This window comes from Streptomyces caniscabiei, from assembly GCF_014930365.1.
Taxonomy (GTDB): domain Bacteria; phylum Actinomycetota; class Actinomycetes; order Streptomycetales; family Streptomycetaceae; genus Streptomyces; species Streptomyces caniscabiei.
The window spans coordinates 57,323-101,408 of sequence record NZ_JABXWI010000028.1 but is presented as its reverse complement, the minus strand read 5'-3'; the positions used below and the strand labels follow the sequence as shown (position 1 = coordinate 101,408).

Here is a 44,086-nt window from a genome sequence, read left to right as displayed (position 1 = left end):
AGCATCCTGCAAGGCATCGCGACGGGCGCCTACCTCCTCAACCCGAGCGTCAGCACCACCTACGCGAACGACTCGATCCACAACTCTTGACAATTACTCGTACATGCACTGGCGATTGGCGCCGGTTCCGTTCCGGCGGAGTGGGTGTCTACCGCGCGGTTGAAGACCGCGTGGTCAGCAGGTGCTTCGGCGTGTGAGGGCATCCCGGTTTTGGTGTCCCCCACGGACGTGGGAACCGTTAGCTCGAACCAGGTCTTCTTCCCCGCCGCACAGGGGTGTGATCCCCACTCCGTTGCCAACGCTGCGACGAGGAAGAGACCGCGCCCATTCTCGTCCGCGGACCGAGCTTGAGACGGACGCACCGTAGTGGGGTCGACATCGGTGACTTCCACACGGAGCCGCTGTCCGGTCCACCGTACGGACACAACGCACGCGGCCCGCGTGTGCATGACCGAGTTCGCGACCAGTTCCCCGGTGAGCAACTTCAAGTCCTGGGCCAGCTCCTCGTTCAGGGCTAGCCCGAGCCCCCTTGCACGGCTCACAATTCTGTCTCGTGCAGCCGGCACCGCCTCGACCAGGGGCGGGACGGTAAACGCGTAGGGCGATTCTTCGAACGGGCGCGACATAGCTGGGACCTCTCGGTGGGCAGGAGCTAGTGTGTCAACGCGATCTCCCAAGTGAATGGATCGCTCGCCGACTTCACCAAGCAGCCCGGCAGAGCAACCGGGAAATCCAGTAAGAGCCCGGCAGGCGGCGGACGTCCACCATGGACCACAGGCTGCCTGGCTCCCTATCCCTGAAGTGATATCACCTCAGTAATGCCGCTGTGGCTGTGCCAGCCACTCGCCCAGGGCTGCGACGACCGAGCGCTTTCCCCACTCCGCGAACACACGGTTCTGCTCATCCTCCGGCAAAGCGGCCAGTGTCGCGGTGGCTCCTTTCGGCACGAAGATTGACCACAGATCGGACCAGGATCGTGAACCGTGCCCACGATCGGGCGCCATCGCGATCGTTCCCGGCTCGCGGGTGTCGTCCGCAAAGGTATGCAACTCGCCGTCGGCGTCCGCGTAGACCGCGGCACTCGCGAAACGGCAGGTCCGCTTCTCGGTGAGGTCCGCGAGATGGGTGAATCCGGCGGGGCCGAAAGCCTCCAGAGCCTGTTTCACCATCGGTCCCGGCCAACCAGCGAACTCCTCAATGTAGAAGCCTGAATCCTCGACGAACAACGGCTGTCCGAGAATCGCGTAAGCCTGCCGAGCCTTGTGCTCCGCGATTTTCGCAACTGACGTGGTCTGGATCTCATTCAGCTCCAAAGCCACCTGTTCCACTTCAACACCCCAAGGCGCAAGATGCTCTTGGGCTGTACGATACTTCCCACCATTCCCTGTGCACATCGCAACCGTGATACCCGGCATGAATCGAAGAACCCCTCTTCGGGAACAAAACTCGCGGAACCACGTGGCCGCAGGTCCCATATTCGGTTGTCGCGTGAGGCCATTTCAACAAGATCGGGCACCATCTGCTGCCGTCGATCGTCCTCCGGGAGCACGTCGTCGGCCGTGTTCGGCATGGGCGGCAGTGGGATGGGCTCTGGTGCTGACTCGACCCCCGCTTTCGTCAGACGATTGGTGTGCCAGGTTGATCAGTTGGTTGTGTCATAGCAGCCACTTGCGCCGGGCCGCCAGCCATCGCAGCGTGACCTCTCCGCACCACGTCTGGTGCTGACGCAGGTACGGCGACCAATCGGCTGGGGGCTGTGAACCGGAGACCAGGAAGAAGCCCGAGAGCGCGGCCAGAGCGGCATCGAGTTGACCGTTGTCGACTCCGCGAGCTGTGGGGTGATTCCTGAACACAGTGGTGGCGTCGTGGCCATCAGCGTGTGCTGTGGCCAGGAGGAGTACGAGGTCGAACCAACTAGCGCCAAGGCAAGGCCAGTTCCAGTCGCAGATCCACGCACTGCCATTGGCGTCGACGAGGATGTTGTCCTGGCGGAGGTCGTGGTGGAGGACTGCGTCGCCAGCGACGGCTTGCCGCCACTGGGATTCCAGCTCGGCCAGGGGGGCCAGTCGGCCTGTCGGGACCCATGTGGGGAGGACCGTGGCGCTTGTGGCGCCGGCGGCGAGTAGCCGCCAGTCGTCGAAGTCACCATCTTCGCCGACTGGTTGCAGGCCGACCTGCTGGAATGCAGCGGGTGGTGTGGACAGCGCCTCGGCTGCGGTCGCGTACGCGTCGAGGCTGGCTGCGAGCTCTTCGGTCCTCCACGGCGAGCTGGGCATACGGCCGCTGTCGACGGCGTCGAACCCGAGGATCACCCATCCATCCAGTTTCTCACTCCACCGGTGTCGAGGCGCTGGTACCGCCTGGGGCAGGGCCTGGTTGACCTCGGCTTCTCGCCGGTAGCAGTCGGCGATGTAGGCAAAGTCTGCGCTGTTGACGGCTTTGACGAACTGGGTGCCGCCCGTTCCGGTGATCACGCTGGCAAACCCTTGGGTGAAGCCGCTTCCGGCACTCGGTCGGGCGGCCACGCTGCCCCCGAGTCGTCGGGCGATGAGTTCGCGGACACGCTGGGGCAGGTCGTTCCACTGGGGGCGTACGGCAGTGGAGTGGTACGGCGGCCTCGGGGTGATGACGATCGGCATTCCGCAAGCGTGAGGCCAACGGCCACGTGGCCGCCAGCGAGATTCACCATGCCGTCTCTGCCTCACAAGGCGACGGCGAAGCGTGTGGAGGGTCGGCGGCCGGTCTTCCACGTGTCGAACGCCGGCGACAGCTGCTACCGCCCCCGGCAGGGTCGGATGGCGTTCGTTCACACGCTGAACGCCTACGGCCTGGCCACGAACCGTCTCGTGCCTGGGCTCCTCTAGCAACGTCAGCAGGCCGACGGCACCGTGGCGGTACCCGAGGTTCTGCGGGAGTGGATCCCGGGCGGTTCCTGGCAGCGCCGTCCCGCATCGTTGAGCCAGAAGCATCCTGACGCAGGTCGTGGTGAAGCCCTGCCCTCCGGCTACGGGGAGGCCGGAGGGCAGGGCAGCTCTTCACCAGGGCCGGCTACGGCAGGCCTGGGTGTGGCTACTGGGGGAGTTCGCCCAGGTGCTCGTGCGTCGTCGTCAGAGCCCTGGGCGTTTGGTCGGCGGAGCGAGATCCAGGATCTCTGCCCGAAGCTGCCCGCAGGCAGCGGCCGTCTCCCTGCCGGCAGACAAGTGGTGGGACACCGTCCAACCGGTCAAATCTCTGGAGAGTGCGGCGATGAATTCCTCTTCCCTCGAGCTTGGGAGCAGCGGGCTGCCGTGCACGGGATTGAAGCTGGAGAGCCTCAGTATGAGAAAGCCTCCGGCGTAGGGAGCGAGCAGCTCGGTCAGCGCCGCTTCGTCATCGGGCCGCGTGTTGTGCTCGCAGAGAACGTAGTTCAGCACCACCGGGCGCAGTTCAGCAACAGCTGCCCACAGCGGCAAGACGGTTGAAGGATCGTCCGCGCGGGGGATGACCACCCTGCGCTGAGCGGCGTTGGCGCCGTGCAGCGAGAACATGAGGCGATCCGGGAGCCAGGCCTTGGGCTTCAGGAGATTTCGCACCCAAGCCTGCGGGGCGATGCTGGTTACCTTCACCTGCCGAGCCATTTCCTGGTCGACGATCGTTTTCGCGGCGGTGGTGACGTGGTTCCAGTTGGCGGCAGCGTCACCGACTCCGGCGAAGTCGACCCAGATGAGGGGGCCTTGCTGAGTGCCTACCTGTTGCTCCAGCTGTCCTACTGCAGAGGTAATCTCTTCCGCGTGCAGATTTCGAACAAAAGGAGTCCGCGCGAAGGTGGTGGCGCAATGCGCGCAGCCGTACCTGCAACCCGCCTGGGCCGACATGCACACCGAATAGGCTTGGTGCTCTCCCTCCCAGAGTTGCACGGCTTCGAAGGTAGCCATGTCTGACGTTTTGAAGACGTGCTTGATGCTGCGGTCGGGTGCTTTCGATGGCAGAGTTGAGACGACCTCGACCGAAATTCCGGGCGTGGATATTCCTTCCATCGAAGGAGTTCCTTTCCAGGAGTTACTCGTGCAGGGTCGGTGGGAAACGGGACGATAGCTCGTGACTGGTGTTCACATGCGTCTATTGCTCGTGAATGCATGGACTCTCTGTTGCGAAAGCAGGCGACGAAAATTCTTCTATTCTTTGGGTGGGTCAAATCGATGCGAGGACCTGGCCAAAGCAGCGTAAAACACGATCGCGTCGACCAAAAATCACCGCCGTGATATCACCCAAGAAATACGGTGGTGAAAGGGAGGTGAATCCTCTCGCGCAGTCGGGCTCTGCGGAGAGAGAGCGTGGCCTGCCGGGTATCTCGTTGAGGGCGTCCGGATCTGATACGTGACGAGGGCTTGGGGCAGGGGACTCTGAAGATCTGGATGGCGGTTGACCGTCATTACGGCCGCACGCTGCTCCGACAGGCCGCTCGTTGACGCGATCTTGCTGTCGCATCCCTGCCCGCCCCGCTATGCTCAACAGCAACGCGTTGAAGGAGACGAGTAGCCGCGGGATCACGCGAGCAGAGAGAGCCGCCGGTAGCTGGGAAGGCGGTCTTGCGTCCCAAGGTGAAGACCCTCCTGAGCGCGGGGAGGAACGGCCTCGTTGAAGGCCCAATGCCCCGCCGGCCGGCCCCCGTCATCGGGCATGAATGAGGCCGTGGCTCTCTGAGCTGCGGTAAAGGCGCGGTGGCACCGCGAGTACCCTTCTCGTCCGCGCCCCCAAGGGATCATGACGACGCCCTTTGGAGGGCTGCGATGATCCACATGACTAGCCGTGTACTGGTGTCTGGCCTGCGAGAACATGTCGGGCAGACCGTTTCTGTGTCGGGCTGGGTGAACACGCTCCGCCTGCAGCGCAAGATGCAGTTCGTCGTCGTACGCGACCACACCGGCATGGTGCAGGTCACTCACAAACGCGGCGGCGAAGGCGACGAGGTTGAGACCGCGCTGGAGGGGCTGACGCCGGAGTCCGCAGTCCGGATCACCGGTCGCGTGGTCGACAATCCGATCGTGAAGCTCGGTGGCCTGGAGATCATCCCGGAATCGGTCGAGGTACTGAACCGGGCAGAGACTCCGCTACCCATCGACGAGCAGACCGGACTCGAACACCGCCTGGACTGGCGGTTCCTCGACGTGCGGCGCCGGCCCCAGGCGCAGCTGCTGTTCGCTGTGCAGACCACACTCGAGCAAGGGATGCGGGAGTACGCGTACGGGCAGGGGTGCACGGAGATGCACACCCCGAAGCTGATGGGCACCGCCTCGGAGTCAGGCGCTGAGGTGTTCAAGCTCGGCTACTTCGACCGCTCCGCCTACCTGGCTCAGTCGCCGCAGTTCTTCAAGCAGATGGCGATCTCGGCGGGTGTCGACAAGGTCTTCGAGATCGGGCCCGTCTTCCGCGCTGAGCCGTCGTTCACCTCCCGGCATGCCACCGAATTCACTGGTGTGGACGTGGAGTTGGCGTGGATCGACGGAGTCGAGGACGTGATGGCGTTCGAGGAGCGGATGCTCGCACATGCCATCGCCAAGGTCGCCGACGCACACGGTGAGGCGATCCAGGAGACGTTCGGTGTCGAAGTGACGGTACCGATGACGCCGTTCCCGCGGCTCACGATGGCTGAGACGCAGGAGATCCTGCGGGCCAAGGGATGGGACCCGGTCGGCGTGAAAGAGGACCTGGACCCAGAGGGCGAGCGTGGGATCGCCTCGTACATCAAGGAACAGACAGGGCATGAGTGGGTGTTCGTCACCCACTATCCGACGAGCATCCGGCCCTTCTACCACATGCGGCCGACGGACGACCCGGGTGTGACGCTCAGCTTCGACCTGCTGTGGAAGGGGCTGGAGGTCACCACCGGTGCGCAGCGTGAGCACCGCTACGACGTGCTCTTGAAACAGGCTGCGGAGAAGGGGATGAGCACCGAGCCGATGCAGGACTACCTGAACGCCTTCCGGTACGGATGCCCGCCGCACGGCGGTCTGGGCATGGGGCTCGGGCGGGTCCTGATGGTGATGCTCGGCCTCGACTCGATTCGGGAGGCCACGTTCCTGTTCCGTGGCCCGAACCGGCTCACCCCGTAGTCACGCCAAGAGCCGGGGCCGCTGCACCCTTTGGAGGGTGCAGCGGCCCCGGCCTGGTCAGTAGCGAACGTTTCGCAGATCGAGCTTCCACGCCTCGTCGGGGTGCTGGTCCCAGTAGGCGCGGAGTGCCAATTCACGTTCGGCGAAGCGGCCTTGGTGGCACAGGCCGCCGTGGGAGAGGGTGACGCTCATCGCGAGCGAGGAATCGGTGGTCACCCAGTGCGGGGTCAGGGCGTGGCTCCACAGTCGGTCACCGGGCCCCATCCGTAAGGACTCGCGGTCAGCCGGGTCGTGTTCGGGCGGATCCTCTGCGGTGGTCTCGCCCACCACAGCGGCCTCGGCCGTGAGGTGCTTGTCGGGGTTCCTGTAGCTGTGGAAGGTCTTCGTGCCCTCGACCTGCCACACGAGCCCGTGCGAGTTGTCGTTGTGATACGTCGATGAGGCACCGCCCGTGGAGATGAACAGCAGCGGCGCGCACCGTTGCCATGTGAACCCCCAACTCGACAGCCGGGTTCGCCAGGGGACCATGACCTGCTCTTGGAATCCGCTGAGGAGTCCGTCGTAGAAGCGGGTGAGGTTGAAGTGGACGAGGCGGAACGTCCACGTGGCCACTTCTTCGACCGGGGCTGTGCGGAAGGCCGACGTACGGTCCATGCGTACGGACCAGTCCTCGTCTCCGAGGATGGTGAAGCGCACTTCCTCGTCCCGCCGGACGGCGTCGAGGACGTGAAGGGCGGGCGGAAAGCTGAAGCCGGTGGGGGTGAGGGCGTTGCTGACGCGCTTGTTGGGAGGGATCCGCCACCGTTCGATGAACTCTTCTGGTGTGGTGACTGGGGTCGTCATCGTCCACTCACGGGGTGTCGTCGGCGCGGCAGATGGCCGCGCAGTCTGGGGTGGTCCGGTCCTGCGGTTCGGCGTGGAGAAAGCGACTGATCTCCGCGCGGGGCGCGCGGACGCTCACCCCCGTTTTGCCGTAGGGGCAGCGGCGGATCTCGCCGCTTGCGGACACGTACAGCGTCGCGGACGCGCAGGATGGCCGTCGCTCGGGGTACAGGTGCATGGCTCGCAGCGCGGTGAGGTACTCCTGGAACCGAGGGGTGAGCTGGAAGTAGCGTCCGAGAAGGTCGGCGTCCTCGCGCTGCTGGGCCAGGTAGTTGTAGAAGGTGAAGCCGGCGCGCTGTCGTGCCGTGTCGTCGAGTGCCACCGGGCTGAGCTGGATCTGGACTCCTGACTTGTGGATGCGCTCGTAGACGTCGTGGCACTCCTGGGCTGTGAGTTTCCAGTACGTGAGGTGGAGAACTCTCTCTGCCGTGGGGACCTGCTCGAGCGTCGTGATCGCCGACGCCACGGACCGGGTGGTGCGCCCGAGTGCCATGGCACCGGCCGAGTCGGCGGACACGGTGACGTTCGCGAGCAGGCGCGCGATGTCGGCCAACCGGTCGACGTCGTCGGGGTCTCGGGCCGAGGTGACTGTCGACACGGGAATCCCGAACTGGTGGGCGAGCCGTACGAGCTGGCGGAGTTGGGGGTGGTGAGTGGGTTCGCCGCCGGTCAGGCAGATCGCCTCGACGCCGGTCTCCCTCAGCCGGGACAGTGCCCGGGTGTAGGTGGCGATGTCGAGGAAGCCGTGGGCCCGGTCGGCTCGGAAGCAGAATCCGCAGGCGATCTTGCAGTGGCCAGCGGTGCTGATGAGTGCGGAGCGGAACCGCTGCCGGGTTAACGCGGGCGGGCGCTCGGGCTGGGTAACGGTGTTCACTGCACCCCCGTGCTGTCCCATACGGCGATCTCCACGGTGCTCGCGTAGAAGTCGCACATCTGCGGGTCCGGCCGGTCTCCGCGGATGAGGAGTTGTTCGTTGCGTGAGGGCCCCCCGCAGATCGCGAGGGCAGGGCACTGACCGCATTCGGGGATCGGGGCGACGTTCTTCGCGATGCCGCCCAGCAGGTTCGGGTCCGCTCGCAACTCGTCGAGCGTGTGCAGGAAGGTGGGTGCGGTGAAGTTGATGTCGCAGAGGCTGACCCGGTTGCCGGGTAGTAGGGCGACATTCAGGGTCCGGTCGCTCTGGATGTGGTCGAAGAGCATGGGGCGGCGCCGGTCGAGGGCCTGGAACGCCCGGTCGAGGACGGAGAACATCATCCCGCCGCGCCCGAGGGCGACGAGGCGTGCTTGGTACAGCTCCTTGGCCAGCTCCCTGCCCTCGACCGTCCAGCGTCCGCTGGTGGGTATCGGGGTGTTGGCGTAGATGAACTTCAACCCGAGGTCGTCGATGATCCAGCTGACGGTTTCGGCGAGGCGGCCGATGTTCGCGGTTGTGGGGGTGAGGTTGCATCCCACGTGGATGCCGCCTGCGTCGAGGAGCCTGCGGACGTTGCGTCGGATCCGGTCGTCGGCCGCCTGCCCGCCCAGGAGCCGGCGGTTCTCGGAGTTGATGGCGGGCGGTCCGTCGATGGAGATTCCGACGCCGTACTCGTAGCGGGCGAAGTGGTCGATCATGGCGTCGGTGATGCGGGCCCCGTTGGTGACGACCGTTCGGCGGACCCGCTTGACGTCGTACTGCGCGGCGAGGGAGTCCGCGAGGGTGTCCCCGTACTGCATCAGGTCGAACCGGGTCGTCGGTTCGCCACCGAACCACTGGATGGCCACCTCGTCGTGGCCGGCGTTCGTCTCGAAGAGGTAGGTCAGGCCGTCGGAGATTTCTTGCTCGGTCATGTCCGGCTTGCCGGTGTTGGTCTCGACGAAGCAGTAGCTGCACTTCATGTTGCAGGCGTCGGTGAGGACGACGCGCAGGCCGCTGATCCGTACGGGGACGGGATCCAGGTCGAGTTGGTGGAGCCGGTTGCGGAGTGCTTCACGCTGATCAGCGCGAGGGCTGTCCTGCGTGAAGCCGAGCTCGGCGAGAGCTTTGTGGGTCGCGGTCGGGGGAACCGCGGAGAGGTCGGTGACCTCCCCGCGGTCGAGGTACACACTGTCCAGCGTGACCGGGTCGAGGAGGGCGCCCTCGCCGTCCCGGACGTACTGGATGTACTTCCCCCACAGGAGCTGTGAGGTGACCACCTGTGTTACGCGGCTTCCTCTTCGAGGATGCCGCGCTCGGCCATGACCTTGCGGACGAGCTCCTCGCCGGCGGCCTGCAGCTGTGCTGAGGCCTCCGGCGAGCCTCCGTCGGCGAGGACGATCACGCCGGGGAGGGTCGGGTTCGGGGCGATGACCGTGATGCCGGCGGGCTCGGTGCTGACCACCAGGATGGCGTTCTCGATCGGCACCCAGTCTGCCTGATCCTTCACCGCTTCCAGGATCTCGGCCTGCTTGGCCTGGAAGGCGTCACGCTCGCCCATCCAGACTCCGGCCTTCTGCTTGGAATCGACGACGTCGGCGTAGAGCAGGTGATCGCTCTTGTTTCGTCGTGGTGTCGGCATGGCACTCATCTCCTGTCGCTGGCGCGGCGCATTTCGGATCTGACGTAGTGCTGTGCAGGCCTGGAGTTCGGGCCCTTGATGAGGGTGCTCCGGATTTGCGGGGCGAGCACATCTCAGGGGTGATATCACGGCGGTGATATTCGCAGGATCACGTGAGTACGCTAAGTTGCAATCCTTCGACGCTGACACGCACTCCCCGCGCTTCGATCCAGTCGTCCGGGGCGCCCGACCAGCTCCCTCACACGGGGTTTGCAAGGTATCGATGCCTGGCTCGGCGAGCCGTAAGACGGTGCGAACTGGCAGACTGGCTTATCAACTATCTTCGCCGATCTCTTTTGAACCCTCGGGTGCCGGGCGTAATAGCCAACTGCGCCGCCTTCCGGCGGGCGTGGCCACATAAGTGACCAAAAGGCCTTTCTTCCCTTCTACGCGAACAGCACCATCTCGATGTTGCTGGGATTGGTCTACCCGGCCGAGCGTCACGCTGGCCATTCCGCTTTCTTCCCTGTGAGTGATGGGCCGCACGGTCGGCCTTCCGCTGTCGACGGTTGGAGCATGGGACCGGTGAGTTCTGCCGGAGTATTGAGTCCTGCAAGTAGTTCGACGATCTTGTCGATGTTGGTAAGTCTTCGTACCCCTGACTCCAGCATGGACAGGAAGGCTTGACTCAGACCCGTGAGCTCCGCCATATCACTCTGGCGCAGTGAGCTGCCGATTCGCACAAGGTGACACACTCGGCCAAAATCACGGGCCCAGAGAGCCTCCCGGACGTCCACTCGCTTCCAAACCTCTGGTACCACCTGGGGCGGTGGCGAAGGGGTAGCTGATACGTGTCGCGAACAAGCGCTGCAGTACGGTTCGTTGTTGTATCGGCTCAGAGGTCGTCGACACCATCGACACAGGCGCCCATGCCGCTCAGCGGTGTCCGTGGCGGATGAAGGCGAAGGGCTGCTCTCCCGGCCCCTCGTCTCGACCGTCGTTGCGCCTGCGCGTATCGGGATCCTGTGGGTGTCCTCGTTAACTGCTAAGGCGAGCGGAAAGCGATGGCCGGCATCATTCGACATCGGGGGCACCAGTCTGTGACGGGAAGTCGAGCTCTGCCCACGCCGATATGCCGATACTGAAAGAGTCGTTCACCTTCCACCGGTCGGCCAGTGCGTCTATGAGCCTTAGCCGGGGATCTCTGTCTGGCTCCGAGGAACTTTCCGTCAACTGGCGGAATTCGTGGACTGTGTCCGACACCTCGATTCGCAGGCCACTTCGTACTCGCAGATACCGTGTCTCGATCTCTCCGCCCGGGTGCACATTACCGTGACGTATCGCGTCGGTTAAGATCTCCGAGAGAACAAGGACAGCTGAGTCTTCAATACTTGAGAGGCCCCAACCGCCAAGCACTTTACGGAGTTCGCGACGCGCAAGGCCGACGCAGCGCGGATGGCGACTCCAGCGGAGCACCACCGCACTGCTGCTCTTGGGACCGACGCCATCATCCGGCCGATAGATCACAGGCACTCCTATGCCTCCCCGTACAAGTGGCTTGGTCGCAACGACCGTAGGAGCCGATGGGGAGGCGGACCCGGAGGAATTTTCCGGGTCTGCCAACGAACCTCTCTATAGCGCGCTCTACCTGATGGCGCCGAGCCGCATGGCCAGGTCCTGGACATCCTGACGGTGGGATCGCTTGTGGAGCCGACGAGCTAGGTCCCGAGCGAACTCGTGTGCCTTGATCTGCTCGGGAGCGGTTCGGTAGGCGCGCTTGAGATGGTCTATCGCCTCATCTGTCCGCCCTGCCTCAGCATAGGCGCGGGCAACATCCAGTCGCGCCCGCCCCCGTCGTTCTATCGGCAGTCCTGCCGCTCTGACTCTCGGCGCTACGTCCACGGCTAGTTGGACGTCCTCGAATTCCAGGGCGAGCGCCAGCCGGTGGATCTCTACGTTGCCGGGACCGAAGGAGGTCCACATCGCGTTGGAGTCGCCGCCGAGCAGGTCCGCTGCTTCTTGGGCCTTCCCCATCATGTGATCTGCCAGCGCCCGGTTCCGCATCCGGGCTGCTGCGACGGCTCCGTTGAGGAACAGGGTCCCGTACAGGGAGAGAGAAGCCGGCGTGGAGCGCCACCAACCGGGTTCGAGGTCGTCTGCCGCGTCGAGGGTGACGTTCACCGCCTCTGCCGGCATGCCGGCGCCGAGTTGAACATGCGCGACACCTCGGCGCAGAGCGAGCATTGTGGCGGGGTCTTCGGACTCTGCGGCCGCCATGTCGCCTTGGTCTACAGCGGTCCAGGCCAGGTTGGTCTCACCCACCTTTCGTAGAAGTACCGCTGCCACGTGGCAGGTCAGTGCGAACAACCGGAGTGCTTCGACGTGTTCGGCGCCAGCCGTGCGCTCCTGTGTGGCCAGCCGGGCGTCCGCGAGTAGCCCGGGCAAGCACTCTCCAAGGCGCGCGAACTGGCAATCCTGAAAGAGCCGCCAGGCTTCGTCGACTGCGAACGAGAGACGTTCGAGGCGCACGGTTTCACGGCCGTCGTACAGCGAGCCCGCCAGCCGCCGCGACTGCATCAGTGCGGTGCGAATCGCCGGGATGCTGGCCGCGTGACGACCGCGGTCGTCCAAGAGCGTCGGCGTGCCCTGAAGGTCCTCAACGTGCACTCGCAGAGCGTGTGCCAGGTCCGCGAGCATCTTCACGTTATTCACCGGTATGCGTTCGGACTCGATCCGGTACACCCAGTCCTCAGAGCGTCCCAGAAGTTCGCCGAGCTGCCTTTGGCTCAGACCTCGGCGTTTCCGGTAGAACCGGACTCGCTTGCCGAACGGAAGATGGTCGGTCATTCCCCGCATTGGCGTGCTCCCCTCAGCCTGCTCGATCGAGTTTCACACGGCGTGAGCGCGCGGGAACAGGAGAACCATCATCTGACGGCGCGTGTGATCTGGAACGTAGGCTGACCCCATCGGAGGGCAACAGCGGGCAGCAGGTCCTCGGCGAACATTGGAGGGCGAGAGCAAGTGATCTCAACGCAGGCATGGGCGGATGCTCGGCGGCTGTGGGACTTCCAGCAGATGGGTCACGAGCTGCGACCTTGTTCCGTGGCGATCGGACTTGGCAGCCATGACCTCGGAGTGGCCGACACCACCGCAGACCTCTACCACCGTGGCATGGTGCCGCTCATCGTCTTCACCGGAGCGACCAGCCGTACGACGCGTGAGCGGATGCCCCGAGGTGAGGCCGAACACTATCGGGACCGTGCGGTGGCGCTCGGGGTGCCTGAGAGCGCCATCATCGTCGAGCCGAAGGCCCGGAACACGGGCCAGAACATCCGTTTCTCCCGCGCTCTGCTCGAAGCACAGCGTGTTCCCGTCTCGTCAGTCCTGCTGGTCAGCAAGCCGTACGAGGAGCGACGGGCCTACGCGACGGCGCGAAAGCTCTGGCCGGATGTCGAGTGGGTGAGCGCCTCCACACCCATGGCGCTCTCCGAGTACGTCGATTCGATCCAGGATGCCCGTCTGGTCATCGACATGCTGGTGGGGGCCCAGCAGCGGCTCATGGTGTACCCGCAACAAGGGTTCATGATCGAGCAGGAGATTCCCGACGACGTGGCGGCGGCTTTCGAACGGTTGCGTGGCGACGGCTTCACGAGCCGACTCGTACCGGAAGAGGCGGAACGGGCCTGAGCGTCGGTCCACCCCGCCTCAGAGGAGCCCGCGCCTGGCGGCAGGCTACGGTCGATCTATGTCTGTGGGTACGAGAATCGCTGTTGTCGGTGGGGGCGTCTCTGGCCTGACCACAGGTGTTGCCCTCCTCGAAGCCGGGTTGTCCGTACGCCTGATGGCGGCGGAGGTCCCCGGTCCTACGTCCCTCGCTGCTGGGGCGATGTGGGGGCCGTACCTGGTCGAACCGTGGGCACGAGTACGCGAGTGGAGTCTCACCTCCCTCAGCGAATTCCGAAGCCTCGCAGGCGACCCCAGGACCGGCGTGCGCATGGTCAGCGGGATCGAGGCGGCTCGCAATCCCACGCCGGCGCCTGAGTGGAGCACGATGCTGCCCGACTTCCGCATGTGCGAACCGGACGAGTTGCCCACCGGTTTCGCAAGCGGCTACTGGTTCACGGTGCCTCTGGTCGATATGCCGGTCTACCTGGAGTACCTGCTCCGCCGCTTCAGGAAGGCAGGAGGGACGGTGCAGCACGCGACGGTCTGTTCACTGGACGAAGTCGAAGATGCTTCCGTGATCGTTAACTGTGCCGGTCTGCGAGGCGGGGATCTCGCTGGAGACCTCGATGTCCGACCGATCCGGGGTCAGCACGTGGTCGTGGAGAACCCCGGCATCACGGAGTTCTTCTCCGAAGACACGGGTCTGTCTTCCGATCTCCTCTGCATCTACCCGCACGGCGACACCGTGGTACTTGGCGGAACCGCGCTCGACGGTGAGGCGGGTCTGCAGGACGATGCCGAAGCTGCTCGAGCCATTGTGGACCGCTGTGCTTCGATCAGGCCGGAACTGGCGAAAGCACCCGTCATCGCCCACCGAGTTGGGGCCAGGCCGACTCGTCCCGAAGTGCGCGTCGAGGCAGAGAACCACGGAACAAGGATCACCGTGCTTCACAACTACGGACACGGCGGAAGCGGCGTCACGCTGTCGTGGGGCTGCGCACGCGAGATCGTCGGTATGGTGGCCACGATGAATGCGCCGTGAATTGGTGCCTGACCTTCGAGAGTTCTGTGCTCTTTCAGGCGGCACCCCATTGAGCTTGGGCATCCATGTTTCTGAGCGTCTCTATGCGATACGACAACTGCTGGGCAGCAGCAGTATCTCCTTGATCCGCACGTCGAATGAAGGACCCGAGTGTGTGAAGGTCTCGGATTTCACAGAGAACCGATTGACCAGACCACTGCCGGATGTCGTAGCCGTACTGTTCGCTGAAATCATCCAGTTGTCCGACGCTTCGCCCGAAGCGGACTCCTTGGAACGTATTGGCCAAGTCGATCTCTCGCGGGCCGAATGCCGCCTCGTCCCAGTCTCCGAGCCTGACGTTCTCGCCGTCCCAGAGCGTGTTGCCCGGATACGCGTCGCCGTGGATGTGCCCGTGCCCCAAGGGAAAATCCAGCTGTTCGTATGCGTGGAGGAGTTCCTGCCTGCGCTCCATGAGCCACGCCCGTTCGTTCGACGCCAGGTAGGTACTGGCCTCCACGGTGGTCTTGAGTGAGGCAAGCGGTTGGTGCCGCGGCAGTGACACCGGCGGGGACGGTAGGGAATGCAGCGTTCTCAGCAGATCGCCCAACCGCCCGGGCGGAGGTGCGCCGTGTTCAGGTTGCGGGTAGTGACGCCAGAACGTGACGACATATGGGTCGTATGCCACAGGCTGGGGTACATCCACAGGCTCTGTCGCCGGGAAGTCGTTCGCGACGAGCCAGCGCGTCAGGGAGACAGCGGTCGCGAGGCGTTGCTGCTGTGAGGCGGGACTGACGCGCACCACAACGCCTTCAGTGGCAAGAAGGAACACGGAAGTGGCGTGGTGGTGAAGCGAGACGAGGGAGCGGTCTGTCAGACCTGACGCCTGGCAGGCCTTGCGGGCGGCGGACTCGGGAGAGACCGTCATTGTCATGAGGTGAGGGCCTTCGCTCTCGTGTCGATCACCTGATAGCCGCGAGTGGCGTCGGCGAGCTCGCGACCAACCCGGCTCCGGGCGAACCGTGGTTCTTCAAGAAGCCTAGCTACTCCCTGCACGGCGTCGCCGAGCTGTCGGATACGGCGGTCGACCGGCAGCTCCAGGATGGGCTGGAGTTGCTCGCCGGCTCCCTCGATCTCCCCGGCGGTGATGCGCGCTGTGACGATGTCGAGGCGTGCCAGTGCTTCGTCACCGTACGACCGCTGTTCCTTCGGGCCCATCTCGTACAGATCGATCGCGGCGGCAGCGTGCTGCTCGGCCCTCTCGTGTTCGCCGAGGAGAGCGTACGTTCCGCCGATGTAGTACTCCTGCTTGGCTTCCGGGAAAGTGAGCAACCCCCCGAATCTGGTGAGTCCGTTGGGGTCTGTCTGCTGCTCGCGGGCATGCTCAAGTTCCTTGAGCGCCGCCAGGGCCGTGTTCCGGTCTCCGACGCGTGCCGCGGCCCTGGCCCCGATCGCAGCGGTTCTGACCCGGGTCTCGCCGACGTGGGCGAACCGGATCGCCTGCTGTGTGTACTCGAGGGCGGTGTGCCGGTGCGTCGACCATTCTGCGATCAGTGCCGCTGTGCCCTTGACCCACGCCCGGAGATCGTCGTGGTCGGCATGCTCGGCGAGGGTCCCGGCCGTCTGGAGTTGGGCGACAGCGGAGTCCTGGTCGCCGAGATTCTGTGACGCGTGGGCGAGGAGCAGGCAACTCGTGCCGGCGAGGAGGTACAGCTCGCGGGTTTGGCGCGGGGGTTGGTGGCCGCTCAGCAGCGAGAAGAGTTGGTCTCTCGTCGTCAGCAGGTCGTGGAAGAGGGGGTACAGCGGAGCATGGACGTAGTCCGTCGCGATCCGGGTGAGCCTGGATTCCAGCCCCTCAAGCTCGACGTCGCTCACGTTGCTCTTCGTGGTCACTTCCGCGAACTGCAGTGACTGGGCCGCAGCTTGTGTCGCGAGCTCGTGGAGGTCTGTTACCTGCTCGCCGGTTGCGAGCTGGAGATCGACGGCGGGTGGTCCCGCGTGCGGCAACGGCAGTGGCGTAAGGGCTGCGTGATGCTCACGGAATGGTGGGGGGAGCAAGGCGTCGGGTGTCTCGATGCCGTTGAGGAACCTCGCGACCTTGTCGAGGTTCGTCAGCCGGCGGGCTCCTGCTTCGAGCATGGACAGGAAACCCTGGCTGAGCCCCGTCATGTGGGCCATGTCGCCCTGGCGGAGCTTTGCCCGCTCGCGGATGAGACGGCTGGCCCGCCCGAAGTCCCAGGCAGCGATGGCAGACTGGACTTCCGGATGCTGCCAGACGGCGTCTGGAACGCGGGGCTGAAGGCGGGTGTCGAGACGCCTGCCGCGCGCGCACGCGGAACACCGGTCCTCATCGTTGTACTGGCTTAAGCGGCATCCGCAGTCAGCGCATACGCGAGCGTGCCTTGGCATCGCACCCCCGTTTCTCGTCCGCGCCCGACAGCGTAGGCGGGGTGCGCGCATGCCGGTATCACTCATGTAATAGGGGCAGTTGAGGCGCGCTGGCGGGCAGCCGCGATCAGGCGCGGCCGAGGGCCGTTCTGGCGATCGCGTCCAGGAGCCGTGGGACGTTTTCGAGACTGTCGAGGACCACGTCGGCTCCGGCTGTGGAGAGTTCGTCGGCAGTGGTCTTGCCGGACGCGACTCCAATCACAGGAGCGCCACCCTCAAGCCCAGTACGGACGTCTTCGAGGGAATCTCCGATGATGACCGTGTTGGAGCGGCTGAAGGCGGTGGTTCCGTACTTGGCCTGGGCTCGCTCCTGTGCGACGGAGACGAGAGCCGGGCGGTGGTCGTCGTCCGAGGAGTATCCGCCGATTTCCGTGTCAAGGAACTCGTCGAGGTGGAGGGCTTCGAGCTTCAGCAGCGCGTTGGGCTTGAGGTTTCCCGTGACGACGGTAGGAACGCAGCCCGGTAGTGCGTGCACGGCTTTGAGGGCGTCCACGGCGCCAGGCAGGAGGACGCCTTGCTCTCGCAGATCGTCGGTGTGTGCGGCGAGGCGCCGCGGCAGGAGTTCCACCATGCGCGGCACCAGGCCGGGGACCTCTGCCTCGGGGACGCCGTTGTCCAGGAGCAGGGATCGAATGGCTAGGGGCATGGTGACACCGGTGCCGCGGGCCGGAAGGCGTTCCGCGGGGCGGCCGACGATCTCGGCGAAGGTCTCCCGGTACACCTGCCGGTCGATGTCACCGACGTACAGCAGAGTGCGGTCGATGTCCCACAGAACGAGGATCTGCCTGGCGTCGGTCAAGTTCGGCTCCCTGCTGCCGTCACAGCGGCGCGTCGCTCCAGTACGTCCTGAGCGTACGGGCTGTGGGCGACGGGCTGGAGTTGTTGGATCATGCTCGTGACGTGGCTGTCGAACCGTGCCGACTGAAGCTTCTCGGCGAGGTCGAGGACCTCGTGTGCCGTGGCGCAGCCGGCTTCGATGTCGCCCTGCTCGACGTGGGCGGTTGCGGCGCGGGAGAGGAACAGGCCCCTGGTGCGGTGGTCCGCTGGGTTGAGTGCCTCCCGGGCCCTCGTGAAGCTGTCGACGGCGCTGCGGGGGTCGCCGAGGTCGAGATAGCAGCTGCCTGCCTGTCCTTGGATCTCGCCCTCGTTGATCCAGTACAACCACTGGGGATCGTGCTCTGAGCGTCCTTGAGCACAGAGCTCGGCGGCTCGTCCGAGTGCGGCGAGGGCCGCTTGCCGCTCGCCGAGTTTCGCGTGGCCGCGGGCCTGCCGGGTCAGCAGCATCGCTTCGAGGGCGGGTACGCCGAGATTCTTGACCTTCTCCCGGGCTCGTTGTGCTGCTGTGACGGCGTGATGCGGCGCTCCGGTGGAGTAGCCATGGATGGCGATGTAGGACAAGGCGCCGGCGCCGAGTCGGATGTCTCCCGAGGCCTTGGCTGCGCGGAGCGCGGCATACAGGTACCCGAGCGTCTGGCCATGCTGGCCGGAGTCGAAGACGAACCAACCCACCTGGGTAGCGGTGTCGGCGATGATCGCTGCGAGCTGCCGTCCACTCACCTCGTCGTACGAAGTTTGCTCCACGAGGTGCTGGAGGAACTGAAGATGCTTATCGCCCAGCGCGGTCAGGGTGCCACTGCCATCGCTCGCGTCCATGGTCCGCAGGCTGTCCGTGGTCCGTTGGAGTCCGTCGAGCAGACTGGGAGAGAGACGGCTTCCCCCGGCCGCGCGGTAAAGAGGTTCGGCTTCGGCTGCGTCCCACTGATTCACGAAGGCCGTGAGCGCTATGCCGCTCGCGGTGAGGAATCGTCGACGGTCCATCGCGCTACCTCCTACCGCAGTCTCCAGTGCTGCCACCATACGGGCCGTGGTCCAGGGCAGGATCGGATCAGCGTCACCAGCGAACTGGGGCGGGGACGGTTGCGACGCTTGGGCTGTGGTCCGAGGAAGGGGGAGTGGGACGAGCTCAGAAGGCACGTCCAGGCCCGTCAGGAACTCGACGATTTTGTCGATGTTGGTGAGGCGGCGGCCGCCTGCCTCCAGCATGGACAGGAACGCCTGGCTCAGGCCGGTGAGCTGTGCCATGTCGTCTTGCCGGAGGCCGGCCTTCTCGCGGACGAGACGGCTGGCTTGGCCGAAGTCCCATGCGGCGAGCGCGTTGCGGACGTCTGTGTCGAACCAAACGTATTCCGGCACAAGAGGGGTGCGTTGTTCTAGGACCCGAGTGCGAGCGCATGCGAAGCAGAGGGTGTCGGTGTTGTAGCTGCTCAGCTGGCCGCCACAGCGGTCGCAGTTTCGCAGCGACTGCTGACGCACGTCATGCCTCCCCGTGGTGAGCGACTGCAGCCCCAATTACCCCTGGTAGAGCCGCGATCACGCAAGTGATATCACTCTGGGAATGTGTACGCGGGACGTTTTGCCGCCAGTGTGGGGGTCCCGCAGCGCGATGTAGAGACGAACCGACCAAGAGCGTGATCGTTTGGTCTACCTGATGCTCATCGCGCTACGGGGAACGTGAACCTGTCGTTGATCCCCCGGAGTCCACGTTGTCCTCCGCCACACGAACAGCGCTGTCCTCGAGCCCTCTGCTGTCCCCCCACGGTCGACCTCATGAGCCTTGCCTGGCAGGAACGCCCTGCCACTGGACGGTGTGCGGTGGCCATTAGCATCTCCGCCGTCGTGCTCCTGGGCATTCTCGTATTCATTTTCGTCAGGAAGAGTGGACTGAATGCAGCGCACGCCATCGTGTGCAGTCTGTTCGGATTCTTCCTGGCGAGTACGTCGATGGCCCCGAGTATCAGTCGTTTCGTCACTGGAATTGCCGAGATGATCAGCCAGATTAGATTTTGAGGTCGGCCCGTTCTGTGGTCGCGCATCGAATTTGCGTTGCGCTGAAGACTCAAACCCCTTCCATTGAGTGCCGTTCCTCCCTCATTCTCCCGAGGCTCTCTGATGACATTGACCCCTAACCGAAAACGCAGGCTGTATCGCGCTGCACGCGTCCTTGAGGCGAGTATTGGCGGCGGTTTCCGGTCTTCGAGGTGTGACCATTTGCGATTTGAGGGCTCTTGATGCCTCTTGTGTATCACCCGGCTGGTCACGACGATGCCCTGCGGGTGGCTCTGGAGGAACTTGAGGCGGGCCGCTGGCGAACGGCCAAGAAGCTGCTGCTGGACACGGGTACTCACTGGGCGCTGCGGACGTCGCGTACTCAAATGTTGGCCGTTGCTGCTGCTCGGTCGGACGTGGTCAGCGTGTGGTTGAGCGAAGAGCCCGGCAGCTACGACGCGCAACTGATGAGCGCCCGCGTGGCCGTGGAGCGCGCGTTGCGTGCACACCGCCAACAGCATTTGCATGCATGGGAGTTCGAGGCCAAGGCGAGACGTGAGTCACTGCTCGCCGCCAACCGTGCACCGTACGACCCCCTGCCTTGGGTGTGCCTCGTGACGTTGGCGCAGATCGACACCCGACAGGTCCGTTCCGAGCATCGCATCGTGCCGGCCGAGCCCATGCTGCCGCACGGTCCGTGGAGCTTGCTGTACGAGGTCAACCAGCGAGATCCGTACAACCGTGAGGCCTATCACCGGGTGCTGCAGTTTCTGCTCGACGTTGAAGGGCCCGGGGGTGCTTCCTTGGCCGCGGTTTTCGACTTCGCAAGATGGGTGGCGTCGCAGCGGCCAGTGGGATCGCCGCTGCTGCTTCTGCCCGCGTACGCGCAGATCGAGCAGCGACGTCGATCCCGGGCTGAACCGTTGTGGCGTCAGCAGTGGGCACAGGACTCGACGCTCGGCTACACACTGAGCGCCTTTTACGAGTGGTTCCGCAAGATTCCCGCTGAACTGTGTTCGGTCGCCGATCTGAGCTGTCTCGCATATGCGTTGTGGGCAGGGAGCCAGTATCTGGAGGCGGCCGAAGTGTTCGCAGCGATGGGTCCGTACGCGGCTCGGGAGCCGTGGGCCTCAGTACACGAGGGTGCCACCGGTCCGGACCCGGGAGAGGCTCTGCTGCTCCGAGCACGTGCCGAGTCCTTCTCTTACGCCCGCTCTCACGGGCAGCGTGCCGGGCCGCATCCCTGATGGGTGCCCGTCCAACCCGGATTGGCATGAACCTGCCCTGTCTTGTTTTCACTGAATTTATGGAGGTGGTCCTGTGTCTCGTGTGGGCGCCAGTCATCGCGCGTCGTTTCGTAAGTCCGACGACGCGTACTTGCGGGAGCTTGGCTACGAGCCGGTACTGACCCGGCGGATGGGTCCGTTCGGGAATTTCGCGATCTCGTTCAGCGTCATCAGCGTTCTGTCCGGCTGCATGACCCTGTACGGATTCGGCCTGAACACCGGCGGTCCGTCGGTGATGTTGTGGGGCTGGGTCGTGGTGGGCGCGATGGTGATGTTCATCGGTGCCGCGCTGGCCGAGGTGACCTCGGCCTATCCGACCTCGGGGGCCTTGTACTACCAGGCGGAGCAGCTCGGCGGGCGGAAGTGGGGCTGGTACACGGGCTGGTTGAACCTGCTGGGCCTGCTCGGCGCGATCGCCGGCATCGACTACGGGGCCGCGCTGTTCGCGGGCGCCCTGTTCAACCTGCAGTGGGGATTCGTGCCGACGCCGGGCAAGATCATGGTGATCTTCCTGTGCATCCTCGCCCTGCACCTGGCCCTGAACCTGTTCGGGGTCCGGCTGGTCAGCATCCTCAACAGCATCAGCGTCTGGTGGCACCTCGGCGGCGTCACGGTGATCGTCGGCGCTCTGGCGATTGTCCCCTCCCACCACCAGTCCTCGGACTTCGTGTTCGGCGAGTTCGTCAACAACACCGGCTGGAGCCCCCTCTACGCGGCGGTGCTCGGTCTGCTGCTGGCCCAGTACACGTTCTGCGGGTACGACGCCTCCGCGCACCTGTCGGAGGAGACGACCGACGCGCAGGTGTCCGCATCACGCGGGATCATCCACGCCATCGGCTGGTCGTGGCTGGCCGGGTTCGTCCTGCTGGCCGGGCTCACGTTCGCGATCCAGGACTACGCGGGCACCGTGGGCACGGCGACGGGGGTGCCGCCGGCGCAGATCTTCCTGGATGCCCTGGGCGTGGCGGGGGCGAAGGCACTGCTCCTGGTGGTGATCATCGCGCAGTTGTGCTGTGGCAATGCCGAGACCGCCGCGGCAAGCCGGATGGTATTCGCGTTCTCGCGTGACGGGGCGTTGCCGGGCTCGCACCTGTGGCGGCAGGTCGACCGCCGTACCGGCACTCCGCGCATGGCCGTGCTGCTGGCGGTCGTGTGCGCCGCACTTCTGGCCCTGCCGAGCCTGTACAGCCCGGTCGCGTACGCGGCGATCACCAGTATCAACGTGGTCGGCATCACCCCGGCGTACGCGATCCCGATCTACCTGCGCATCAAGAACCGGGATCGCTTCCGGCCCGGCCCCTGGAACCTCGGCAACTGGGGTGTGGCCGTCGGCGCGATCGCCGTTGTCTGGGTGGTGTTCGTGACGGTGCTGTTCTGTCTGCCGCAGACACGGCCCGCCGGCGGCCTGGTGTCCGTGGAGACCTTCAACTACGCGCCGATCGCTCTGCTCGTCGTCCTCGCGCTGGCATGGGCGTGGTGGCGGAAGCAGGGCAGCTCGTACGAAGTGCCGGCCCAGAACTTCGACCGCTCGGCGGCCACGTACGAAAACGAGGTCGTCTGATGACGAGAACCACGAGCGGCAACGGCACCGTGGCACGCCTGGCTGCCGCGTCCGTCCCCGAGCGGCGCGGGTGCTCCGAGAAGGCCTTCTCCCTGTCTGACCTGCGGAACTTCGTCAAGGCGGGCGCCATCGACACGGTGCTGCTCGCCGTCCCCGATCTGCAGGGGAGGCTGAAGGGGAAGCGTTACGACGCGGACCACTTCCTCAAGCGCGTCGCGCATCACGGCGCCGAGGTGTGCGCCTACGTCCTGGCCACCGACATCGACATGAGCCCGGCGGACGGCTTCGCCCTGACCTCGTGGGAGACCGGCTACCAGGACCTGTCCGTGCAACCGGACCTGTCGACCCTGAGCATCGTGCCGTGGCTGCCACGCACCGTTGTCGTGCTCGGCGATGCCGTCCACCACGACGGAACACCGATCGACATCGCACCCCGCCAGATCCTCCACCAGCAGCTGACCCGGCTGTCGCGGCACGGTCTGCACCCCAAGGCGGGGATCGAGACCGAGTTCGTCCTCTACAGGGGCACGTACGAGGACGCGGAACAGGCCAACTATCAGGGCCTGCGGCCGTTGACGACGGAGAACCTGGACTACGCCCTCGACCACGACCCCGTATCCGACCGGTTCCTGCGCCGTCTTCAGCGGGCGCTCGCCGGCGCCGGGATGCCCGTGGAAGCGATCAAGACCGAGGCCGGTCCTGGCCAGGTCGAGGTGACCTTCCCGTACGGGAGCGCGCTCAACGCCTGCGACCGGCACCCACTCTTCAAGCACGCCGTGCGCACCCTGGGTCTGCGCGCCGGTCTGGCACCCACGTTCATGGCAGCCCCGGAAACCGACCGAGCCAACGGCCTGCACCTGCACGTCTCGCTGTGGTCGAAGGCCATCAGCCAACTCAACGAGCCTGGCAGCGAGTACGGACTGTCCCAGATCGGTCAGCACGCCATCGCGGGTCTGCTCGCCGGCCTGCCCGAGTTGGGCCCGTTCTACGCACCCAACGTCAATTCCTACAAGCGGTTCACGCCCGGCTCGTTCGCGCCGACCACGTTCACCTGGGGCCGCGACAACCGCACCTGCGCGGTCCGCGTCGTCGGCCGCGGTGAAGGGCTGCACCTGGAGATCCGTGTGCCGGGCGCGGACGCCAACCCCTACCTGGCGCTGTCGGCGGTACTGGCGGCCATCGACCACGGTCTCGAGCGGAAGCTCACCCTTGGTCCCGAAGCGACCGGCAACGCCTATCGCGCGGGTGGGATCCCCGTGCCGCCCACCCTCGGACCGGCTCTGACCGCCTTCCAGAACAGTGCCCTCGCGCAGGAAGCCTTCGGCGCCGGGGTGGTCGAGCACTATGCCCGTCTCGCCCGCCTGGAACTCGCCCACGACGAGCGCCTCGTCACCGACACCGAGCGGCAGCGATGGCTGGCTCGCGCCTGACACGCCCGACTCACAGAAAGGACGCACAACCGTGAGTGCCCGCCCGACCCGCCCGCCCGCGACGCTTCCGCTGACACCCGCACAGCTTCGGATCGCCCAGAAGGTCGCGGAGGGCGAGAACACCCACGCGATCGCCTCCGAGCTGTCCATCACCGTCGGCACGATCAACGTGCAGCTGAAGCACTGCGGACAGAAGCTCGGCGTGAGAGGCCGGGCCGCCGTCGTCCACGCCTGCTTCGTCACCGGGCAACTCCAGCGTCCCGAGACGGCCACCTCTCCGGAGGCGTTCTCGGAAACGGAGATCGAGACATGACGGATGGTCGCGATCGGTACGACGTCACAGGAGTTCGCGGACCGGGCCCGCATCAGCCGTGACAGCGCGCTGGCGCGGGTCAGGGCCCTGCGGGAGCGCGTCAAGGCCGAGAACGACCCGCACCTCGTGATCTTCGGCTGGAGCTGTGAGGTGCTCGACGAGTCCCTGACCGAGATGGCCTCCGGGACCGTCCTTCATGTTCCTACCCCCAGATGACCAGCTCAGGCCGCAATGTCAGTGCCCCCTGGCAAGCTACCCACCCACAACAGGACACTGAGTGCATCCGACCCGTCACCCATCGTGGCGTAGTCGGAGGGCTCGGCGAGCGGAAGGGCGCACCGTGACCGACATGCCCAGCGCACTCCACCACCTGGTGGAGTCGGTGACCGACACGTACACGGTGGTCGCCGAGCACCCCAGGCCCGGCGACATCCGGCCTTCCGTCTGGGAGGTCAACGTGCCTGACGGCGAGAGGTGGTTCGGGAAGCTCCACGCGGGCGCGAAGCTCCACCATCGCGAGGTGACCGCGTACCAGAAGTGGACCGTGGCCATGGGCGCCGGCCGGGCACCCGAGCTGGTCGCCTCGGACACGCACACGCGCACCGCCTTGATCACCGCCGTGCCCGGAGGCGGTCTCGACACGCTGCGCCTGCCGACCGAGCAGGAACGGGCGGCCTACGAGCAGGCGGGCGAACTGCTCGCCCAGTTCCACACCGCGGCAGCCGACGAGCCGACGCCGGCAGCGACGGAGGAGGCGTGGGACGGGGCGGTCGCCCAACTGCTGGACCGTACGGCGGCGTACGTGCCGGAGTACGACCTCGCGATCGTGCGCACGCTCGCCGAGGAAGTGCCTCCGAGCCTGCCCCAGGTATCCCAGCACGGCGACTACATGCCCAAGAACTGGATGTGGGACGAGACCGAACAGCGGCTGCGGATCATCGACTTCGAGCGCACGGAGCTTCGGCCCGCCGCCTACCGGGACCTGAGCCGACTGCGCTACCGGATCCTGCACCACCGCCCCGACCTCAACGCCGCCTTCCACCACGGATACGGCCGGCCCCTCACCACGGAGGAACTCGTCGCATGCCGGGCCTACGGGGCACTGGATGCTCTGGACTCGCTGAACTGGGGGATCAAGCACCGCGACGGCGGCCTGGTCGACGAGGCGCACATCATGCTGGAGAACCTTCGCCTGGAGACCCGCAAGAGGGTGTGGGGCGGGTGGCGTACATGAACGTCTTCGCTCGAACGTCCGCGGCTCCGCACCTGTTCGGCGAGCGTCGCGATGCCTTCGAACTGACCGTCACCAACGCCCTCACTCCCTGCGTCGACAGGGGAGTGCTCACGGAGGACTACGCCTTCACCCTCCTCACGGCATGCCGCCCCTCCGCAGGCGGAGGCCGGTGATCTGTATGGACGAAGCAGACTGGGGCGAGACGTTGACCGCTGACGTGCTGGAAGACCGGTACGGGCTGGTCGCCGACATCGTCGAACCGGTGCACATGGGCACGGACACCATCAACCGGCGAGTCCTGACGGACGACGGGCTGCGGCTGTACGTCAAGCAGTACCCCTCGATGGCCGACCTGGACGAGGCGCGCAACGCGTGGGACATGTCGGAGTACTGCCGGGCCGCGAAACTCCCCGTTCCACGCGTGTGGCCCGACGCCAACGACAACCTGGTCACCATCGCGGGAGGCAGCGCATGGGCCGTGGTCGACGAGGCTCCCGGACGGGTGAACACGTCGGCGATGACGTTCCCCCTCGCCGAGCACATCGGCGTCGTCATGGGACGCATGCACCGTGCGCTCGCCGCCTACCCCCTGCCCAGGCGCGTGCAGCAGACCCGCTGGCGGACCGAGCCCGTCGAGGACGCCGTAGCGAAATGCGACACCGTGCTGGCCAGAGCCACGAGCCAAGGCCACGACCGTCTCGACCAACTGCGCGTCGAACTCGACCAGCGGCGTGGGGACCTGCGGGCCCACGTGCACCTGTTGCGGGAACATCTGCCCGAGACCCTGGCGGAACAGGCGCTGCATGCGGATCTCAGCCGCACCAACCTGATCACCCTCGCCGATGCCGTCACCGGCGTCATCGACTTCCGTTGCGCCAGCGCGATGCCGGCCTGGGAGTTGGGGCGGGCGGCCTTCGATCCGCGCACCGTGGCGACCAGCACCGAGTGGGCCGCTTGCGCACTGGCGATGGCCAGGGCCTACCGCTCGGAGCACCCCAGCCTCCCGATGCGGGAGGTGCGGGCATGCGCCCGGATCGCGCTGCTGTACATGCTGTTCAGCTTCTACGGCGCCACCACCGCCGAGTACGACCTGCCGGGGGAGGCGGAGGCGGATCTGAAGCGGCACTGGCGCGAGCGTCAGATCGCCATCCGCCGCCTGCTCAGTGACCTTGAGGGCATCGAAGACGAGCTCACCGGCCTCGGGGCGAGCGGAGGCACGTCGTGACCATCCAGCACCTACCGACTGCGCTGAACAAAACGGCTGACGAGCGACAGCCTCAACCACGAACGGCATACAGGGGGACGTCTTGGCGTATCAAACGGTGATCGGCCTGCACCTCGCACTCATCCGCGAACAGCGTGATCCGCTGGGATTCCGTACGACCTCCCTGGCCCGGCACCGCGTGTCGGCGGAGGGCTGGAGCCGATGACAACCATCCCGAAGCCCACCGCGACAACCGCGCCGACCGGCGAGGCGGAGGTCTCGGATGAGGAACTGAAGTTCGTCATCCCCGGCGACCGCCGTATCGAGGCCGCCAACGCGATCTCGACCCGTGCGATGGCCCGGCGTCTGCCCCAACTGATCCGCCGGTCCCTCGCACTGGGCTGGCAGGTCGACCGCGCCGCAGTCATCGCCCTGCTCGGCGTGCAGCTCCTCTCGGGGGTGCTGGAAGCGTTCGGGCTGATGGCCACCACCGGGGTGATCAAGCCGCTGATCGCGTCACAGCACATCAACGGCGACCAGCTCCGCTCCGCCGTACCTTCCCTTGTCGTCCTGTCGGGGGCCATCGGTCTGCGTGCCCTGCTGAGTATCGCCTCCACCGCCCTGTCGTCACGGCTGGCCCCGCGCATTGCCCGGGAGGCCGAACTCGAGCTCCTCGACGCGGCGACCAAGGCGGAACTGGCCGCGTACGACAACCCCGGATACAACGACCGCTGGGACGCGGCCGACCGGGGAGTGGAAGTCTCCAGGGACCTCCTCACCCAAGCGCAGTACATCCTTGCCGCAACGGCATCGCTGATCGCCTCAGCGTTTGTCCTGACCGCAGTGCACCCGATCCTTCTGCCGCTCCTCCTCCTGGCAGCCTTGCCGAAGGGCGTGGCCAGCGTGCGTGCGGCGCGCATCAGCTACATCGCCTCGCTCGCCACGACCAAGGACCGGCGGCTGCTGGGCATGCTGCGCTGGTACCTGGTCGACAAGCAGATCGCCGACCAGGTCCGGTCCGGCACCATGGCGTCGTTCCTGCTCGACAAATACCGCACGGCCGGAGCGCGGATCGACAGGACCACCGACCAGGCCACCTGGCGCTCGGCCAGGATCTCCCTGGTGGGCGGGGCAGCGGGAGGTCTCGCCCACGCGGTGGTGTGGGTGGCCCTGGCGCTGCTGGTGTCCGCCGGGCAGATCTCGGTCGCCGCCCTCGGCACCGCGTTCCTCGCATTGGGCCGCGTCAGCGCGGGACTGGACGGGGTCGTCGGCTACGGAGCCCAGCTCTTCCGCACCGGAATGTACTTGGACGACTGGGCGGACTTCATCGACGAAGCCGGAGGACACCGCATCGACCGCGGCTCTCAGGCGCCGGTCGCCCCAACCGTCGTACGCGCCGAGAGCATCACCTTCCAGTACCCGAGCGCCGACCGTCCCGCCCTCGACGACGTCTCCTTGGAGGTCCGGCGCGGCGAAGTCGTCGCGCTGGTGGGCGAGAACGGCTCAGGCAAGACCACCCTCAGCAAGATCCTCTCGGCTCTGTACCTGCCAGATCAAGGAGCGGTCTCCTGGGACGGAACCGACACCAGGGACCTGGACGCGCACGCCACCTGGGAGCGTGTCGCCGTCGTACCACAGTCCTACGCGAACTGGCCTCTGTCGGCGCGGGAGAACATCACCCTCGGCCAGGCCACCGAGGAAGGGGACGCCGCGGTGCTCGCCGCGGCGCATGCCGCAGGCGCCGACGAGGTCATCGACGGGTTGCGCAGCGGGCTGAACACGCTGTTGGCCAAGGAATGGTGGGGTGGGCAGGAACTGTCCGGCGGACAATGGCAGAGGATCGCGCTCGCCCGCGCCTTCCATCGGCCGGCCGGACTGCTCGTCCTGGACGAACCGACCGCGGCCCTCGACCCAAGGGCCGAGCACCGCATCTTCACCGGGCTGCGCCGGCTCGCCGCCGACCGCGCCGTCGTCCTGGTCACGCACAGGCTCACCAACGTGACCATCGCCGACCGCATCGTCGTTTTGGACAAAGGCCGGGTCATCCAGCACGGCACCCCCGAGGAGCTGCTCGCTCAACAGGACGGTTTGTTCCGTGAACTGTGGGATCTGCAGAACGAGCGCACAGGGCGCGTACCTGCCCAGACCGACTCGGACGAGCACGTCGAACCAAATCAGTCTGCCCTGTTCTGAGCACGCGGTGCGGATGGAGAGTTCCGCGAGGTCGGGTTGATCGACGGCGAACGCATACGTCTTCAGGCGTCTGGTGCAGCGGCTCTGCTGGCAGCCCGGACGAGAAATCAGTTGCAGTGAACTGTTCACTGCGATTTGCTAGGGGCATGGCGCAGTCCATCTCCCCCCAGGCCCTGGTACGCCAGCGACTGTTCAGGGACATGAGCGTGGAAGAGCTCGCTGCGGCCGTCGGTGTCACGTCACGTGCCGTGCGCCACTGGGAGACGGGAGCACGGGCCGTAGGCGACCGGGCTTTCGGACGGCTGCTGGAGGTCTTGCGCTGTGATGCTCGGGAGTTGACGGGCAACGAGCCAGGCACCGAGACTCTCGCGGACCTGCGCCGTGTCGCGGGCATCAGCACGGAAGAGACCGCCTCAGTTCTGCGGCGTAAGCGGGGCGCACAGGGTCTGCATCTCAGCGCCGAGAAGATCCGGGACCTGGAACGCGGCCGTCACGTACGCGGCTGGATGTGGCGCTCGCCCGAATCCCTGGGGCAGGTGGCGTGCATGCTGGCCCAGGTCTACGGGGTTCCCGTCCGGGTGGTGATGGACGCCTGGCACCGCAGCCGCCCGGAGGACCCCCTCCCGGTACTTCCCGAGCGACAGCCGCGACGGCCGTCCGAGGAGGCGATGACCGCCTGGCAGGCTCTCAACGATCGACAGCGCACCTACCTGACCTGCATCTTCCAGCAGGACCAGGAGGCCGAGGCGGAGCAGCGGCAGAACCGCTACGCGGGAGCGCGGCGCCAGCCAGCAGTCGAGTGGCGGCGCATGACACTCGCCCTCTCCGTCCCGTCCGACGTCGTCGGCTACACCCGCATTCAGGAGCGGCTGCGCGAGGCCGGGGTGCATGATCCGGGAGCCGGGTCTTCTGTGGCCGCTCTGGAACGACGGGGCCTGATCCGCGTGTACCGGGACCGGGTACATCTCGACGGACTGGGGGACGTGCCCCGCACCAGGGTTGAAATGACCCGGCGTGGCAGGGCGGTGACCCGCACAGCGCTGGGTGTCTCCCGCGAAGCCGGACCGCCGGCGCCGCTACTGTCGCCGTGGTTGTGGAAGATCATGGTCCGTGTCGCACGCGCTGGGGCACAGGGAGTGGACGGCAGTCTCGCCGGACGTGGACCGCACTACCTCGCGGTGGGGCAGAGCCCCGACGGGCGTACCCCGAGCAGGGGCTTCATCGTCCTTCGGCACCCGGACGGAGTGGCCCACGGGCCGTACCGGTGGCTTCTCACCGACTCCGGTCGGCGCCACATCACCGACCACCTCGACGCCTACCGTGCCCTGTACCCCGGTATCGACACCCAGGGGCTCGAAGATGTTTTCGATTAAGGTCTTCGGGGGAAGGGCCACTGTCAGTGCCCTGTCGTAGGGTTCCGGCTCGTGAAGCAAGCTGATGACACGACAGGCATTCAGCAGACACATGCCCTGCTGGAAATCGTCAAGGCGTTCGCCGTGTGTGAGCACGCGATGGCCAGCGAGGAGCTGGACGGCCCGAAGCGTCTGGACCGGCTCATCGAGGCCCACGGGATCCTGATGGCGGCGTGCGGCCCCGGGCATCTGATCCGCTTCGAGGAACTGCTGGGGAGGCTCACCGGTGACCGGGCAGGCTCCCTGGAGGGGCTGCTGCCGGACTGGATCGACACCCGGGCTCTCGCCGGCGTGCGGCTGATGGACAGTGAGGGAGTCGCCACCGAGGACGGGTTCGACTTCCGGCACGAAGCCCAGCGCGTCATGCGGGCCGCCCAGAAGGTCGGCAAGTTCAGCGGCCAGGTGACGAAACCCAAGCTGGATGACGAGTACAGCCAGGAAGCCGTCTTCAGCGCGATCAAAGGCCCCTTCTACGAGAGGCACCGCACCACGCTGGTGGAGAACCCGACGGTCCCGAAGGGAAGCCTCCCTGACCTCAAGCTGCCGTCCCGGGCGAACGACTTCTACAAGCCGATCTCCCAATACGCGCAGTACAACGGTTGGTGGTGGCCTTGTCCCGCCTGCAAGTGGCCGATGAAGGTGGCAGCCACCCGTTCCGGTGCACGCATCCAGGGCAGGGTGCGGTGTCTGTACCCCTGGCACGAAGAGACCGGGGCGTCCTACGAGTTCGTCGTGACCACTCGGAAGAAGTCGGCACCCACCCTGAGTCCGACGTTTGGGTGCAGAGTCCCGTCCGGACGCTTCGCTGCACTGTGGACCGGGGCTGTTCCGCAGCTGCCGGAGGCTCAGCCGGTCGAGGAGTACGTGGCGTTGGTGCGGCCGGTGTGGCGCTACACCGTCGTCCCTGGCCTGCCTGAACTCGCTCTTCACCGTGCTGTCTCAGCGGACCTTGAAGGCACGGCCTGGACGTCACACCTGTGGCCCAACGGAGACCAGTGCGATCACTGGATCACCCAACCGGACAGCGAGAAACCGGCGTTCCCTGCCGACTTCAAGGACTACACGTGGGTGAACCACCTGGTCAGCAAACTCCACATGGACGGTGGTGACCGAGGAGGAGCGGAGTACCTGGTGGTGCCCGACCACCGCCAGGAGCAGGTGGCCCAGCTCGACATGGTGTGCCGCATGCACGGGATGAAGGCGGCGATGACCGCTACCGACTACGTCGAGATGGTCATCACGGGAGTCAAGGAGGGTCGGGCGTGAGCGGGGAGATGACGGGTCGGGAAGCCGGCCTGGCGGGGGCACTTGCACTGGCGGCGCACTACTTTCCGCGCAAGGACGACGAGGGCCGGGTGCTGGCCGGCTTCGAAGAGGCTTCCTTCTTCGCCCACCGCAAGCCGCGGGCGTGGTCGGAATGGGCGAGGCTGCCGGTGGCCGAGAGGAACGTCATCCGTCAGGTGATGGTCCTGATGTCGCCGGAGTGGACGGACCCGAAGAAGCTCAAGGCGGCGGCCCTCGCGTTGCTCGGAGCCTTCGCTCCCGATGCCGACATGGCCGACAGGACAGGTGGTTCGCTGCGACTGCCGACCAGGGAACCCGAAACGGCCGATGCCGTGATTCCCCGGGTGGGAGGGAACTGCCTCGACTATGCGCGGCGTGTTGTCGGCCCCTTCTTCACCTTCGGCAAGCGCCCCAAGGCGCAGGCGTTCGTCGGTCCCGGCACGCATAGGACGAGAACCGCCTACCTGGGCAAGGAGCACGGCACGACCAGCCGTGACATCTACATCCAGGAGACCCCCGGCTTCCTTGAAGCGCCCGGTCACGAGGCTCTGCCACAGGTGAGGACTCGTCCGCAGCGCGACCGTGTGGCACCGACGGTGAAGGGACTCCTGAAGGTTGCCAAGATCCTCAGCGGCCGGGACAAGAGCGTCGCCTACCTCCACAAGACCCTGAAGCGCTTCTTCAAGGGCATGAAGACCACCGACGGCGCGCTGACGGAACTCGACCTGTCCTCGGGGGACCTCCAGGTCCTCAACGCCCCGACGGGAAGCGGCAAGACGGTCCTGGTGCGGGTCATGGCGTCCTGGGCGGCGCTGAACGACGTCCGGATCGCCCTCGCGGTCACCGACGTCCGCGCAACCCTCGACATGGCCTGGGACATCAACAACGACCTGGCTTACCTGCACAGGGAGAGACATCTCCCCGAGCCCGCTCACTGCACTCCGCTGATGTCGCCGACGAGCATGTACCGCCGGGCCATGGACTACGCCGCCCTCAGCCCCTCCACCCAGATCGATCAGTGGGATCGTCGTGCCAGGACCGACATCGGGCTCCTGTCGGCCGGCTGCGCGCAGCGGGCCCTCATGGACCCACCGAACCTGTACCCGCACGGCGAGGAGAATTGCACGTCGCTGACCTCCGCCGCCACCGGATCCACCCGGCACACCTGCTCCTTCGCCCCTGTGTGCGGCAAGTTCCAGCAGTTCTACCGGGCAGCCGACGCGGCCGTGGTCGTCACCAACCACGCGAACCTGCTGGAAGGCCGTACCCGCATCGGTGTCGTGCTGGACGGGCAGGAGTTCCGTGGCAAGGCACGCGGTACGAGGGGCATGAGCGTGCTGGAGATGACGCTGAGGGCCTGCGACGTGATGCTGATCGACGAGATCGACGCCTTCCAGACGGCCGCCGTCAGCCGCTGCACCTCGGAGATCACCTTGGCGTCTCGGAAGCGGACGACTGCTCTTCGGGAGATCGACCAGGACGCCAAGAACCTTCCCATCGTCCACGAGATGGACCTGGTGTCTCCGGTCAGCCACGCCCGCCTGATGGCCGAGATGCTGCTGCTGTGGCTCTGCTCCGGCAGCGGGTTGAAGCTGAACCCGGGCAACGAGACGGACAACCCCGACGGAGCCAGCCGCGACAACACCGGCTGGCGCCTGGCCCGCTCCCGGGACCGCGAAATCCTCCAGCTCCTCTTCCCCGACCAGACGGCCGGCGAGGACATCCCCCCGGACCTCTTCGCCCTTCTCGAAGAGGTCATGCCCGCCCACCGGCATGAGTCCGAGTTTTATGAGGAGACCGAACTCCCCGAGGGAGCCGACTGGGAGGCCGTCCAGACAGCCCTGACAGTGCTTACCGCCCAGCGGGGCCAAGACCATCTCACCGACACGCGCGAGGAGATGCGCAAGCTCCTGGCAGGCATCGTGCCGGATGCGTACAAGCGGTCAGCGGTGGTGAACCTACTGGTCACTCGTACTGTGCTCCGGGAACTCGACGCTGCGCTGGACAGTCTGCGCGAGCGGGCACAGACCCTGCGTTACCTGGACCTCGGGTCAGTCCGCAAGATCCTCGAAACCATGCGCAGCAGTACGGTTGCCACCCTTTACCCCCTGGCGATGCTGGGCCGGTCCATCCACGGCTACCAGGTGAAGGGAATGGACAACAAGGAGAAGGAGGCGGAACTCCTCTCCCGTTCCTTCGGTGGCGACCCGCACACCTTCGTCTCCGAACTCGGCGGCCTCACCGCCCTGCTGACTGCCGGAGTGCAGCGACCGGTCATGGGCCTGTCCGCGACCGCCTACCTTCCTCAGGCCGTACAGGAGCACATCCATGCCCCCGTGCGCTGGTGGCTGCCCGACACCCGCCCCGAGTCCATCGTCACCGTCCCCACCCCGGTTCGAGGCCGCAACGGCGACGCCATGAGGATCGGAGGACTCCCGCCCGAACTGAAACCCAACGCTCTCCGCGACCTCGGTAGGGGCCTGTACGAGCAGCAACTTGCCAAGCGCCTCGTCCGACTGGAGAAGCAGGAACCGGAGCGGGCCCGCGTCATCCTCGCAGTCAACTCCTACGAGCAGGCCGCCTACCTCGCATCGGGGGTGGCGCAGGCCGACGGCCTGAATCACCGGGTCTGCCTGCTGGTGAAGAAACCGGAGAAGCAGAACTACGAGGAGCATCTCCCCGCCCACGTGGACAGGATGGTCCGGGAGGAGCTGAAGGAGTTCCCTGGCCGCGGCGAGATCCTGATCGCCCCTCTCGCCGTCATCGGGCGAGGCCTGAACATCGTGGTCGGTACCCGCTCGGCGGTCCGCGACATCTACCTGTGCGTTCGCCCCGTGCTTAGCATCGAGGACACCGACTGGATGCATGCGAGCGTCAACGCCGCCGGAGTCAACACCCTTCCCGTAGAGGGTTGTGATGAGCCCCTTCCAGTCCTGCAGAAGGCCAGCGAAGCCTCATGGAAGCAGCTGTCCAAGATCCTTCGTTCGCCGGCCCGGTTCTCCAACATGGACCACGACCTCCGCAAGGAGCTCGTGGCAGGCATGCTCGTGCTGCTCATCCAACTCGCCGGCCGAGCCCGCCGTGGCGAGACCGACATGACCCTCCACATCGTGGACCACTCCATCCACGACAAGAAGTTCAGTTCGGACCTGGCCACGATCATCAAACAGATCTACGCCGACTGGAATCCAGAGCAGCTCGAGATCATGAACGAGCTCTACGGTCAAGCACTTCAGGCATTCCTGACCTATGCGGGTCTCGACCGCGACATGATTTGAACCACCCACTGCCAGTCTCCGCCTTTTCGAGACGGAGTTGCGACCGCTTCCCTCTGCCCGGGGAGAGAAACCAGAAAGACGAGGTAACGCCCAATGGGGCGAAGCAACAACCAGCGGGATCTCACCGCACGCACCACCTCGATCAGGTGCACCAGGGAACTCCTGCACGGCATGACCGCCATGGTCTGGAACTTCGGGGACTATCACTCGCCTACACGCAAGGCGTGGAGGGATCTGAGGGGTACGGCCGCACAGAACAGCAAATGGATCAAGAACGAACAGGAATCAGACCCGTTCCTCGTTCCGTACTCCATCGCCGTCACCGTTCTCCAGCAGATCACTGACGGTTATGTCTACCTGGACAAGCACCTGGCGTTCATGGTGACGCTCAACCCCGTGAAGCCCGAGATCCTCAGGGATGTCTTCGCCTACCTGGAAGGAATCGTCCGCAAGGTTCCTGTGGACGAGATCCCTTTGAGGGACGTCCCCGACCTGGCCAAGCGCATCGCGGACACAATTCCCCAACGCCTGAGCCTCGCCGACAACATCCTGCCCAAGGACGACGGTAAGCCCGCCAGCCCCGACAGTTGGGCCTACGAGGCGGTGAGGTGGCACATCGCCAAGAAGCTGGCTTCCGTGTCGTTCCAGGACCGGGAGATGGAGCCGGTCCTCGAAGAGTACGAGGGCAAGAACGGTGAGACCAAGCATAGGACCGTCGACTGGCAGCCCTCAGGGAACGTCGCATCGTTGGACTACCGGCCTGTCAGCAACGGTGATCTGATCGCATGGGACAACCCCATCGGTCCGGTCTTCGCCGGTCTTGCCCATCCGGTGGACCTCGGTGATGCGGTCAAGGCCAGGCCTGAGAACCCCACCCGGGCGCAGGTCCAGTACGCGCTCTCCCGCCTGTCGGTCAAGATGGCCACCTACACGGCCGAGCCCAACCCCGTCCTGAACCTGAACGCGCACATCCGCCGTGTCAACAACACCGTGATCCACTCCAGCACCGTCCTGGTGGACCAGGGGAAGGACCGGCCGCTGCTCTCCCTGTCGTTGGACGGGCGTGGCCTGCGTCAGACGAACAGGCACGCCTTGGAGATCCTGGCGAAGATGGACGCCGACAGGACCTCGCTCAACGCCATCGAGGAACGCGTCACCCACGAGCGAAGCCTGCTCAACGTCCGGGACGAGAACGGCAAAAGGATCGACATCCTGACGCCACCGCCCGGAACGATCCGGCCCACGATGCCGAAGACGGACTCCTTCGCCGTCGGCACCGGCGCAGGCACCCACCACCTGGCGCTGCTCCAGGAGCACATCGGTCGTGCTCTTGGTGACAAGGTGTCCGCCCTTGAGCTGAAGTCGAAGGGGAACATCTTCGGCAAGCGAGCCCATGAGCCGGCCACCTCCGCCGAGGGCAGGGACAAGACGCGGAAGAAGGAGAACGGCGAGTACGTCGATCTCGTCGGCAAGCCCTCGCCCGAGAGCATCCGTCGCTCAATCGAGACGGCCGGGTACAAGACCCTGCGCATCCTGTGCTTGTGGTACCGGGACGAGACCCGGATGCGGATGATCCACGGCATGGCCCACCCCTACGGCCTCGACCCGGACGAACTCGACCCCATCGACGGTGAATCCGTCCCCCTCGCGCCTGGCATCGAGGCCGTCTTCTGCAACGCCGAGGAGCTTCTGGCACACGGTCCCGCTACCCAGCGGGCCTCGGACACAGAAAAGATCACCAGCCGGTTCGCGGAGCCCGGCGTTCTTCTCGCCGCCTGGTGCGAGACCGAGATCCCCGTGCGAGGCGAAGAGCACGAGGGAATGAAGCCCGCCGACGTGAAGAAGGCCCTTGAGGAAAGCGACGCCAAGCACCAGGTCGTGCGCGAACTGGCCAAGGTCACGGTGCCGTCCCAGTTCCTCGTCGGCCGCGTGTACGACCCCTTCACCAAGACCTTCAGCATCGTCAAGAGGCCCAAGAAGGCCTTTGAGGACCACCGCGTCTACATGGGCCTGCTGGATCTCTACCGGTCGTGCGGAGTCGTGGACGACCGCTTCGAACGAGCCCTTTACCCTGACGACGACCCCTACCCGCTGCCCCGCATGGCGTTCGTCGGTATCCACATCCGCAAGCAGGCCACCGATCGCAGGTTCAAGGGCGAGCCAAAGAGGATCATCTGCGCCAGCGCGATCATCCCCTCCCGGGAACCCGGCGGCCCCTGGCGCATGCTCGGCTGGAGCAACATCCACCCGGAGTGGGAGCACTACGCTTTGGCACAGAGCAACTTTCACGCCGCCAACTACCCCCTTCACACGGAGGACGGGGACAGCGATTTCCAGCGCTGGGCACAGGCTGGCGAAGACGTCCAAGAGGCTCTCAAGGACCTTCACGACGAACTAGACGGACTCCCGTATGCCCTGATGATCGACGGCCACGCATGCCGCCGCGTATGGCCTGGCCTCCAGAACAAGAAGCAGGGCCTCAGCAAGGACACCGACGACCCCCGCCTGTGGCTTCCCGGAACCGGGCTTCCTCTTTCCTGGAACCCCGTCAGCATCCTTCGGATGAACTGCATGCAGGCAGAGATGCCGCGACTGGTCTCCGTCACCGAGAAACAGAAGAACGGCAAGACCGTCACCCTCAAGACCTCAAGCGACCTACATTACCCGGAGGACCGGCCCGAAGGCCACCCCTGGTTCCTGTTCACCGTGCCCCGCAACTACGGCAAGAAGCGCCACGGACAGTGGAAGACCCGCTGGCGTGCCGACCCGGGCAAGGCGTCGAAGAACGCCGATGAGCGCAGGGAGAACGAACTGAACTCGCCGTGGTACAGCATGACCACGCGCGAGATCACCCCCATGTACACGCGGAAAGGCTACGACCGGGAAATCCTGGCCGTCGCCGCGGCCCGGCTCAGCCACCAGGCCATCTCCTGGTCAGATCGGACCCGATACCCCGCTCCGCTCCACGCGGCGCTCCAGATGGACCTCGGCCACCCCCAGTACCGACGCTCGGCGCCGAAGGACCCCGAGAGCGTCGAGATCCTGAACGCAGCCAACGGCATCGACGCGTAGACGCCAGGCATTGACACACGGCAGCCCGTGTCCCGCATCGGGGCACGGGCGCGCTCGTGCATGGTCGTGAAGGGACTCCGACCTGCAGGTGAGGGGATGGGTTGGAGCATGCGGCAGAACTAGGCGGCAGCTCTGGCGTTCCCCGGTTGGGAGGAGCTCACCTGCCCCATGGCCCGGTCGATCGTGATCTCGATGACCACGCGCTCCGGATCCGGAGAAGGCGTCCGCCCGTACCGCTTCCCGTAGCGCGCCACAGCATCCTCTACTGCGGCTGGGTGCATGCGGACTTCGGCCGTGCCCTCCAGCGTTGCCCAGCGTCCTCCGTCCACTTGGCAGACGGCGACGCGTGCCTTGCCGGGGAGCGCTGCCTGAACGTTGGCGACTTTCCTGCTTGATTTGCGGGTGATAACCCGAGCGATACCGGCGTCGACGTCCACGGTGACTCCAACCGGCACGACGTGGGGGCGGCCATCAGGCCGGAGCGTCGTCAGGGTGCACAGATGGTACTCGCTCCAGAACTCCACGTAGCCATTTTCCTGGCTCTGCATCTCGGTGCGCATGGCTGGAAGCGTAATCGCGAATCACGTCCCGACTGGCCGAAAGTGGCCATGGCCACAGCTCGTCGTCTGCTGCGTGGAATGGGGATTTCACTGCCTTCCATTACTAAATGGCCGATTTGTAAGCAGTAAAAATATCTCGGATTGGTAACGAACCTGAGGTCTCCCGGTGCACTTGGCGTGGGCGCGTCATCCCTGAGAACTGCCAGTTCAAAAGCATGATCTACAGTCACGTGCGTTATTTTGGTGCGATTTGTTGGGTCGCAGTTGAGGGGCGCTTTTCAGTCAGGTCTTGGTGTGGGCTTCGCGTAGTCTCCGATGCTGTTCCCAAAGCCTGCTGCGGACGCTTTGCGACGTGTCATCGACTGTTCACGCTAGCGACGTTCGGCACCAGGTGAATCTTGGGCGCGCACTCGTGTGGTCCAAGGATCGGGGTGTTCGCGGCAAGGGCCGCGTACTGCTCTCGCTCCCCGGAGCACCTCGGCTGCGTGGTGCAGCGGGGACTGGACATGGTCGAAACGGCGCGGCCGTCGCCCGGCTCCGTCTCGGAGTCATCCACGGCTGGTACGGAGGGATCACCGATGTGGCCTGGAAGAAGTGACCGCGACGCAGCTCAGCCCAAGGCTCCTGCGGAGGAGGGAGTGAGCCGCAGGCGGTTGGGACGGTGGCGTACCGCTCCGAAGCGAACGGTGGAGCGAGACCTGCACCGCCGACTACGGCGAGAGCTTCAGAGTCTCGGCATACAGCCGCCGCTGGACGTGAAGGAGTTGTGCCGGGCGCTCGGCGAGAGGCGTGGGCGCCCGGTTGTCCTGCGGCCTTTCCCACTGGAGAAACCCGGACCATCGGGGCTGTGGGTCGACATGCCGCAGATGGACGTGGTCCTCTACCAGCAGGAAACGACCCCCCTGCATCAGGACCACATCATCCTGCACGAGGCGTTCCACATCATCGTGGCCGAGGACGAGCCGGTCGAGGAGGGGCAGGAAGCTCCGGACGACTTCGTCGAAGGCTGGGCCACGATGATCCCGGTGCTTGATCCCGCCCTGATCCGGCGTGTGGCCCGCCGGTGTTCGTACGACGACGGGGAAGAGTGTGCTGTCGAACTCGCGGCCACGATCATCCTGGAGTGGTCGTCGGTGCTTGATCACGTCACCCCGCTCTCCGAGGATCCCTCCGTTCGACGGGTTCAGGCGGCGCTGGGTGACCGGCGAGGGTGGCTGTGACCCGTGACCGAAGTGATCCTCCTGGGCCTCGCGGTCGCCGTTGTGTGGAAGTTGTACCAGTGGTCGCGAGCGCCTCATGACGCGCCGCTTCGTTCCGTCACGTTGTGCCTGCTGAGCGCGGCGCTGTCGTATCCCCTGGCCATGCCTGGCGGTGCCTCGGGCGTCGACACCGTGGCCGGGCACGGCACCGCGAAGCTGGTGCAGAACGTGCTGCTTCTGCTGACGGTCTACTTCCTGATGTGCTTCTACCTGTACTCGGCTGACGGGCAGGCCGGTCGGCTCCGCGCCAGGCGGGAAGCCCTCCTTGTGGCAGCCGTGGCAGTGGCGATCACGGTCGCCGCGCTGTCGGTCCCGCACAACGTGTTCGCCGGCTCCTTCAGCACGGCGGACATGACGATTCCGCAGATCGCCTTCTTCTACGGCGGCGCCGGCCTGTACCTCATGTACGCCCTCGGCGCCGCCGGCCGCTGGACCCGACGCTATGCCCGCATGTCACGGCGACCGCACGCCACGGGTCTGTGGATGGCCGCAGTCGGCCTCAGCACGATGGCGGTGGCCTGCGCTGTCCGAGCGGTCTTCGTCGCCATCCGGTGGAGCGGCGGGACCGTGCCACAGCCGCTCATGGCAGGTGTCGCGTTCCTGCTCGTGGTGTCCATCCTGCTCTTCTTCGTGGGCGTCACCTATCCGGGGGCCCGCTCGAGGGTGACGTCGGCGCGGCTCTGGATGCGGCGCCGTCGTGACCACCGTCGGCTGGCTCCGCTGTGGCAGCTGCTCGCCGAGGCATATCCCGAGAACGTGTTGCGGCCCGCTTCGTCCGGGCTGTGGGACCGGTGGCGGGCGCGCGGCGTGCACCGCCGCTACCACCGACGGATAGTGGAGTGCCGTGACGGACTGGTCGATGTCAGCCCGCACCTGGCCGACGCGTCGGAGGGCATCGAAGTGCTCGATCTGCCCCCGGCCGTGCTGGCGGACCGCCTTCGGCACGCTGTGGACACGATCGGAAAGGGAGCCCTTGTGCCTCGTCCGGCGGTACCGCTGGCGGTGCCCAAGGAGGCCGACCGGGAAGCAGACGCCCGCCAACTGATCGCCGTGTCGGACGCACTGCGCCTGTCCGCCTGACCAGCGAAGATCAAGGAGAGACCAGATGCTCATCACCGCAGGCCGAGTCCTCGTCGGCTCCGGGACGTACCTGGACGACGGTGCCATTCTCGTCGAGGGTGATTCGATCACTGCGGTGGGGCCGCGCGCGCAGGTCGCTGAGCAGGCAGGTCAGGACGTGGTGCGCCTCGCGTTCCCCGAGGGCACGATCGTGCCTGGTCTTATCGACGCGCATGTCCACCTCGCGTTCGACGGAGGCGCGGACCCCGTGGCCACGCTCCACGAGTCCAGCGACGAGACCCTGCTGACGGACATGCGGCGCCGTGCGGAGCAGCTCCTGCACAGTGGGGTGACGACGACCCGGGACCTCGGCGATCGCAACGGCCTCGCCCTCCGCCTGGACGAGGAGATCGCCCGCGGCATTACTCCGGGCCCGCGGATCGTCTCGGCGGGCACGCCCGCGACCCCACCCGGCGGGCACTGCCACTTCCTCGGGGGCGAGGTCTCCGGCGTCGCCGAGGTCCGCGACCTCGTACGGCGCAACGTCACGGCGGGTGCCGGAGTGATCAAGGCAATGGTCACAGGAGGCGGTCTGACCAAGGACGGGCCGAAGAGCTGGCAGAGCCAGTTCACCCCGGAGGAACTCCAGGCCTTGGTGGACGAGGCCCACAAGGCCGGCATGCCAGTGGCCGCACACGCGCACGGCACGGACGGCATCACCGCGGCCGTGGAAGCGGGCGTCGACACGATCGAGCACTGCACGTGGATGACGAACGATGGCTTCGACCTTCGTCAGGACGTCCTGGAGCAGATCATCGACCGTGGCATCGCCGTCTGCCCTGCCGTCAGCCCTCACTGGCAGATGCTCCCCCGCTTCTTCGGCGAGGAGCGGGCGGCTGCCATGTTCGACCTCGTACGGCAGATGGCGGAGGCCGGCGCCAAGCTCATCGCCGGAACCGACGCCGGAGTCCAGCGCGCAGGGTTCGACGGACTGGTGCCTGCCCTGTCGTTCTACGCGCACCTGGGTCTGCCGAACAGCAAGATCCTCGATATGGCGACCGCCGACGCAGCTGGCGCGCTGGGGCTGGGCGATACGACGGGGCGAATCGCTCCCGGGTTCCGGGCGGACCTGCTGGTGGTCGACGGAGATCCCCTTGAGGATCTCACCGCGTTGAAGGCGGTCCGGACGGTGGTGGCCGCAGGGCAGCGGCACGAGCCGCGCGAGGAGCAATAGTCAAGAGTTGTGGATGGGGCCTTCCGGCGCGGTGATCCCGGCGGCCGGCCGCGAGCCGGGCGTTTTCGCGCACCTTCGAGGCGGTATTGGCGGACAACGGCAGGGCTGTAGCCCCCGGTGTGACAACATCAACGCATGGGCATCTTCGACTCCATCGCGCGTGGCCTCGGTAGCCTCCGCCCGCTGTCCGACGCGGAACTCGAAGACGAGCGCGAGGCGCTGCGACAGCGTTACGTATCAAGCGGGGATGACAACGAGTCGTCGAAGCTCTACGACGAGCTGCACCGCTACGACGAAGAGATGACGCGCCGTGCAAACGAGGCCTATGCCCGCGAGAACCCGAACCCACCAGAGCCCAGGCATCGCGAGCACGGGTGGTACCTGCCGAACGACGACTAGGCGGGCGTCTTCAGGCGGCGAGTAGGCGCTTCTGCACCTTCGAGACTGTGTTCTCCGACCGGCGTGCGCCGGTAGACGACCGCACAGGCGTAGGTGACAGCACGTCCGGGGCTCTTCGGAGTCCCGGACAAGGCGCTACTCGTTCGCCTCCGGTTCTCTCTGCTCCAGCTCCGTGACCAGGTCGTTGACGAATTCCATGACGTTCGCCGGCAATCCCTGGGAGCCCGTCCCCCGACCCCTGAACCGGCCCACGGCCCCGCTCCTCGACGCTGACAGGAGCCGGAGGCCCTCGTAGACCTGACGGGCCACGGCATAGTCCGGCTGGAAGTACATCGGGGACACACCGAAGAAGGCGGCCAGGCCCTCAAGAACGACGGGCGAAGCCGATTCCGCGACACCGGTCCGGAGATCCCGGACGCCCTCCCCGGTGATGACCTTCGACCCGGCATGAGCATTGACGGCGTCGGCGATCTCCGAGTCCGTCGGCGGCCCCTGCTGCCCGGGGTACGAGCGCTCCAGGATCAGAGTGATCTTCTCGCCCAGCGTGCCGGGTGGCCCCGAGGAGGCCGGGACGGTGCCGCCATCCTCGGCGGACTGGCCGGCTTGTGTCTCCTGGGCCTTGGCGATCGACCGGTCCTCTGCCCGCCGCAGCTCCTCCTCGCTCACCCGGTACGCCGACGCCAGGGCCGGGACGTACTTGTCCTTGAGTCGCCGCTCCCCGCGTTCGGCTCCCGCCACCGGACCGGCGCTCTTGGTTCCGATCAAAGATGCCGTTTCGTACTGGTAGTAGCCGGCATCGCACCGCAGGTCCGTCAGATCAGGCAGTCCGGTACGCGGAAAGAGGCCATCCAGCCCCCGGTTGAGGACACGGGCCAGCGCGGGCAACTTCTCCGCATCGGGGACCGCATCCCCGGATTCCCAGCCGGCGACCGTCGAGTCGGCCACGCCGAGGGCCGCAGCCACCTCGGCCTGCGAGATCTCGGCAGCTCGCCGCACCGTGCGCACACGATGTCGGTCGAAGTGACGAGCAGACATCTCAACCTCGTTTTTCGTCAAACCGAAGGAACGTCGACGCGTTGACTTTTTCGTTGAGTCGGAATAGCTTCAGCCTAGCGAAAGGCGGGGGGCTCCGCACCCCTACTCGATCTTCGCCTTCGGCCTCTCTGTGGCGCCTCCGGATAGGGCTGGATCTTGGCGCGACCTGTGCATATGTTCGTCGTCGCCCGCCGGGCAGCCCGCCTGGGGAGCGAGGGCAAGAAGGAGGCACGTATACGAGACGGGCAGACCGACCGGGCCGGGTAAGCCCGGAAAACTGCACCGGCGCCCGGGAGCTACCAACTCCTGGACGCCGGGCCGGCACCCCGAAGGCGCCGATTCACATCTCGCGGGCAGCGGGGCTTTTGCACGAGAACCGCCGCACCGCACTCCTACGAACAACGGAGTATCACATGCTCGCCATGCCGAGCGAAACCCCGGCATGCCCGGACACGGCCCGCCGGCACCGCCTCGCGGCCCAGCTCGCCGACATGATCCCCGGGGCGGCCACCATCCGCGTCAGCCTCACCGACCCCGCGCAGATGTGGCCCCACCCGCACACCGTTGCCAAGGACGCGGGCGGGGCAACGGTTGAGCTGAGCCGGACGACCGCCAGGGTCGCGGCACGCTGGATCATGCGGGTCTGGCCGGACGTGAACTGGACCCGCCCTCACAACCTCGACCTCACCACCGCGACCCTCACCCGCAGCGATCTCGTCGGTCGAGGCCGCTGACATGGCACGGATCCGGACCATCAAGCCGGAGGCGTTCTTCTCCGAGTCGCTCGCCGAGGTGAGCGTCGAGGCGGAGCGGACGTTCTTCGGCCTC

General features: G+C 66.0%; 40 protein-coding genes and 1 pseudogene (1 of these 41 only partly in view). 24 read left to right on the top strand and 17 right to left on the bottom strand.

The genetic code is table 11. From position 1 onward, the window contains the following. Positions 1 to 59 precede the first annotated feature (59 nt). The 4 genes from HW837_RS43890 to HW837_RS43875 all read right to left on the bottom strand — a co-directional run bounded on the left by HW837_RS43890 (position 60) and on the right by HW837_RS43875 (position 4,016). Positions 60 to 626 (bottom strand): ATP-binding protein, encoded by a 567-nt coding sequence (locus tag HW837_RS43890; RefSeq protein ID WP_193382764.1) that lies wholly within the window; start codon positions 624 to 626, stop codon positions 60 to 62. 186 nt (positions 627 to 812) lie between these two features. After that, a complete protein-coding gene (locus HW837_RS43885; RefSeq protein ID WP_237270657.1) occupies positions 813 to 1,394 on the bottom strand; it encodes a non-canonical purine NTP pyrophosphatase in 582 nt (193 codons plus the stop codon). A 261-nt stretch (positions 1,395 to 1,655) separates the two neighbouring features. Continuing rightward, positions 1,656 to 2,639 carry a phosphotransferase family protein gene (locus HW837_RS43880; RefSeq protein ID WP_193382766.1) on the bottom strand — a complete coding sequence of 328 codons (984 nt, stop codon included), beginning with the start codon at positions 2,637 to 2,639 and terminating at the stop codon, positions 1,656 to 1,658. Positions 2,640 to 3,107: 468 nt separating this feature from the next. Continuing rightward, the gene (locus HW837_RS43875; RefSeq protein WP_193382767.1) at positions 3,108 to 4,016 is read right to left on the bottom strand and encodes a hypothetical protein; all 909 of its coding nucleotides are present in this window, start codon (positions 4,014 to 4,016) and stop codon (positions 3,108 to 3,110) included. A 753-nt stretch (positions 4,017 to 4,769) separates the two neighbouring features. Here HW837_RS43875 and aspS point away from each other — a divergent pair. Next, positions 4,770 to 6,092, top strand: coding sequence for an aspartate--tRNA(Asn) ligase (gene aspS, locus HW837_RS43870; RefSeq protein WP_193382838.1), 1,323 nt, complete (start codon positions 4,770 to 4,772; stop codon positions 6,090 to 6,092). Positions 6,093 to 6,149: 57 nt separating this feature from the next. Here aspS and HW837_RS43865 read toward each other — a convergent pair whose 3' ends face one another. From HW837_RS43865 to HW837_RS43840, 7 genes are all read right to left on the bottom strand, one after another. Next, positions 6,150 to 6,935, bottom strand: a complete 786-nt coding sequence (locus HW837_RS43865) for a hypothetical protein (protein ID WP_237270648.1) — start codon at positions 6,933 to 6,935, stop codon at positions 6,150 to 6,152. A gap of 7 nt (positions 6,936 to 6,942) precedes the next feature. Then, positions 6,943 to 7,848 carry a radical SAM protein gene (locus HW837_RS43860; protein ID WP_313895663.1) on the bottom strand — a complete coding sequence of 302 codons (906 nt, stop codon included), beginning with the start codon at positions 7,846 to 7,848 and terminating at the stop codon, positions 6,943 to 6,945. Then, the gene (locus HW837_RS43855) at positions 7,845 to 9,146 is read right to left on the bottom strand and encodes a radical SAM protein (RefSeq protein ID WP_313895664.1); all 1,302 of its coding nucleotides are present in this window, start codon (positions 9,144 to 9,146) and stop codon (positions 7,845 to 7,847) included. The genes HW837_RS43860 and HW837_RS43855 overlap by 4 nt, the downstream gene beginning before the upstream one ends. Positions 9,147 to 9,151: 5 nt before the next feature. Continuing rightward, positions 9,152 to 9,508, bottom strand: a complete 357-nt coding sequence (locus HW837_RS43850) for a hypothetical protein (RefSeq protein ID WP_193382769.1) — start codon at positions 9,506 to 9,508, stop codon at positions 9,152 to 9,154. A 479-nt stretch (positions 9,509 to 9,987) separates the two neighbouring features. Beyond that, entirely contained in the window at positions 9,988 to 10,572 is a 585-nt protein-coding gene (locus HW837_RS49840) for a helix-turn-helix domain-containing protein (RefSeq protein WP_193382770.1), read from the bottom strand. Continuing rightward, a complete protein-coding gene (locus HW837_RS50180) occupies positions 10,562 to 10,963 on the bottom strand; it encodes an ATP-binding protein (protein WP_336512510.1) in 402 nt (133 codons plus the stop codon). Before HW837_RS50180 ends, HW837_RS49840 begins: the two co-directional genes overlap by 11 nt. Before the next feature lie 168 nt (positions 10,964 to 11,131). Continuing rightward, entirely contained in the window at positions 11,132 to 12,334 is a 1,203-nt protein-coding gene (locus HW837_RS43840) for a helix-turn-helix domain-containing protein (RefSeq protein WP_193382771.1), read from the bottom strand. Positions 12,335 to 12,508: 174 nt separating this feature from the next. Between HW837_RS43840 and HW837_RS43835 the strand changes: the two genes are divergently transcribed. Then, positions 12,509 to 13,174, top strand: a complete 666-nt coding sequence (locus HW837_RS43835; RefSeq protein ID WP_193382772.1) for a YdcF family protein — start codon at positions 12,509 to 12,511, stop codon at positions 13,172 to 13,174. A 58-nt stretch (positions 13,175 to 13,232) separates the two neighbouring features. Further along, complete coding sequence (locus tag HW837_RS43830) at positions 13,233 to 14,195, top strand: FAD-dependent oxidoreductase (protein WP_193382773.1); 963 nt, start codon at positions 13,233 to 13,235, stop codon at positions 14,193 to 14,195. Positions 14,196 to 14,229: 34 nt separating this feature from the next. Here the strand turns inward: HW837_RS43830 and HW837_RS43825 are convergent, their stop codons facing one another. The 4 genes from HW837_RS43825 to HW837_RS43810 form a co-directional block, all read right to left on the bottom strand. Next, entirely contained in the window at positions 14,230 to 15,105 is an 876-nt protein-coding gene (locus HW837_RS43825; protein WP_193382774.1) for a phosphotransferase family protein, read from the bottom strand. Continuing rightward, complete coding sequence (locus HW837_RS43820) at positions 15,102 to 16,580, bottom strand: NsdA family TPR-like regulatory protein (protein WP_193382775.1); 1,479 nt, start codon at positions 16,578 to 16,580, stop codon at positions 15,102 to 15,104. The genes HW837_RS43825 and HW837_RS43820 overlap by 4 nt, the downstream gene beginning before the upstream one ends. Positions 16,581 to 16,686: 106 nt before the next feature. Continuing rightward, positions 16,687 to 17,418, bottom strand: coding sequence for an HAD family hydrolase (locus tag HW837_RS43815; RefSeq protein WP_193382776.1), 732 nt, complete (start codon positions 17,416 to 17,418; stop codon positions 16,687 to 16,689). Beyond that, positions 17,415 to 18,932, bottom strand: coding sequence for a helix-turn-helix domain-containing protein (locus HW837_RS43810; RefSeq protein ID WP_313895665.1), 1,518 nt, complete (start codon positions 18,930 to 18,932; stop codon positions 17,415 to 17,417). The genes HW837_RS43815 and HW837_RS43810 overlap by 4 nt, the downstream gene beginning before the upstream one ends. A gap of 339 nt (positions 18,933 to 19,271) precedes the next feature. On the opposite strand from HW837_RS43810, the gene HW837_RS49340 reads away from it, so the two are divergent. The 15 genes from HW837_RS49340 to HW837_RS43745 all read left to right on the top strand — a co-directional run bounded on the left by HW837_RS49340 (position 19,272) and on the right by HW837_RS43745 (position 37,712). Next, positions 19,272 to 19,466: a hypothetical protein gene (locus HW837_RS49340; RefSeq protein ID WP_313895669.1), complete on the top strand. Its 195-nt coding sequence runs from the start codon at positions 19,272 to 19,274 to the stop codon at positions 19,464 to 19,466. Positions 19,467 to 19,687: 221 nt separating this feature from the next. Next, positions 19,688 to 20,692 carry a hypothetical protein gene (locus HW837_RS43805; protein ID WP_193382777.1) on the top strand — a complete coding sequence of 335 codons (1,005 nt, stop codon included), beginning with the start codon at positions 19,688 to 19,690 and terminating at the stop codon, positions 20,690 to 20,692. A gap of 73 nt (positions 20,693 to 20,765) precedes the next feature. Beyond that, positions 20,766 to 22,292: an amino acid permease gene (locus tag HW837_RS43800; RefSeq protein ID WP_193382778.1), complete on the top strand. Its 1,527-nt coding sequence runs from the start codon at positions 20,766 to 20,768 to the stop codon at positions 22,290 to 22,292. Further along, entirely contained in the window at positions 22,292 to 23,722 is a 1,431-nt protein-coding gene (locus tag HW837_RS43795) for a glutamine synthetase family protein (protein WP_196790232.1), read from the top strand. The genes HW837_RS43800 and HW837_RS43795 overlap by 1 nt, the downstream gene beginning before the upstream one ends. A gap of 31 nt (positions 23,723 to 23,753) precedes the next feature. After that, positions 23,754 to 24,035, top strand: a complete 282-nt coding sequence (locus tag HW837_RS43790; RefSeq protein ID WP_193382779.1) for a helix-turn-helix transcriptional regulator — start codon at positions 23,754 to 23,756, stop codon at positions 24,033 to 24,035. A 3-nt stretch (positions 24,036 to 24,038) separates the two neighbouring features. Further along, positions 24,039 to 24,251: a hypothetical protein gene (locus HW837_RS43785; protein WP_193382780.1), complete on the top strand. Its 213-nt coding sequence runs from the start codon at positions 24,039 to 24,041 to the stop codon at positions 24,249 to 24,251. 133 nt (positions 24,252 to 24,384) lie between these two features. Then, positions 24,385 to 25,269 (top strand): aminoglycoside phosphotransferase family protein, encoded by an 885-nt coding sequence (locus tag HW837_RS43780; protein WP_193382781.1) that lies wholly within the window; start codon positions 24,385 to 24,387, stop codon positions 25,267 to 25,269. Beyond that, positions 25,266 to 25,442, top strand: a complete 177-nt coding sequence (locus tag HW837_RS43775) for a hypothetical protein (RefSeq protein ID WP_193382782.1) — start codon at positions 25,266 to 25,268, stop codon at positions 25,440 to 25,442. Before HW837_RS43780 ends, HW837_RS43775 begins: the two co-directional genes overlap by 4 nt. Before the next feature lie 5 nt (positions 25,443 to 25,447). Further along, complete coding sequence (locus tag HW837_RS43770) at positions 25,448 to 26,494, top strand: phosphotransferase enzyme family protein (RefSeq protein WP_196790231.1); 1,047 nt, start codon at positions 25,448 to 25,450, stop codon at positions 26,492 to 26,494. 82 nt (positions 26,495 to 26,576) lie between these two features. Beyond that, the gene (locus HW837_RS49835) at positions 26,577 to 26,699 is read left to right on the top strand and encodes a hypothetical protein (protein WP_269153810.1); all 123 of its coding nucleotides are present in this window, start codon (positions 26,577 to 26,579) and stop codon (positions 26,697 to 26,699) included. Then, on the top strand, positions 26,696 to 28,666 hold the full coding sequence (locus HW837_RS43765; protein WP_193382784.1) for an ABC transporter ATP-binding protein: 1,971 nt from the start codon (positions 26,696 to 26,698) through the stop codon (positions 28,664 to 28,666). The genes HW837_RS49835 and HW837_RS43765 overlap by 4 nt, the downstream gene beginning before the upstream one ends. 146 nt (positions 28,667 to 28,812) lie before the next feature. Continuing rightward, positions 28,813 to 30,039 carry a helix-turn-helix domain-containing protein gene (locus tag HW837_RS43760; protein ID WP_193382785.1) on the top strand — a complete coding sequence of 409 codons (1,227 nt, stop codon included), beginning with the start codon at positions 28,813 to 28,815 and terminating at the stop codon, positions 30,037 to 30,039. 51 nt (positions 30,040 to 30,090) lie between these two features. Next, positions 30,091 to 31,344, top strand: a complete 1,254-nt coding sequence (locus HW837_RS43755) for a restriction endonuclease-related protein (protein WP_313895666.1) — start codon at positions 30,091 to 30,093, stop codon at positions 31,342 to 31,344. Continuing rightward, entirely contained in the window at positions 31,341 to 34,640 is a 3,300-nt protein-coding gene (locus HW837_RS43750) for a hypothetical protein (protein WP_313895667.1), read from the top strand. Before HW837_RS43755 ends, HW837_RS43750 begins: the two co-directional genes overlap by 4 nt. 93 nt (positions 34,641 to 34,733) lie before the next feature. Then, positions 34,734 to 37,712, top strand: coding sequence for an RNaseH domain-containing protein (locus HW837_RS43745; RefSeq protein WP_193382786.1), 2,979 nt, complete (start codon positions 34,734 to 34,736; stop codon positions 37,710 to 37,712). A 119-nt stretch (positions 37,713 to 37,831) separates the two neighbouring features. Here HW837_RS43745 and HW837_RS43740 read toward each other — a convergent pair whose 3' ends face one another. Continuing rightward, the gene (locus tag HW837_RS43740) at positions 37,832 to 38,272 is read right to left on the bottom strand and encodes a TIGR03618 family F420-dependent PPOX class oxidoreductase (protein ID WP_193382787.1); all 441 of its coding nucleotides are present in this window, start codon (positions 38,270 to 38,272) and stop codon (positions 37,832 to 37,834) included. A gap of 638 nt (positions 38,273 to 38,910) precedes the next feature. Between HW837_RS43740 and HW837_RS43735 the strand changes: the two genes are divergently transcribed. The 4 genes from HW837_RS43735 to HW837_RS43720 all read left to right on the top strand — a co-directional run bounded on the left by HW837_RS43735 (position 38,911) and on the right by HW837_RS43720 (position 42,223). After that, positions 38,911 to 39,492, top strand: coding sequence for a hypothetical protein (locus HW837_RS43735; RefSeq protein ID WP_319703491.1), 582 nt, complete (start codon positions 38,911 to 38,913; stop codon positions 39,490 to 39,492). A 3-nt stretch (positions 39,493 to 39,495) separates the two neighbouring features. Further along, a complete protein-coding gene (locus tag HW837_RS43730) occupies positions 39,496 to 40,611 on the top strand; it encodes an MAB_1171c family putative transporter (RefSeq protein WP_193382789.1) in 1,116 nt (371 codons plus the stop codon). 25 nt (positions 40,612 to 40,636) lie between these two features. Beyond that, the gene (locus HW837_RS43725; protein ID WP_193382790.1) at positions 40,637 to 41,824 is read left to right on the top strand and encodes an amidohydrolase family protein; all 1,188 of its coding nucleotides are present in this window, start codon (positions 40,637 to 40,639) and stop codon (positions 41,822 to 41,824) included. 135 nt (positions 41,825 to 41,959) lie between these two features. After that, positions 41,960 to 42,223 carry a hypothetical protein gene (locus HW837_RS43720; RefSeq protein WP_193382791.1) on the top strand — a complete coding sequence of 88 codons (264 nt, stop codon included), beginning with the start codon at positions 41,960 to 41,962 and terminating at the stop codon, positions 42,221 to 42,223. Between the two features lie 135 nt (positions 42,224 to 42,358). Here HW837_RS43720 and HW837_RS43715 read toward each other — a convergent pair whose 3' ends face one another. Next, complete coding sequence (locus HW837_RS43715) at positions 42,359 to 43,258, bottom strand: helix-turn-helix transcriptional regulator (RefSeq protein WP_193382792.1); 900 nt, start codon at positions 43,256 to 43,258, stop codon at positions 42,359 to 42,361. 413 nt (positions 43,259 to 43,671) lie between these two features. Between HW837_RS43715 and HW837_RS43710 the strand changes: the two genes are divergently transcribed. Further along, complete coding sequence (locus HW837_RS43710; protein WP_193382793.1) at positions 43,672 to 43,992, top strand: transcriptional regulator; 321 nt, start codon at positions 43,672 to 43,674, stop codon at positions 43,990 to 43,992. 1 nt (position 43,993) lies between these two features. After that, a pseudogene (locus HW837_RS43705) lies at positions 43,994 to 44,086 on the top strand (hypothetical protein); it runs 916 nt beyond the window's last position.

Excerpts from the sequence above, each read along its gene's own strand:
- HW837_RS43715 (WP_193382792.1), bottom strand. The coding sequence starts at position 43,258 with ATGTCTGCTCGTCACTTCGACCGACATCGTGTGCGCACGGTGCGGCGA.
- HW837_RS43840 (WP_193382771.1), bottom strand. The coding sequence starts at position 12,334 with ATGACCGACCATCTTCCGTTCGGCAAGCGAGTCCGGTTCTACCGGAAA.
- HW837_RS43740 (WP_193382787.1), bottom strand. The coding sequence starts at position 38,272 with ATGCGCACCGAGATGCAGAGCCAGGAAAATGGCTACGTGGAGTTCTGG.
- HW837_RS43825 (WP_193382774.1), bottom strand. The coding sequence starts at position 15,105 with ATGACAATGACGGTCTCTCCCGAGTCCGCCGCCCGCAAGGCCTGCCAG.
- HW837_RS43785 (WP_193382780.1), top strand. The coding sequence starts at position 24,039 with ATGGTCGCGATCGGTACGACGTCACAGGAGTTCGCGGACCGGGCCCGC.
- HW837_RS43770 (WP_196790231.1), top strand. The coding sequence starts at position 25,448 with ATGGACGAAGCAGACTGGGGCGAGACGTTGACCGCTGACGTGCTGGAA.
- HW837_RS43725 (WP_193382790.1), top strand. The coding sequence starts at position 40,637 with ATGCTCATCACCGCAGGCCGAGTCCTCGTCGGCTCCGGGACGTACCTG.
- HW837_RS43890 (WP_193382764.1), bottom strand. The coding sequence starts at position 626 with ATGTCGCGCCCGTTCGAAGAATCGCCCTACGCGTTTACCGTCCCGCCC.
- HW837_RS43830 (WP_193382773.1), top strand. The coding sequence starts at position 13,233 with ATGTCTGTGGGTACGAGAATCGCTGTTGTCGGTGGGGGCGTCTCTGGC.
- HW837_RS43820 (WP_193382775.1), bottom strand. The coding sequence starts at position 16,580 with ATGCCAAGGCACGCTCGCGTATGCGCTGACTGCGGATGCCGCTTAAGC.
- HW837_RS43780 (WP_193382781.1), top strand. The coding sequence starts at position 24,385 with ATGCCCAGCGCACTCCACCACCTGGTGGAGTCGGTGACCGACACGTAC.
- HW837_RS43865 (WP_237270648.1), bottom strand. The coding sequence starts at position 6,935 with ATGACGACCCCAGTCACCACACCAGAAGAGTTCATCGAACGGTGGCGG.
- aspS (WP_193382838.1), top strand. The coding sequence starts at position 4,770 with ATGATCCACATGACTAGCCGTGTACTGGTGTCTGGCCTGCGAGAACAT.
- HW837_RS43720 (WP_193382791.1), top strand. The coding sequence starts at position 41,960 with ATGGGCATCTTCGACTCCATCGCGCGTGGCCTCGGTAGCCTCCGCCCG.
- HW837_RS43775 (WP_193382782.1), top strand. The coding sequence starts at position 25,266 with ATGAACGTCTTCGCTCGAACGTCCGCGGCTCCGCACCTGTTCGGCGAG.
- HW837_RS43880 (WP_193382766.1), bottom strand. The coding sequence starts at position 2,639 with ATGCCGATCGTCATCACCCCGAGGCCGCCGTACCACTCCACTGCCGTA.
- HW837_RS43885 (WP_237270657.1), bottom strand. The coding sequence starts at position 1,394 with ATGTGCACAGGGAATGGTGGGAAGTATCGTACAGCCCAAGAGCATCTT.
- HW837_RS43850 (WP_193382769.1), bottom strand. The coding sequence starts at position 9,508 with ATGCCGACACCACGACGAAACAAGAGCGATCACCTGCTCTACGCCGAC.
- HW837_RS43745 (WP_193382786.1), top strand. The coding sequence starts at position 34,734 with ATGGGGCGAAGCAACAACCAGCGGGATCTCACCGCACGCACCACCTCG.
- HW837_RS43710 (WP_193382793.1), top strand. The coding sequence starts at position 43,672 with ATGCTCGCCATGCCGAGCGAAACCCCGGCATGCCCGGACACGGCCCGC.
- HW837_RS43805 (WP_193382777.1), top strand. The coding sequence starts at position 19,688 with ATGCCTCTTGTGTATCACCCGGCTGGTCACGACGATGCCCTGCGGGTG.
- HW837_RS49840 (WP_193382770.1), bottom strand. The coding sequence starts at position 10,572 with ATGTCGAATGATGCCGGCCATCGCTTTCCGCTCGCCTTAGCAGTTAAC.
- HW837_RS43760 (WP_193382785.1), top strand. The coding sequence starts at position 28,813 with ATGGCGCAGTCCATCTCCCCCCAGGCCCTGGTACGCCAGCGACTGTTC.
- HW837_RS43765 (WP_193382784.1), top strand. The coding sequence starts at position 26,696 with ATGACAACCATCCCGAAGCCCACCGCGACAACCGCGCCGACCGGCGAG.
- HW837_RS43795 (WP_196790232.1), top strand. The coding sequence starts at position 22,292 with ATGACGAGAACCACGAGCGGCAACGGCACCGTGGCACGCCTGGCTGCC.
- HW837_RS43875 (WP_193382767.1), bottom strand. The coding sequence starts at position 4,016 with ATGGAAGGAATATCCACGCCCGGAATTTCGGTCGAGGTCGTCTCAACT.